General features: G+C 50.3%; 54 protein-coding genes, 1 pseudogene and 1 riboswitch (1 of these 56 running past the window's edge). Of the genes and pseudogenes, 26 read left to right on the top strand and 29 right to left on the bottom strand.

What is annotated here, in order from left to right:
- On the bottom strand, window positions 1–210 hold the 5' portion of the coding sequence (locus ACTS3T_RS01595) for a hypothetical protein (RefSeq protein WP_377961300.1). The gene continues 78 nt to the left of window position 1, outside the view; only the first 210 of its 288 coding nucleotides appear in the window; its start codon is at window positions 208–210; its stop codon lies beyond the left edge, outside the window.
- Between the two features lie 276 nt (window positions 211–486).
- On the bottom strand, window positions 487–651 hold the full coding sequence (locus ACTS3T_RS01590) for a hypothetical protein (protein ID WP_377961297.1): 165 nt from the start codon (window positions 649–651) through the stop codon (window positions 487–489).
- Between the two features lie 341 nt (window positions 652–992).
- On the opposite strand from ACTS3T_RS01590, the gene ACTS3T_RS01585 reads away from it, so the two are divergent.
- The gene (locus tag ACTS3T_RS01585; protein ID WP_377961295.1) at window positions 993–3197 is read left to right on the top strand and encodes an AAA family ATPase; all 2205 of its coding nucleotides are present in this window, start codon (window positions 993–995) and stop codon (window positions 3195–3197) included.
- Between the two features lie 198 nt (window positions 3198–3395).
- Complete coding sequence (gene gap, locus ACTS3T_RS01580) at window positions 3396–4454, top strand: type I glyceraldehyde-3-phosphate dehydrogenase (protein WP_377961292.1); 1059 nt, start codon at window positions 3396–3398, stop codon at window positions 4452–4454.
- Between the two features lie 185 nt (window positions 4455–4639).
- Here the strand turns inward: gap and ACTS3T_RS01575 are convergent, their stop codons facing one another.
- From ACTS3T_RS01575 to ACTS3T_RS01560, 4 genes are all read right to left on the bottom strand, one after another.
- On the bottom strand, window positions 4640–5041 hold the full coding sequence (locus ACTS3T_RS01575; protein ID WP_377961289.1) for a hypothetical protein: 402 nt from the start codon (window positions 5039–5041) through the stop codon (window positions 4640–4642).
- 225 nt (window positions 5042–5266) lie between these two features.
- Window positions 5267–5575 carry a DUF3181 family protein gene (locus tag ACTS3T_RS01570; protein WP_377961287.1) on the bottom strand — a complete coding sequence of 103 codons (309 nt, stop codon included), beginning with the start codon at window positions 5573–5575 and terminating at the stop codon, window positions 5267–5269.
- Between the two features lie 149 nt (window positions 5576–5724).
- Complete coding sequence (locus ACTS3T_RS01565; RefSeq protein ID WP_377961284.1) at window positions 5725–5976, bottom strand: 2TM domain-containing protein; 252 nt, start codon at window positions 5974–5976, stop codon at window positions 5725–5727.
- Window positions 5977–6014: 38 nt separating this feature from the next.
- Window positions 6015–6566 carry an adenylate kinase gene (locus ACTS3T_RS01560; RefSeq protein WP_377961281.1) on the bottom strand — a complete coding sequence of 184 codons (552 nt, stop codon included), beginning with the start codon at window positions 6564–6566 and terminating at the stop codon, window positions 6015–6017.
- 202 nt (window positions 6567–6768) lie between these two features.
- On the opposite strand from ACTS3T_RS01560, the gene rpmI reads away from it, so the two are divergent.
- From rpmI to ACTS3T_RS01540, 4 genes are all read left to right on the top strand, one after another.
- Window positions 6769–6966: a 50S ribosomal protein L35 gene (rpmI, locus tag ACTS3T_RS01555; RefSeq protein WP_377961279.1), complete on the top strand. Its 198-nt coding sequence runs from the start codon at window positions 6769–6771 to the stop codon at window positions 6964–6966.
- Between the two features lie 94 nt (window positions 6967–7060).
- Entirely contained in the window at window positions 7061–7411 is a 351-nt protein-coding gene (rplT, locus tag ACTS3T_RS01550) for a 50S ribosomal protein L20 (RefSeq protein ID WP_377961276.1), read from the top strand.
- Between the two features lie 82 nt (window positions 7412–7493).
- Window positions 7494–8303: a transporter substrate-binding domain-containing protein gene (locus tag ACTS3T_RS01545; protein WP_377961273.1), complete on the top strand. Its 810-nt coding sequence runs from the start codon at window positions 7494–7496 to the stop codon at window positions 8301–8303.
- A 70-nt stretch (window positions 8304–8373) separates the two neighbouring features.
- Window positions 8374–8913, top strand: a complete 540-nt coding sequence (locus ACTS3T_RS01540) for a tetratricopeptide repeat protein (protein WP_377961271.1) — start codon at window positions 8374–8376, stop codon at window positions 8911–8913.
- Between the two features lie 144 nt (window positions 8914–9057).
- Here the strand turns inward: ACTS3T_RS01540 and ACTS3T_RS01535 are convergent, their stop codons facing one another.
- Complete coding sequence (locus ACTS3T_RS01535) at window positions 9058–9930, bottom strand: 6-carboxytetrahydropterin synthase (protein ID WP_377961268.1); 873 nt, start codon at window positions 9928–9930, stop codon at window positions 9058–9060.
- Between the two features lie 350 nt (window positions 9931–10280).
- Window positions 10281–10363: riboswitch (Glutamine riboswitch) on the top strand.
- Between the two features lie 44 nt (window positions 10364–10407).
- Between ACTS3T_RS01535 and pirA the strand changes: the two genes are divergently transcribed.
- A complete protein-coding gene (gene pirA, locus ACTS3T_RS01530; RefSeq protein ID WP_377961259.1) occupies window positions 10408–10827 on the top strand; it encodes an arginine synthesis PII-interacting regulator PirA in 420 nt (139 codons plus the stop codon).
- Window positions 10828–10985: 158 nt separating this feature from the next.
- On the opposite strand, the gene ACTS3T_RS01525 is transcribed toward pirA, so the two are convergent.
- Window positions 10986–12161 carry a DUF58 domain-containing protein gene (locus ACTS3T_RS01525; protein WP_377961257.1) on the bottom strand — a complete coding sequence of 392 codons (1176 nt, stop codon included), beginning with the start codon at window positions 12159–12161 and terminating at the stop codon, window positions 10986–10988.
- Window positions 12162–12381: 220 nt separating this feature from the next.
- Between ACTS3T_RS01525 and ACTS3T_RS01520 the strand changes: the two genes are divergently transcribed.
- From ACTS3T_RS01520 to ACTS3T_RS01505, 4 genes are all read left to right on the top strand, one after another.
- On the top strand, window positions 12382–16353 hold the full coding sequence (locus ACTS3T_RS01520; RefSeq protein WP_377961254.1) for a CBS domain-containing protein: 3972 nt from the start codon (window positions 12382–12384) through the stop codon (window positions 16351–16353).
- A gap of 6 nt (window positions 16354–16359) precedes the next feature.
- Entirely contained in the window at window positions 16360–17451 is a 1092-nt protein-coding gene (locus ACTS3T_RS01515; protein WP_377961252.1) for a hybrid sensor histidine kinase/response regulator, read from the top strand.
- Window positions 17452–17500: 49 nt separating this feature from the next.
- Window positions 17501–18922 carry a phospholipase D-like domain-containing protein gene (locus ACTS3T_RS01510; protein ID WP_377961249.1) on the top strand — a complete coding sequence of 474 codons (1422 nt, stop codon included), beginning with the start codon at window positions 17501–17503 and terminating at the stop codon, window positions 18920–18922.
- A 510-nt stretch (window positions 18923–19432) separates the two neighbouring features.
- Window positions 19433–20236, top strand: a complete 804-nt coding sequence (locus ACTS3T_RS01505) for a pantothenate kinase (RefSeq protein WP_377961246.1) — start codon at window positions 19433–19435, stop codon at window positions 20234–20236.
- Between the two features lie 60 nt (window positions 20237–20296).
- Here the strand turns inward: ACTS3T_RS01505 and ACTS3T_RS01500 are convergent, their stop codons facing one another.
- On the bottom strand, window positions 20297–21151 hold the full coding sequence (locus ACTS3T_RS01500; protein WP_377961243.1) for a M48 family metallopeptidase: 855 nt from the start codon (window positions 21149–21151) through the stop codon (window positions 20297–20299).
- 197 nt (window positions 21152–21348) lie between these two features.
- Here ACTS3T_RS01500 and ACTS3T_RS01495 point away from each other — a divergent pair, with 197 nt between their 5' ends.
- Window positions 21349–21897 (top strand): DUF4330 domain-containing protein, encoded by a 549-nt coding sequence (locus tag ACTS3T_RS01495; RefSeq protein ID WP_377961240.1) that lies wholly within the window; start codon window positions 21349–21351, stop codon window positions 21895–21897.
- Window positions 21898–21918: 21 nt separating this feature from the next.
- Here ACTS3T_RS01495 and ACTS3T_RS01490 read toward each other — a convergent pair whose 3' ends face one another.
- Both ACTS3T_RS01490 and lipB read right to left on the bottom strand, forming a co-directional pair.
- Window positions 21919–22656, bottom strand: coding sequence for a phosphatase PAP2 family protein (locus ACTS3T_RS01490; protein WP_377961237.1), 738 nt, complete (start codon window positions 22654–22656; stop codon window positions 21919–21921).
- A 57-nt stretch (window positions 22657–22713) separates the two neighbouring features.
- Window positions 22714–23427, bottom strand: coding sequence for a lipoyl(octanoyl) transferase LipB (lipB, locus tag ACTS3T_RS01485; protein ID WP_377961235.1), 714 nt, complete (start codon window positions 23425–23427; stop codon window positions 22714–22716).
- Between the two features lie 184 nt (window positions 23428–23611).
- Here lipB and hpf point away from each other — a divergent pair, with 184 nt between their 5' ends.
- Window positions 23612–24274 carry a ribosome hibernation-promoting factor, HPF/YfiA family gene (gene hpf / locus ACTS3T_RS01480; RefSeq protein WP_377961232.1) on the top strand — a complete coding sequence of 221 codons (663 nt, stop codon included), beginning with the start codon at window positions 23612–23614 and terminating at the stop codon, window positions 24272–24274.
- A 67-nt stretch (window positions 24275–24341) separates the two neighbouring features.
- Here hpf and ACTS3T_RS01475 read toward each other — a convergent pair whose 3' ends face one another.
- From ACTS3T_RS01475 to ACTS3T_RS01465, 3 genes are all read right to left on the bottom strand, one after another.
- Complete coding sequence (locus tag ACTS3T_RS01475; protein ID WP_462934638.1) at window positions 24342–24761, bottom strand: secondary thiamine-phosphate synthase enzyme YjbQ; 420 nt, start codon at window positions 24759–24761, stop codon at window positions 24342–24344.
- Between the two features lie 85 nt (window positions 24762–24846).
- Window positions 24847–25113: a glutaredoxin 3 gene (grxC, locus tag ACTS3T_RS01470; RefSeq protein WP_377961227.1), complete on the bottom strand. Its 267-nt coding sequence runs from the start codon at window positions 25111–25113 to the stop codon at window positions 24847–24849.
- A 109-nt stretch (window positions 25114–25222) separates the two neighbouring features.
- Entirely contained in the window at window positions 25223–25432 is a 210-nt protein-coding gene (locus tag ACTS3T_RS01465; RefSeq protein ID WP_377961224.1) for an RNA-binding S4 domain-containing protein, read from the bottom strand.
- A 93-nt stretch (window positions 25433–25525) separates the two neighbouring features.
- On the opposite strand from ACTS3T_RS01465, the gene ACTS3T_RS01460 reads away from it, so the two are divergent.
- Window positions 25526–25864 (top strand): hypothetical protein, encoded by a 339-nt coding sequence (locus ACTS3T_RS01460; protein ID WP_377961222.1) that lies wholly within the window; start codon window positions 25526–25528, stop codon window positions 25862–25864.
- Window positions 25865–25923: 59 nt separating this feature from the next.
- Here the strand turns inward: ACTS3T_RS01460 and trmFO are convergent, their stop codons facing one another.
- Window positions 25924–27312: an FADH(2)-oxidizing methylenetetrahydrofolate--tRNA-(uracil(54)-C(5))-methyltransferase TrmFO gene (gene trmFO / locus ACTS3T_RS01455; protein WP_377961219.1), complete on the bottom strand. Its 1389-nt coding sequence runs from the start codon at window positions 27310–27312 to the stop codon at window positions 25924–25926.
- 66 nt (window positions 27313–27378) lie between these two features.
- On the bottom strand, window positions 27379–27822 hold the full coding sequence (locus tag ACTS3T_RS01450; protein WP_377961217.1) for a CU044_2847 family protein: 444 nt from the start codon (window positions 27820–27822) through the stop codon (window positions 27379–27381).
- Between the two features lie 161 nt (window positions 27823–27983).
- Here ACTS3T_RS01450 and ACTS3T_RS01445 point away from each other — a divergent pair, with 161 nt between their 5' ends.
- Window positions 27984–29084, top strand: a complete 1101-nt coding sequence (locus ACTS3T_RS01445; RefSeq protein ID WP_377961214.1) for a tetratricopeptide repeat protein — start codon at window positions 27984–27986, stop codon at window positions 29082–29084.
- A 184-nt stretch (window positions 29085–29268) separates the two neighbouring features.
- Here the strand turns inward: ACTS3T_RS01445 and ACTS3T_RS01440 are convergent, their stop codons facing one another.
- The 3 genes from ACTS3T_RS01440 to rimI form a co-directional block, all read right to left on the bottom strand.
- Window positions 29269–29793 (bottom strand): hypothetical protein, encoded by a 525-nt coding sequence (locus ACTS3T_RS01440; protein WP_377961212.1) that lies wholly within the window; start codon window positions 29791–29793, stop codon window positions 29269–29271.
- 229 nt (window positions 29794–30022) lie between these two features.
- Window positions 30023–32494 (bottom strand): ATP-dependent Clp protease ATP-binding subunit, encoded by a 2472-nt coding sequence (locus ACTS3T_RS01435; protein WP_377961209.1) that lies wholly within the window; start codon window positions 32492–32494, stop codon window positions 30023–30025.
- 372 nt (window positions 32495–32866) lie between these two features.
- On the bottom strand, window positions 32867–33469 hold the full coding sequence (rimI, locus tag ACTS3T_RS01430) for a ribosomal protein S18-alanine N-acetyltransferase (RefSeq protein WP_377961206.1): 603 nt from the start codon (window positions 33467–33469) through the stop codon (window positions 32867–32869).
- A gap of 143 nt (window positions 33470–33612) precedes the next feature.
- Between rimI and lysA the strand changes: the two genes are divergently transcribed.
- The 3 genes from lysA (at window position 33613) to ACTS3T_RS01415 (ending at window position 36879) form a co-directional block, all read left to right on the top strand.
- Window positions 33613–35010 carry a diaminopimelate decarboxylase gene (lysA, locus tag ACTS3T_RS01425; RefSeq protein WP_377961203.1) on the top strand — a complete coding sequence of 466 codons (1398 nt, stop codon included), beginning with the start codon at window positions 33613–33615 and terminating at the stop codon, window positions 35008–35010.
- Between the two features lie 242 nt (window positions 35011–35252).
- Window positions 35253–36140 carry a diadenylate cyclase CdaA gene (gene cdaA / locus ACTS3T_RS01420; RefSeq protein ID WP_377961200.1) on the top strand — a complete coding sequence of 296 codons (888 nt, stop codon included), beginning with the start codon at window positions 35253–35255 and terminating at the stop codon, window positions 36138–36140.
- The gene (locus ACTS3T_RS01415; protein ID WP_377961198.1) at window positions 36130–36879 is read left to right on the top strand and encodes an isoprenyl transferase; all 750 of its coding nucleotides are present in this window, start codon (window positions 36130–36132) and stop codon (window positions 36877–36879) included. Before cdaA ends, ACTS3T_RS01415 begins: the two co-directional genes overlap by 11 nt.
- Window positions 36880–36881: 2 nt before the next feature.
- Here ACTS3T_RS01415 and ACTS3T_RS01410 read toward each other — a convergent pair whose 3' ends face one another.
- The 3 genes and pseudogenes from ACTS3T_RS01410 to ACTS3T_RS01400 all read right to left on the bottom strand — a co-directional run bounded on the left by ACTS3T_RS01410 (window position 36882) and on the right by ACTS3T_RS01400 (window position 38774).
- Window positions 36882–37154 (bottom strand): DUF3143 domain-containing protein, encoded by a 273-nt coding sequence (locus ACTS3T_RS01410; RefSeq protein WP_377961195.1) that lies wholly within the window; start codon window positions 37152–37154, stop codon window positions 36882–36884.
- A gap of 319 nt (window positions 37155–37473) precedes the next feature.
- A pseudogene (locus tag ACTS3T_RS01405) lies at window positions 37474–37920 on the bottom strand (J domain-containing protein); the annotation flags it as partial.
- Between the two features lie 14 nt (window positions 37921–37934).
- Complete coding sequence (locus tag ACTS3T_RS01400; RefSeq protein ID WP_377961192.1) at window positions 37935–38774, bottom strand: YaaW family protein; 840 nt, start codon at window positions 38772–38774, stop codon at window positions 37935–37937.
- A gap of 87 nt (window positions 38775–38861) precedes the next feature.
- Between ACTS3T_RS01400 and ACTS3T_RS01395 the strand changes: the two genes are divergently transcribed.
- Window positions 38862–39935: an NAD(P)/FAD-dependent oxidoreductase gene (locus tag ACTS3T_RS01395; RefSeq protein WP_377961189.1), complete on the top strand. Its 1074-nt coding sequence runs from the start codon at window positions 38862–38864 to the stop codon at window positions 39933–39935.
- 212 nt (window positions 39936–40147) lie between these two features.
- Here ACTS3T_RS01395 and ACTS3T_RS01390 read toward each other — a convergent pair whose 3' ends face one another.
- Both ACTS3T_RS01390 and ACTS3T_RS01385 read right to left on the bottom strand, forming a co-directional pair.
- On the bottom strand, window positions 40148–40372 hold the full coding sequence (locus ACTS3T_RS01390; RefSeq protein WP_377961186.1) for a hypothetical protein: 225 nt from the start codon (window positions 40370–40372) through the stop codon (window positions 40148–40150).
- 37 nt (window positions 40373–40409) lie between these two features.
- Window positions 40410–41540, bottom strand: coding sequence for a glycosyltransferase family 4 protein (locus ACTS3T_RS01385; protein WP_377961184.1), 1131 nt, complete (start codon window positions 41538–41540; stop codon window positions 40410–40412).
- Between the two features lie 386 nt (window positions 41541–41926).
- Here ACTS3T_RS01385 and ACTS3T_RS01380 point away from each other — a divergent pair, with 386 nt between their 5' ends.
- Both ACTS3T_RS01380 and ACTS3T_RS01375 read left to right on the top strand, forming a co-directional pair.
- Window positions 41927–43327: a BCD family MFS transporter gene (locus tag ACTS3T_RS01380; protein ID WP_377961181.1), complete on the top strand. Its 1401-nt coding sequence runs from the start codon at window positions 41927–41929 to the stop codon at window positions 43325–43327.
- A gap of 7 nt (window positions 43328–43334) precedes the next feature.
- Window positions 43335–44156, top strand: a complete 822-nt coding sequence (locus ACTS3T_RS01375) for an inositol monophosphatase family protein (RefSeq protein ID WP_377961178.1) — start codon at window positions 43335–43337, stop codon at window positions 44154–44156.
- 47 nt (window positions 44157–44203) lie between these two features.
- Here ACTS3T_RS01375 and ACTS3T_RS01370 read toward each other — a convergent pair whose 3' ends face one another.
- Together ACTS3T_RS01370 and ACTS3T_RS01365 are read right to left on the bottom strand one after the other, a co-directional pair.
- Window positions 44204–44743, bottom strand: a complete 540-nt coding sequence (locus ACTS3T_RS01370) for a DUF456 domain-containing protein (protein WP_377961176.1) — start codon at window positions 44741–44743, stop codon at window positions 44204–44206.
- A gap of 19 nt (window positions 44744–44762) precedes the next feature.
- A complete protein-coding gene (locus tag ACTS3T_RS01365; protein WP_377961174.1) occupies window positions 44763–45614 on the bottom strand; it encodes a M48 family metalloprotease in 852 nt (283 codons plus the stop codon).
- Between the two features lie 185 nt (window positions 45615–45799).
- Between ACTS3T_RS01365 and ACTS3T_RS01360 the strand changes: the two genes are divergently transcribed.
- The 3 genes from ACTS3T_RS01360 to ACTS3T_RS01350 all read left to right on the top strand — a co-directional run bounded on the left by ACTS3T_RS01360 (window position 45800) and on the right by ACTS3T_RS01350 (window position 48927).
- Window positions 45800–47119, top strand: coding sequence for a hypothetical protein (locus ACTS3T_RS01360; RefSeq protein WP_377961172.1), 1320 nt, complete (start codon window positions 45800–45802; stop codon window positions 47117–47119).
- A gap of 407 nt (window positions 47120–47526) precedes the next feature.
- Window positions 47527–47796, top strand: a complete 270-nt coding sequence (locus tag ACTS3T_RS01355) for a GlsB/YeaQ/YmgE family stress response membrane protein (RefSeq protein WP_377961170.1) — start codon at window positions 47527–47529, stop codon at window positions 47794–47796.
- 135 nt (window positions 47797–47931) lie between these two features.
- Window positions 47932–48927, top strand: coding sequence for a YegS/Rv2252/BmrU family lipid kinase (locus ACTS3T_RS01350; RefSeq protein ID WP_462934635.1), 996 nt, complete (start codon window positions 47932–47934; stop codon window positions 48925–48927).
- Window positions 48928–49056: 129 nt separating this feature from the next.
- Here the strand turns inward: ACTS3T_RS01350 and ACTS3T_RS01345 are convergent, their stop codons facing one another.
- Together ACTS3T_RS01345 and glgP are read right to left on the bottom strand one after the other, a co-directional pair.
- Window positions 49057–49905, bottom strand: coding sequence for a Tab2/Atab2 family RNA-binding protein (locus tag ACTS3T_RS01345; protein ID WP_377961165.1), 849 nt, complete (start codon window positions 49903–49905; stop codon window positions 49057–49059).
- A gap of 3 nt (window positions 49906–49908) precedes the next feature.
- Window positions 49909–52104 (bottom strand): alpha-glucan family phosphorylase, encoded by a 2196-nt coding sequence (gene glgP, locus ACTS3T_RS01340; RefSeq protein ID WP_377961163.1) that lies wholly within the window; start codon window positions 52102–52104, stop codon window positions 49909–49911.
- Between the two features lie 546 nt (window positions 52105–52650).
- On the opposite strand from glgP, the gene ACTS3T_RS01335 reads away from it, so the two are divergent.
- A complete protein-coding gene (locus ACTS3T_RS01335; RefSeq protein WP_377961160.1) occupies window positions 52651–53949 on the top strand; it encodes a valine--pyruvate transaminase in 1299 nt (432 codons plus the stop codon).
- Between the two features lie 8 nt (window positions 53950–53957).
- On the top strand, window positions 53958–54584 hold the full coding sequence (gene rimM / locus ACTS3T_RS01330; RefSeq protein WP_377961158.1) for a ribosome maturation factor RimM: 627 nt from the start codon (window positions 53958–53960) through the stop codon (window positions 54582–54584).
- Here the strand turns inward: rimM and ACTS3T_RS01325 are convergent.
- Entirely contained in the window at window positions 54581–55792 is a 1212-nt protein-coding gene (locus ACTS3T_RS01325; protein ID WP_462934637.1) for a URC4/urg3 family protein, read from the bottom strand. The genes rimM and ACTS3T_RS01325 overlap by 4 nt on opposite strands.
- Between the last annotated feature and the right edge of the window lie 31 nt (window positions 55793–55823).

Genomic DNA, 55823 nt, shown 5'->3' with positions numbered 1-55823 from the left:
AATTGTGAGTAACTGATTCCACAAGCCCTGATCGGCATAGTTCAGCCTGTGCAAGGTATTGACCGCTTCGCGTACGCCTTCGGGTGAACCCATAATGAGATGGCGCAAGCGCTCTCGCTCTGGCTGTAGGCGCGGAAAATTCAGCCGTACGGGTTCGGCTTCTCCCAGATGGCGCACATCCGGGAGGGTTGGGTTGATATAAAACAGCATTTTGGGATTCCTCCAAGAATCGGGTAGGAAATCCCAAAAATCTGGCCGCCCCAGACATAGCAGTACGGGACGGCCTGAGTAATAATTACTCTAGCCTCCGAGACAGCCTGATTCTGTCGAAGGGGTCAGGTGTCGAAATGTTGTTGCCGCAACTTTCGGCACCGCTCGACCAAATTTTTGGGTAGAACAGTAAGCTGCACATACACAGCTATAGCTCAAAAATCTACCCCATCCAGGGGCTAGACGCAAGCAATTTTTGCAGAGAAAGCTGACTGCTTAATCGCTAAAAGCAGCGGCAGCATGAACGGTTTTTGGGGGGGTGTTGAGCGCGATCGCAGCGTTGGCTAAAGGCTGGGCGTTATAGCGAAAGGCAGAAGGCAAAGAGCAGAGGGCAGCCGGAAGTTTTGCTGCTGGCGGTTTGCTGCCATTGAAGCGTTTCATCGTTGGTGGCTACTGCTGTAGCTGGGTTTGCTGGGCAGCGCCAATTAAAAAATTGGGCGTTTGTTTGATGTGCTTGGTTGTTGACGGCAACTCGGCACCGTCCCTAACCCTACGCCGATTCGCAGGTGTGGACGCGTGACTATAGTGAAAAAGCGCCCCTTGAGAAGGTGTTTGAAAAGCCAATGGTGGTGATTTTAGACACTCATCGATCTCCCCTAGCCCCCCTTAAAAAGGTAGGAATTGGCTGGGAAGTCCCCTTTTTTAAGGGGGATTTAGGGGGATCTAAACCGCTTTGCTACGCAGCAGATATCTTTTCAAACGTTCTCTGAGGATCTTGGCTTATGGATTTGTTTGACCAGCATCGTCAGCAGTTGATTGAACAAGAGGCACCGCTGGCGGCGCGGATGCGACCGCGATCGCTAGATGAATTTGTCGGCCAAGATGCCATTATTGGGCCGGGGCGGTTGCTGCGGCGAGCCGTCCAAGCCGATCAGCTTGCTTCGCTAATTTTTTATGGGCCACCGGGCACGGGCAAAACCACGCTAGCCCGCGTTATTGCCAATACTACCCAGGCTCACTTTATTGCTATTAATGCGGTGCTTTCAGGGGTGAAAGAAATTCGCGAGGCGATCGCGCTGGCTCAGGCTAAGCGCGGCCAGTATAGCCAGCGCACCATTTTGTTTGTTGACGAGGTGCATCGCTTTAACAAAGCCCAGCAAGATGCTTTGCTGCCTTGGGTAGAAAACGGCACGGTGATTTTAATTGGGGCGACGACTGAAAACCCGTTTTTTGAAGTGAACAAAGCTTTGGTCAGTCGTTCGCGCATTTTTCAGCTCAAGCCTCTAACGACGGCTGACCTCAAACAAGTGGCGGCACAGGCGCTGAGCGATCGCGATCGCGGTTATGGTCATAAATCTGTTGTGCTTGAGCCAGAGGCTCTGGATCATCTGGTGAATGTAGCCAATGGCGATGCCCGCACTTTGCTCAACGCTTTAGAACTGGCGGTTGAAACCACACCTGCCGATACCGATGGCAAAATTCACGTTACCCTTGCCGTGGCTGAAGACTCCATTCAGCAGCGAGCCGTACTTTACGACAAAGAAGGCGATGCCCACTTTGACACGATCAGCGCTTTTATCAAAAGCGTGCGCGGCTCAGACGCCGATGCGGCTCTTTACTGGTTGGCGCAGATGGTTTATGCCGGAGAAGATCCGCGCTTTATTTTTCGCCGTTTGCTGATTCTAGCCAGTGAAGATGTTGGCTTGGCTGATCCTCAGGCGATTACGGTGGTGAGCAGTTGTGCTATGGCTTTCGATCGCGTGGGGATGCCAGAAGGGCGCTATCCGCTGGCGCAAGCGACGCTTTATTTGGCGACAGCGCCTAAGTCAAACAGCGTTATGGGCTTTTTTGATGCGCTGGCTACGGTGGAACAGGCGCAACAGCCAGCAGTGCCCAACCCAATGCGCGATGCCAGCCGAGATAAAAAAGGTTTGGGTCATGGTCAGGGCTATCTCTATCCCCATGCGTATCGCGATCACTGGGTCGCGCAGCAATATTTGCCCACGAGCTTGCAGGGGCAAGTTTTTTATCAGCCGTCTAACCAGGGCTACGAAGGCACCCTGCAAACTCAGGTCAGCCGACGGCGTGAAGCGCAGCTAGCGGCTTTAACAGGAGCCGAACTACCCGAAATGCTCACCTATAGCCCACCTGATTTGCTGCCCGATCGCTGGCTACAGCGCAGCTTGGCGCAGGCGGGTGAACGGTTGGCTCAGGTGCGCGATCGCCTGTTTGAACTGGCTCAACTGCAACGGCATCACCTCGTTTTAGATCTCAACGCTGCTAGTGGCTTGCTCACCTGGGAGGCACTGCGTCAAGCGCCTGAAGGGGGCGTTTATGCTTTGGCTTATAAAGCGGCTGATGCCGAGGCGCTGCAAGAACAGGGGCAAGCCCTGCCCGACTTAACCCGACCCACTGTTCTATTGGCTCAGCCGTCTGCGCCTTTCGCTGCCCTGTCTCAACCCGCGCTCACGTTCGATCGCATCATTGGCCGCAATGTTTGGGCGCATCTCAGCGATCGCGCTCACTTTTTGCCACAAGTTGTTCAGTGGCTTGCACCGGAGGGGCGCTTAGTTTTAGTAGACAACTTACCCCAGGCCGGACAGCGCCTCTACCAGTTATTGACCCCGGCAGGGCTTGCCCCCGAACTGTATCAAGCGTTAGCTGCTGCCGAAACAGCCCTTTATCAAAACGAACCGGATTTAGCAACGCTGCAAGCCGATTTAATAGAAGCCTGTAAACGGGTAGGACTCAAAGCCACAACCGAAATTTTGCCTGCCCCAATCGAACTTTATCTTTCAGCCCCTATGTTACAGCGCTGGTTTCAACCCGGCTCAAAGGCAAGACCCAGTTACAGCGATCGCCTGCGCCCTTGGCTTTCGGCTGCCGAAATGGCCACCGTGCAAGCCGTCTTTAAGCAGCAACTCTTAAACCAAACGCTCACCTGGCACAGCCAGCTAATCTTTTTGCAAGCTCAGATCGTCGGCTAAGGGCTTTGGTACTTCGCCTTTGGCGGCAGTGGCATCGGTGGCGGCTGTGGGGCGCAATAGTGTAAGGGCTTCCTGACTTTGTAACTACTTCGCAACAGAAAAAGATCCAAAGTCTAAAAAAATGCGGAGATCCCCACTCCTATCGGCCAACTTCTCGATAAACAGGAACAACAGTTTATCTGGTATGAGCTTCCAGCTATGACAACTCTAAAAATTGCTATCAATGGCTTTGGCCGCATTGGCCGCCTGGTTTTACGAGCCGGAATTCGCCATCCCAATATCGAGTTTGTCGGCATCAACGATTTAGTTCCGCCGGAAAATCTGGCCTACCTGCTGAAATATGACTCTACCCACGGGCGCTTTGCGGGTGAAGTCAGCGCTTGCGATGAAGGGATTGTCGTCAACGGCCAGTTGATTCCGTGTAGTGCTGTTCGCAATCCGGCAGAACTTCCCTGGCAACAGCTAGGGGTTGATTATGTGGTTGAAGCGACAGGGTTGTTCACCACTTATGAAGGGGCAGCCAAGCACCTAGAAGCAGGCGCTAAGCGCGTGATTATTTCGGCTCCGACTAAAGATCCCAAGCAGGTACCGACTTTGCTTATGGGGGTTAACCACGAAGCCTTTGATCCAGAAAGCGATCGCATTGTGTCTAACGCCAGTTGCACAACCAACGGTCTAGCACCCATTGCCAAAGTCATCAACGACAACTTTGGTCTGCTAGAAGGGCTAATGACGACGGTACATGCTTCAACCGCAACTCAACCCACGGTAGACGGCCCCAGCAAAAAAGACTTACGGGGTGGACGCGGAGCAGGACAAAACATCATTCCGGCTTCTACAGGAGCAGCCAAAGCCGTTGCCCTGGTTTTGCCAGAGCTAAAAGGCAAACTCACTGGCATGGCCTTTAGGGTACCTACCCCTGATGTCTCAGTGGTAGATCTCACCTTCAAAACGGCACAATCAACCAGCTACGCCGCTATCTGCGAAGCCATGAAGCAAGCTGCCGAAACCCACCTAGCAGGCATCTTAGGCTACACCGAAGACCCGGTCGTTTCGACCGATTTTCAAGGCGACCCTCGCTCTAGCATTTTCGATGCGGGTGCGGGCATTGAACTCAACGCTAATTTCTTTAAGGTGGTTGCCTGGTACGACAACGAGTGGGGCTATTCTAGCCGGATTGTAGACTTAATGCTGTTTATGGCTCAAAAAGAAGGCCGATTTGAAACGGCTCAAATTCCCGCCTTGTCACAAGTCTAGTTTTGGGGCAGCGAAGGCACGATCAGCCATAACTTCAATTGTTTAATGGGTCGATGGCTGCAACCTGGCGGGCGATTTCAGTGAAGCTGACGTCAGCCCTGCTGCTAAAAAAGCCTAAAGGTAAAGCGTTCTAGCTTAGGTAGTAAGGTCTATCGGCTAGAACGCTTTGCTTTTAAGCCAAGCGACTACTTTTTCTTGAGATTACGCGCCATATTGCGAAACATATCCATACTGTCGTCAGGCTGGCGTCGCTGTGGCTGAGCTGACTGAGTGATCATTTCCGTCGTCATTTGTGGCTGCGGTTTGCCAACTTGAGGCACTTTAACGACTGGCTGGCCATTTTCAGCAAAGTCAACGCTGCTAAGAGCCGAAATCTGGCGAATGCTTTCTAATTCGCCTATACTCCCTTTTTTCTTGGCAAACGTGCGCTTAACAGTTTTGGCTGAGCGCATGTAGTCAATGTCGCCAAAGGTTTTGGCCTGGTCGCTGTCTAAAAAGAAAGCTTTTTCTTGCTTAGCTGGCTTAGGGGGAACCTGCGCCTCACTTTTCTTACCTTTGCCAAAAAGTCCTCGGATGAAACCCGTCATTACACTTCCTCAATTTTCTCTATCGCAACAAATTAAGATTTGCAACATTTCTTAGCTTAGTGTAACGTATTTTGGGATTTTTTTGCCCGCACTAAATAAGCCCGCAGCTTTAGAAAAACGAAGCTACGAGCGAAGTGTGAGTATTTGGGGGCGACTAGGGGTTTAAGGACTGCCCAAGCTAATGGCTGAGTGGCCAGGTTCAGATGCCTAACCTTTTCTGAGTCTTTAAAGTTTGCGCTGATAGTCTTCTAGCAAGTCAATCAGGTTAACCTGACACTGCATCGGCAACAAATCAATCATGGAGACTTCGCGACGGCCACCGCCGAGTTTGATAGGCGTATGGCGGAGAATGTCTAAAACTTTCTCTTCGGCTAGCTGATTGTCTTTCAGCAGGGGATAAAGCTTTTCTGCTAGCGGCGTGTGTAGCTTAGCGTCGCCCAAGTAAAGGTGCCACTTAGCGACGTCTAAGTAAATTTGTTCGCCAATGTCGGCGGCTAGTGCTTCGATCGCTTCTGATGGGTTGGAATAAGCCATGTTTGGCCTGCCTCAATAACTTAACTGCATCTTAAAAAGCAGCGAAATACTTTAGATCCGCTTAGAGAAAGATATTTTGCTGCCAAAATAGCGGCTTGTTGTCGCTAATACAGAAAAATTGGCAAATTTGTCAGCAAATAGAGAACTCGCTAAGCTGCCGGATCGGAATAATCTGCTAAGCCGAAAATATAGGCGGCATGGCCGATCAAACCGACTCCCCAAATTGCTGTGATCCATTGCACCCAGGGCACCCAGAGGGGATTGACCTGATGGAAAAACCATAGCCCTGAGTTGACGGCTATAAAAGCCGCTACATGAACGGCAAAGTTCATACGGTCGTCTAGTTTGCGGTAGGCCAGATCGTTTTTGCGGTCGGGTTGGCGGGGCCAGCGGGGAGGCATAAAAGCAATAGTAGGTTTAAAGGGTTGCTAGTTTGATTTTACGGGTTAAGTGCTTGTTGCAAGCTTTGCCAAACCTGTTCGGGAGGTTGATCGCCATCAATTCGCAATAGTTTTTGGCGATAGTCGTAGTAGTCCAGCATGGGCAGGGTTTGTTGATAAAATAGCTCAATTCGCCGCGCGATCGCATCGGGATGGTCGTCTGAGCGTGATCGCTCCAGCGATCGCGCCATCAGCACTGTTTGTGGCACTTCTAGCCAAATTGCCCGGTCTAGTTTTTGGCCGATATCATCTAGCAAAAAATCAAGCTCTTCAGCTTGAAATGCTGTTCGCGGGTAGCCATCTAGCAGCCAGCCAGCAATGGCATCGGGTTGCTGAAGCCGTTGTCGCATCAGGGTAATCATGGTTTCGTCTGCGACCAGTTCTCCCCGCTCAACGGTAGCCTTCACCTGATCCCCTAGATCTGTCCCCGCTCCAATTTCTTGGCGCAGAAGATCTCCCGTTGAAATCCAGGAAATTTGCCAAGTCTTTTGAAGTAGCTGGGCTTGTGTGCCTTTACCTGCTCCTGGCCCTCCTAGTAACACAAGTCTCACAAAACTTCCTCCTTAAAAGCTAGTCGATAAATTCAATCTGCAAGCTAACGCAACCCCAAAAACCTCGTGGCCGACAATTCAAGCGCAGAAACTAAAGGACTCAAAAAACTCAAGCTTTATGAGCGCTGCCGTTTACAAGAGGGTTGTACAGATGGGTTTACAAGTAGTATTATTTAAGACTGTGTCGAATTTTAAGTAGAACATGCCAAAGCTAAAAACTCGTCGAGCAGCGGCCAAGCGCTTTCGCCGCAGCGGAAGTGGTAAAATCATGCGCCGCAAAGCGTTTAAGAACCACTTGCTAGAGCATAAGTCAACAGCTCGTAAAAATCGACTGTCTCAGAAAACGGTCGTGCATGAGGCTGATGCCGAAAATGTAGAAATGATGCTGCCTTATTTGTAGGCAGATTCATCGGCTGCAAATGGGCTGTAAATGCCGAGTTTGTTGAAGTTTGAGTAATTGGGTTGAATTTGAAGCTGTTAAGGAAGCTTGATAAATGGCACGTGTGAAGCGCGGCAATGTAGCTCGTAAGCGCCGCAAAAAAGTATTAAAGCTAGCTAAGGGATTTCGAGGCTCTCACTCGAAGCTGTTCCGCACGGCTAATCAGCAGGTGATGAAAGCGTTGCGATATGCTTATCGCGATCGCCGCAACCGCAAGCGTGATTTTCGCCGTCTGTGGATTACCCGTATCAACGCGGCTGCGCGTCAAAACGGCGTCAGCTACAGCCAACTGATGGGACAGCTCAAGAAAGCTGACATCCAGATTAACCGCAAGATGCTAGCGCAAATGGCGGTTTTAGATCCAAGTAGCTTTAGCCGTGTGGTCGAGCTAGCGACTCAATCATAGCTGTAGTCACTTGGCTGGGTTGGTCTGAGCTAAACGTTTGCGTTTAGATCGGGTTGATTGCTGTTAGCTCACAGGTCTTGATATGTTCAAGACAATTTTTAGCTTTGGAATGGTAGCGGGGGTACTGTTGGGTGCTCCCGCTTTTGCCGCTGAGCTTAGCGAAATTCAAGCTCGTGGTTATTTAGTCGTCGGCGTGAAAGATAATCTGCAACCTTTGGGGTTTCTCAACCCAGAGGGAGAAATTGTGGGTTTTGAAATTGACCTTGCCCGCCGCTTAGCCGAAGAGATTTTTGCCGATCCGAATGCCCTGGTTTTGCAACCTGTGACTAATTTGGATCGCCTTCCGGCTGTGTTAGAAGATCGGGTTGATTTGGTGATTGCTGCCGTGACGGTAACTGAAGCGCGATCGCGGGTGGTGAGCTTTAGTTCACCTTATTATTTTGATGGCACCAGCTTTGTAACGCGTCGGCCTGAAATTCAATCGCTAGAAGATTTGCAGCGTCAGGCGATCGCCGCTTTAGATGGCTCTAGTGCCGTTAGCGCCCTACGCTATATTTTGCCAACCTCGCGTTTAGTCGCTGTCGCCTCTTACCAGCAGGGGCTAGCGCTATTGCAGCAAGAACAAGCCGTCGCTTTTGCCGGAGATATCTCTGTTCTCACGGGCTGGGTGCAAGAACAGCCTGACTATCACTTGCTACCAGTGGCTATCTCAAGTGAACCTTTAGCTGCCGTTATGCCCAAGGGCACGCAGTTTAATGGGTTGAGGCAATTGGTCAACGGAGCTTTAGGGCGCTGGTGCGATCAAGGCTGGCTAGACGAAAGAATTGACTATTGGGGCTTGCCGCGAACCAGCCTGCTTGAGGATTCAGCATGTCTAAAGGTGCCATCCTGATATCGCGTGCAATCCCGTGTCAAGATAGTTGCAGACATGAAAACCGCGCTTTAACGGAAATAGGGCTGGCATGGAGAACAGCAATTTTTTACTTGTTTATTTATCAGTTTTGTTGGTGCTGTTAGGGGTTGCTGCCTTTTTTGTGCTGCGCCAAGTGCTAAGAACACGCCGCATCGAAACCACCTTATCTCGCTTGCAAAACAAACTCACCAAAGAAAAAGGCACTGCCCAGGAATACTACGAATTAGGGAGTCTGCTCTTAGACAAAAAACTGTACACGCAAGCAGCGCTTTATCTCCAGCAAGCTCTCAAAAACTTGTCAACTGAGGAAGAAGCGGAAAATGCAGCTATTGTGTACAACGCTCTAGGGTTTACTTACTTTGCTCAAGAACAGTACGACTTGGCAATTCGTCACTACAAAGACGCCCTCAAAATTGCTCCCAACTACGTCACCGCCCTCAACAATTTAGGCCACAGCTACGAACAGAAGCAGCTCACCACGCAAGCGTTGGAAGCTTATGAAGCGGCTCTCAAACATGAACCCAACAACCCAACTGCCAAGCGCCGAGCCGAATCTTTACGTAAGCGAGTGGTGACGACTTCTCAATAAACCAAGCTAGGCGATCGCTTTGGTTCAGCGAGGTCGAAGCCAGCGCAACCTGAGTGTAAAGCGGTCGAGTAGGCGGCGATGAAAAGCGTCGCTAGCCGCTAGCGCTCACCTCAGGTGCTGATTGAGCCAAGTGTATGACGGCTCTTAAACAGTGGCTAACTCTGGCTGGCTCTGTGTTGTAGGGGTATGCGATGTTTCAGGCACACCACAATACACCTCAGCGGAATTGTTAGGGCTTTCGATCAGTTTAATTTTGTGTAGGGCGGCTCCGGTTTTGCCAATGGGAGCTTGCAGCAGGTCGCGAATGTGGACGGCAATATTTTCTGCTGTCGGAACCACCTCAGCAAAATAAGCAATGTCTTTGTTGAGAAAGGTATGGTCAAAGGGTTCAACGACATACTGGTCGATCAGGCTCTGGAGTTGAACCAAATCGGCAATCATGCCAGTGCGGGCGTCAATTTCACCCCGAACCGTTACTTCTAGATGGTAGTTGTGACCGTGACCATGCGGACGGGCGCACTTACCATAGATTTCGCAGTTTTCCTCATAGCTGAGTTGAGGGTGGGCTAGCCGATGGGCGGCGCTGAAGTGAGTGCTGATGGTGAGATATGCTTCCATGTCATTTCCCTGGTAGTCGGCCCAAAGTTCGGGATGTTCAAAGAGTTGGATATTGGTAATGGGTAAATAGGGGGCTAAGCGCTGCCAAATTGTGCGGGCAATTTGCTCGGTGGTGGGTAAAGTTGCCTGAAATTCTGGCCAGACATCGTTGAGATAGGCAAAGTCGAGCTGACTGGTGACTTCTCGTTTAATAATGTGTTTGACGTCAGATAGGTTGAGCACCATACCATAGGCGTCTAGCTCTCCGGCCATCGAAACATACAAGACATAGTTATGACCATGCCCTGGTGCTTTAGCACATAGCCCAAATTGCTTTTGGTTATCTGCCTCACTCAATTCGGGCAACCAGTATCGATGACTGGCTGAAAATTGTGCCCGACGATGAATAATGCATTTCATGAAGCTGTAAGCTGATTCGCTAAAAGATTAAGTTACGTAAACCTGTGCTTCTCCAGCATAAACGATAATCTCCTGGCGATCGCTTCGATCAGCCAGACTGGTTTTTCCTTTGGATGGGCGACTGAGTTGCTCGTTGCCAAAAATATGGCAATGGCTAACCGCTAGATTTGAGCGTTGCAACTCTAGAGGCTATCGCTATAAATGAAGTGAATTTTTGTGAAAAGCTTTGTTTGCAGAAGCCCAAAAACGGCCAAAGCTTTGTACCACAAGGCTTTAGTGGGTGGTAAAGAAAAAACTCATGGCTTGTTGACAAAAGAGGAAAATAGTATAATTGAATACAGAAATAACAAATCGTTCATCTTCCTGATCCTTAAGTTGCGTTTGCGGGGGGCAGGAAAGACGGAAGTAGGGAGTTAGCCCGAAGGAACGCATCTCAATTTCTCAAAATTGGGAGCTAACATCTCTGGAGACAAATTTATGAAATTGTGTTATCGCGGCGTTGAATACGATTACAACCCTCCTGCTTTAGAGGTAACGGAAAGCGACATCGTTTGTCAGTATCGAGGACGGCCTCTAACTTACAGCTATGTTCGGCACATTCCCATTCCTCAGCCTGTAGCAACCCTCAATTATAGAGGAGTTGCCTACCAGACTAACGCTAAAGGGCAGGTAGAAGCGGTCAATACCCCAGCAGAATCTATTTTCGCTAAGTTATCCGGTTTTTCGCAGCGAACCAATCCGATGGCTCAAGCGCGGCGAGAGCTGCTGCGGGAAGCTGCTCAAACTCATCAAGAAAATATCCGTCGTAGTCTGATGCATCGGCTAGAGGTAGCTCGTGCTAAAGGCAATGAAGTTTTGGTTAGACAGCTAGAAGATGAAATGCATCAAATAGCTTAGTCAAAAGTTGTGCTGTAGCTGGAGTAGGAGCGGGTGTGCAGTGAAAACTGTACACCCCTTTTCTTTGGGAGGGCTTGAGAACCCAGCCTGTAGCTTGAGTGAGACCCTTTAATGGCTAAAAACTGTTGACAGCACCGTTTTCTTTTTGCCTTGTGCCTTTAGCGAGGGGTGGCTGAAATAAGGGTTGGCGTGTTTTGCAATTGTGGGGCTAGCGGCAAATTGGGGTTAATTGAGACAGACGGATACACATAGGCGCTTTCGGTTTGCCGCAGCGGGCTAGGCGTGGGTGTTGGCCAGCGTATCCAACTGCTATCTGAGGGCAACGGCTGGGCGATCGCTGCTTCGCTAAACCAGATGAGCGAACTGCGTGGTAACGGCTGAACGGCGGCTTCTTGGGGGTTAACCGCTGCCAAAGCCGTAAGAATGGCGGTTTTTTTATGCAGGATGCCAGTTTTAGCCGTCCAAAGTGCGATCGCTGCTCCTTGCTGGAGTCCGTAGCAGTAGAGCGAGGCCACAGCAACGACCGCTTGCTCAAAGTTTTCAGTTTGCCAGTTGGAAGCGCTATCGAGACAAAGCGTGACTGCTTGAGCCTGGGTAAAGTGTTCTAGTTCTCGTACCCGCAGTTCGCCATAGCGGGCGCTGGTACGCCAGTGAATTAACCGGGTTGGATCACCCCAGCGGTAAGGGCGCAGAGATCGGGTAACTCCTTCAGTCGCATCTTGATAGCGGCGATCGCCTGACCAGGTTTGCTGCTGAGCTGTCCCCAAGCGCTGATCGATCAAGGGACACTGAGACAGGGGCAGCACTGTGGGATAAACCACTGCTGTTGCTTTTGCCCAGCGATCGCGGTGACACCAAAACAGACCGAAAGGTGCGGCTGTGCGCAGTTGCACACGCTGCCAGCGGTAAATACCTCGCTGCTGCGCTAAACAGTCAAATTGCCAGTGATAGGTTTCTTTAGCTTTGAGCAAGGCGATCGCTTGAGTTTTCGTTCCGCCTAAGGCCGGGGGGAGGCGATCGCAAATTTGCAGCATGCCCTTGGCTCGCGGGGTGGCATTCGATAAGCTGAGTGCTAGCTTGAGCGGTTCGCCAACGCTAACAGGCCGAATTGGCTGACGCTGGATTTGCAAACCTCGCAAAAGCCGGGGGGGCAACACCGCTGCGATCGCCAGCAGCGCTAGCATAACGCCGCTAATGACATAAAGCCAGCCAGCTAGGGTGTTGGTGGCAGCACCAAAGAAAAATAGAGTCAATCCCAGCAAGACCCAACCGCTATAAGCTGGCGTAACCCAACGGTTCATCAACCAAGAATTCACTTTTGGTAAAATCTGCATGCTGGCTAAGAGGGTCGCGAAACAACAATAGAAACGGCTAAACTTTCTCAAATTCTGCCGCGAAAATGTCAGGTTAGCGGGAAAGCTGTTAGAGAAGGTGTTGTTGTCTTAAGTGAATCTATAAAAGACGGCTTTTTGAGGTTTAGAACCACTCGGCTGCAATTTGTCCTCAACCCCTTTAAATATTCAGACTACCGCTTCACGTCGTGATACTAGCGCTATGCTTGCCGAGCTAAATAAAGCTATTCTCCAAAATGTGCTTGTCGTCGAGCCTGACCTGCCATTGCTAGAGGCAATCGTGTCTATGAGCAATGCCCGCAGTCGCTGTCATTTACTGGCAGGCAACACTGACCCCTTTGATGATCATCTGGCAGCCGAAAGTCGGGCTAGCTGTCTTTGTGTGGTGAGCCAAGGGCAGTTAGTTGGAATTTTGACAGAGCGCGATATTATTCGCCTGACGGCTAAAGCGCAAATTACCAGCGCCATTACGGTCGCTGATGTAATGACGTGTTCGGTCATTGCGTTAAAGCAGTCTGAATTTACCAACATTTTTGTAGCGCTCAATCTATTTCGAGAACGACGTATTCGCCATTTGCCGATTGTGGATGAGGCAGGGCAATTGGTGGGGCTACTAACGCATGAAAGTTTACGGCAGCTATTGCAACCTGCCGATTTGCTGCGGCTCAGACTCATTTCTGAGTTGATGCCTCGACAGGTTATTGGTGCCGCCGTTACAGATACGGTTTTTCAAGTAACTGAGCTAATGGCCACTCATGGCGTTAGCTGCGTTGTGATTGTTGAGAAGCAAACGATAGCAAACGAAGCTGCTGGTACTGGGGTGGAGATTGAGCGGCCTGTGGGCATTGTTACGGAGCGAGACATTGTTCAATTTCAGGCCATTGGTCTTGACGTTCATCAGATCCAGGTTGGGGCTGTCATGAGTTCCCCTGTTTTTGCCTTGAAACCCAAAGATTCTCTTTGGGCGGCTCATTTACTGATGCAGGAGCGGCGAGTTCAGCGGATCGCTGTTGTTGGCGACTATGGTGAGCTATTGGGCATTATTACCCAAACTACGCTGTTGCAAGCGCTTGATCCGATTGAAGCTTACAAGCTCGTCGATGTTCTGAAGCAGCGGATTTCTCAGCTAGAGGCAGAAAAAATTGAGCTGCTGCAAAGTCAGAATATAGAGCTACAGCGGCAGGTGTCTCTGCGGACTGAGGCGCTAAAGCAACAAGCAGACTGCGATCGCCTGTTAGCGCAAACGTCTGCTCACATTCGCAGCACCCTGGATTTGCAGCAAATTTTGGATACGACAGTTAGCGAAGTCCAGCAATTTTTAGACTGCGATCGCCTGTTGATTTATCGATTTGCTCCTGATTGGCGTGGCTGTGTGGTGGCTGAGGCCATCAAGCCAAATTGCCAATCGTTGCTTAATCTGACCTGTATCGATCCTCATTTTGGCGAAAACCTGGTTGAAGATTATTGCCAAGGGCGAATTCAACAGACTGCCGATATCTACGCCAGCAAACTTTCCACCTGCTATGTGCAATTGCTGGCATCGATGGGGGTTCGCGCCACGTTGATTGTGCCGATTTTGCAGGATAGCCGCCTTTGGGGATTGCTAACCGCGCAGATGTGTTATCAGCCGAGAACCTGGCATGTTTATGAAACCGAGCTACTGAAGCAGCTTTCGACCCAAGTGGCGATCGCGATTCAACAGTCTGAACTGTACCAGCAATCACAAAATGAACTACGCGAACGTGAGCTGGCTGAAGCGTCGCGAGCTGAATCAGAATCAAGGCTACGTTCAATTGTTGATAACGCTCCTAGCCAGATATTGATGCTCAATCGAGCTGGCAAAATTTTGTTTGCCAATCGCCGTGGTACTTCAGAGTCGCTGCCACAACTCACAGGAGACGATCTCAGCGATTATGTACCTACTTCGGTTGAACCGCTTTATCAAGAAAGTTTGGCGGCTGTCTTTGAACATGGCAAAACTGTTAGCTTTGAAGCTCCTGGCTACACCTTCGAGGGCGACATAGCTTTTTACCAAACCCGAATCGCACCTGTTTGGCAGAACCAAAGAGTCGAAAGTGCCGTGATGATTGCTACGGATGTCAGCGATCGCAAGCGAGTTGAGGCCGAGCTACAAGCCGAAGAATTTAGGCTGCGCTGTCTGACCAATGCTATTCCCGGTGCCGTCTATCAGTATCGGCGATCGCCGACAGGCGAACAAAGCTTACTCTATATGAGTCAAGGGGTGGCAGAAATTTATGAGGTGTCGCTGGCTCAGGTGCAGGCGAATACCCAGGTGATTGCAGATAGGATTCCGCCTGAAGATCGCTCGCGACTGCTCAGCGCGATTGAAGACTCAGCCAAACACCTCACCTTCTTTGAGGTCGAACACCGAGTTGTGATCCCGAACAAACCGCTAAAGTGGGTGACTTCACGGGCAATTCCCTACCTAGAAGCAGACGGCAGTATTATCTGGTACGGCATTACCCTTGACATTACAGCCCGTAAACACGCAGAAGAACTGCTACAGCGAGTCAACCAAGACCTAGAGGCGCGGGTAGTGCAGCGAACCGCCGAACTGGCTGAAAGTGAGGCCAAATTCCGGCTTTTTGTTGAACATGCCCCAGCGGCTGTGGCTATGTTCGATCGCCAAATGCATTATCTAGCCGTTAGCGCTCGCTGGCTCTTAGATTATGGCTTGGGCGATCGCGATGTAATAGGTCTTTCTCACTATCAGGTGTTTCCCGATACGCCTCAAGCTTGGAAGGAGATTCATCAGCGCTGCTTAGCGGGGGCAATAGAAACCTGCGAAGAAGATCCTTTTCCTCGTTTTGATGGTTCCATTGACTGGCTACGGTGGGAAGTTCACCCCTGGTATGACGCCCAAGGTGCGATCGGCGGCATTATCATCTTTACAGAGGTAATTACTGCTCGCAAACAAGCGGAAGCCGCCCTTAAGCAAAGTGAGGTCGCTTTACGCCAAGCCAATGAGCGGCTGACGACCACTAATGCTGAACTCGCCAGAGCCACTCGCCTCAAAGACGAATTTTTAGCTAACATCAGCCACGAGCTACGAACCCCGCTCAATGCCATTTTGGGTCTTTCTGAAGGACTCAAAGATCAGGTTTACGGCCCCCTGACTGCAAAACAACACAACTCACTAGCCACAATTGAGCGTAGCGGTCAACATTTACTGGAGCTGATTAACGATATTCTCGACCTCTCTAAAGCTGAGGCAGGCAAGCTAGAGTTGCAGGTGTGCTTAACCGACGTTTTCCACCTTTGCAACAGCAGCTTAGCTTTCATTCGTCAGCAAGCCAACCGCAAAAGAATTCAGCTCTGTGTTTCTGTGCCGGACACTGTGGCGCTAATTGAAGTAGATGAGCGCCGCTTACGTCAGGTATTAATTAATCTGCTCAGCAACGCCGTCAAGTTTACGCCTGATGGCGGACAAGTAGAGCTAGCTGTCCGGGTAGAATCACCAGAAATTCTGTTTGTTGTTAGCGATACCGGGATTGGTATTGCCCCTGAAAATATGAGTAAGCTGTTTGCCGCTTTTGTGCAAATTGACAGCAGCCTTAGCCGTCAGCATCAGGGCACTGGGCTAGGGTTAGCCTTAGTGCGCCGCCTTAGTGAGTTACATGGCGGTACGGTTGAGGTTGAAAGTGAGGTCGCTAAAGGGAGTCGCTTTACTGTCAGGCTACCCTACCGAGATTCACAGGTTTTAACCGCTAGTCAGTCTACCGCAATAGCTAGCCAGAGAGTTCTGGCTGCTCATGCTGCCGCGTCTACGCCAGATTCGGATCAACGCCAACCGCTAGTCTTAATTGCTGACGACAACGAAGCCAATATTGAAACCATTGCTGACTATCTAAGCTGCCAGGGATACCGTTTATTATTAGCAAAAAATGGAGTGGAGGCAGTCCGCTTAGCGGTAGAACAGAAACCTGATTTGATTTTGATGGATATTCAAATGCCTGAAATGGATGGGTTGACTGCTATACAGCAAATTCGGCAACAATCCGCTTTACGCCAGGTGCCGATTGTGGCGCTGACAGCGCTAGCAATGACAGGCGATCGCGATCGCTGTTTAGCCGCAGGAGCCGCTGCTTATCTGACTAAGCCTGTTAGCCTGCGTCATTTAGTCCACACTATCCGTGGATTACTGAGTAGGTAGCAACTCATGGTTTCACAACCCTGTATTTTGGTTGTTGACGATGAAGCTGATAACTTCGACGTAATCGAAATTTTGCTATTTCAAGATGGCTATCAGCTCAACTATGCCCATAGTGGGGCAACAGCCCTCAACCGCCTCGATCGGCTAAAGCCTGATTTGATTTTGCTCGATGTTATGATGCCCGGTTTGAGTGGGATTGAAGTTTGCCACCAAATCAAAACTCATGCCGAATGGCAGCACATTCCAGTCATTATTGTGACGGCGCTCGACTCTAAAGAAGATTTAGTTCGCTGTTTAGAAGCCGGAGCCGATGACTTTATCAGCAAGCCCATCAATGGTTTAGAACTGAGAGCCAGAGTTCGCTCAATGTTGCGGATCAAGCAGCAATACGACGCGCTCAAAGCCACAATGAAGCTGCGTCAGGATATGTCAGATATGGTGGTTCATGATTTACGCAATCCGCTCACAGGCATTTTGCTGGCCGCTGGCATTTTGCAAATGACGCCACTGACCCCCAAACAATTAGAAAAAACTGAGCAGATTATGGCCTCAGCCCAGCAGCTTGAGTCTTTAGTTAATAGTCTGCTGGTGATGGCGAAGCTAGAATCGGGAAAGCTGATGATCACACCCGAACCGATCAATTTTAATCAGCTAGTCAGCAAAGTTTCAGCTCGATTTGAAGCGATCGCTTTGCAGCGAAAAATTCAGATTTTGACCCATTTTCCTGAACCGCAAACATTATATTTAGATGCCAATTTAACTCGTCGCGTTTTAGAAAACCTGATTTCTAACGCCCTGAAGTTTTCCCCTGAACATAGCATTGTTCATATCGTTGTAGACTATCCCGAAAAAAATACGATTCAAATCAAGGTGATTGATCAAGGACTTGGTATTAAAGACGATTTGAAACAATGCATTTTTGAAAAGTATGAAATTGGTACGGTGATTCGAGATGTGCATCAAACTGGTTTAGGACTTGCTTTTTGCAAAATGGCTGTTGAAGCCCAGTCCGGTACAATTGAAGTGGCTGACAATAACCCTAAAGGAGCGATCTTTACTGTAAACTTGAAGTCTCAAGAACTTGCGATTGGGTGTTAGCTAAAAATCTGTCTTGGGCTGACTAAGAGAGTCGTTTTTTCTCTTTTTCATGGTGCATCGCTTCTCTTTTTGTCGCTGGCGATGGGCGCTTCTATTTGGGCTGGGCTTGCTGGTATTTTTGGGTTTGAATACCTGGCGCTCAGGTTCAGCCGTTTCGCCGTTATTGTCGCCCCTGCCTCAAGATCCTTACATTCAGGTTTACTTTAATCATTCTCAAGCTAGTGTCTACAGCGATCCTTATCGCCGGATTAAACGTCATGGCGATGACTTAGAGCAAGAAATTATTAAGACTCTGGCTCAAGCAAACACTTCGATTGATATTGCTGTTCATGAGCTAAATTTGCCGAATGTAGCTAAAATGCTGCGCGATCGCGCTCAGGCGGGTGTACGAGTGCGGGTAATTTTCGACAATAAGTATAGCCGTCCTTTTTATGCTAAAAATCCGGCGGGTTTAGCCGATCGCGATCGCCAAAAAGTGGAAGCCTCGATGGCGCTGATCGATGTTAACGGCAATGGTCGCATTGAGCCAGCAGAAATTGAAGAGCGAGATGCTTATACCATCCTGCAAAAAGCGGCCATTCCGGTTTTAGATGACACCGCAGACGGTTCAAAAGGTAGCGGCTTGATGCATCACAAATTTGCCGTGATTGACCAGCGTATCGTCTTGACAGGGTCAGTGAACTGGACGCTCAGCGGCGTTCACGGCGATATGTTAGCGCCTGAAACGCGAGGCAACGCCAATGCGCTTTTGCGGATTCAAAACCCCGAATTAGCGCAGCGCTTTACCGAAGAATTTGAGTTAATGTGGGGCGACGGCCCTCAAGGACAGCCAGATAGCCTGTTTGGTTTGCAAAAGCCCTATCGACCTGCCAAGCAAAGCCAAGTTCCGGGTTCAACTGTCACCGTACAATTTTCACCCACGTCTCCTAGCCAGGGCTGGCCAGCTAGTGTTAATGGTCTGATTAGCAAAACTATCGGCAACGCGACCCAAAGCGTCGATATGGCTTTATTTGTCTTTTCAGAGCAAGGCATTGTCGATCAGCTAGCGCAAAAATCGGTGTCCGGTTTTCAGATTCGTTCACTTATTGATGACGAATTCTTGTACCGCAGCTACAGTGAAGCTCTCGATATGCTGGGGGTTGCTTTGCCTGACCACCGCTGCCGATATGAGGCTAGGAATCAACCCTGGCGATCGCCCATCTTAACCGTTGGCACGTCAGCGCTGCCTCAGGGCGATAAGCTACACCACAAATTTGCCGTGTTAGACAAACACACTGTAATTGTGGGTTCCCAAAACTGGAGCAAAGCGGCCAATCAGACTAACGATGAAAATCTATTGATTATTCGCAATCCCACTGTGGCTGCCCACTTTCAGCGAGAGTTTGATCGCCTTTATCAATCGGCTAGTCTGGGGATGACGCCCGAACTGCAACAGCGAATCCGGCAGCAAACTCAACAATGCAGGCGCTAGCGCTGAAATGGCTGTGGCTGCGGGCTACTTCACAAAGTTGGTTGGCTGGATGACCAAGAACTATCAAGACACGTAAACTTCAGTAAACAAGGGCTTGAATAGTTGGAGCATTGTGATAGCTTGGTTAGTAAGAAAAGACAACTGAATAAATAAATCAGTCTAACGCAGATTGGTTCTGATTTAAGGCTGATGCTCAATCTCTACAACAAAGTTAACCTGCTTATCTTAGCGAAAATAAGGACTCTTTCTAAATACTTGAAAAGTCACTGCTTACCTGTTTAGGTTGCGCTATGTGGGCAAAAATTGTCGTTTTGGAAGTTATCTGTATTGATTGTTTTCTCTGATTTTTGTAGCAAAGCTATCGAACGAAGGACTGTCTTTAGAGTTTTGTCAACCAATTGTATTTAGGTTCAGTCAGCAATGGCTGAACCTTAGTTTTTTAAAGAGTGCTATTCTGGCATCAATGCCATAATTGGCAGGCTACACGCCGATGAGGGCAAGGCGCGTCGTATGGCTGATTCCAGTGCCTGGTTAGCGCTAATAATTGGCAATACGCGTTTGCACTGGGGCGTATTTGCCCAAGAAAGTTTGCAAGCTACCTGGCATACGAGATATCTCAATGCCCATGACGTGGCGACCTTAATTCATCACCGTTTTGACTCTGCCGCTTGGCGTCAGATTACGTTTGCTCCAGTTCCGGATTTAGAGCGCTCAGCTTCTCAGCCTATCAAGCTTTGGCTGGCTTCCGTTGTTCCGGCTCAGCTACAGCTCTGGCAAGCCTATAGGGGGTTGCAACTGGTAGAACGCGATCGCCTCTGGATCAAAAATTTATATGCCACGCTTGGGATCGACCGCATCTTGGCCTTAGTGGGTGCTGGAGAACAGTATGGTTGGCCCGCTTTGGTCATTGACGCTGGTACTGCCCTCACTTTTACGGCAGGTAACCAGCATCAGTTTTTAGGGGGGGCGATCTTGCCCGGATTAAAGCTACAAATGCAGGCGTTGGCCACTGGCACTGCTGCCTTGCCTAACATCGATCGCTGGGAAGTGATTCCGCCCCAGCGATGGGCCTTTGACACTGCGGAAGCGATGCGCAGCGGCGTTTTTTATACTCAAATGGCAGGGGTGCAAGATTATCTAACTGACTGGTGGCGACGATATCCTCAGGGGCAAGCGTTGCTTACAGGTGGAGATAGCCCCATCCTTTCGCTGTATCTCAAGAAAATCAGACCCGATTTATCGGAGCGACTCAGCGTGAACGAAGACTTGGCTTTCTGGGGAATTCAAGCTTATCGCCGCCATATTCTTGGTTGAGCTGAGGCAGCATTGCTCACGCCCCCAAACAGAAAACGACAGCGATCGCTTGCCTCGGTTTTACAGCAGTTGGCGTACTTGCGCTTGGTAAGCCGAACTGTCCATCCCGGCGGTAGCCGTTGGTGTGGCTTCTTCATTAAGCCACTCACTTAGATACTGCACGCGATTGGACGGGTTGGGGTGAGTACTGAGAAATTCTGGTGGTGAACCACTAGCGGCTAGCTTTTGCATAAAATCTCGTAGACCGCGTTGGTCGTAGCCTGCCTGTCCCATCGTGTCAAAACCACGGCGATCGGCATCGCGTTCATCCGCGCGGCTATTGGGTAAGTTAAGCGCTAGTTCAACGCCAATATTAACCAGTAACTGCTGGTCGGCTCCAATGGCTCCTAAAATGCCTCGCTGAATCGCTACCTGCTTCATCTGCTCAATAGCGTGACGCCCTGTAATGTGGCCAATTTCGTGAGCAATGACCCCTGCTAGCTCGGCTTCATTGTCAGCTTCTCGAATTAGCCCCTCGTGGATATAAACCTGCCCGCCTACGGTCGCAAAAGCGTTAACGCTGTTGTCTCGCACGACTTGAAAGTTGAAGGGAATATTGGGGCGATCGCTATGCGGTACCAGTCGGGCACCAATTGCATCCACATAGTTATCGACAGCAGAATTATCGGAGTAAACCCGCAACCCTTGCCGTCTGAGTTGGGCGTCAATTTGCTGACCGAGATTGACCTCTTGACGGTCAGACATATTAGAAAGCTGAATATACTGAATGCCGTTGAAGAGAATGTCAAATAAGCCCGCCTGACTTGCTTGGGGCGTTGCGATCGTAATGCCAAAAGCCGTGACTGTAGCCATTAAGCCGTATAGCCAGCGGTGCCCCACATACTTTTTGATTTTGGCTATAACAGTCAATTGCATGATGATTAGGTACCAATGACAGCGTTTGTAGCAGCGAGCGTTTAAACGGCGAATGTCTAAAACGATACCCGCTAAGTAGAGTGACGAGAAGTTGGCGGGTTAAGTTGCTAACCCCTATGCTTAAATACTAACTGCTGCATATTTTCTTCGACAGTGATCTTATCTTTCCCGGACAAACCGGGTGGAGCGCTTTCACCATGACTTTCTTAGACTCAAAAGGCCGCTTGTTTGGCAAGGTTAGCTTGTTAGATATAGGTGCTGCCTTAATTATTTTGATGGTGGTTGTGGGTATTTTCTTTTTCCCCGGCACATCGGGTTCGGTCGCCCAAGTGGGCGTTGAAACTAAGCCTGTAGAGGTTGATGTCATGGTGCGAGGGCTAACGGTTTCTAACCCAGACGAGCTATTTGAAACTCTAGAAACGGCTGAAACGACCAACATCATCATCCGTAATCAACCCTATGGTGAAGTCGGCATTACTAGGGTTGAACGATTACCTCGCAGTACAGCAGTCCCGCAACCAGATGGTTCAGTGGCCGCTTTTCCCGACCCGCGACCTGAGCTAAATTACACCATTGATATGCTGATTACCCTGGTTGGGGATGCTCAGATCACCAATAATGGCCCTGTGTTGGGCAACAACAAAGTTAAGATTGGTACTCAAATCGAGCTAGAAGGCGAACTCTATGATTTTTATACCAGCGTGGTTGGCGTCCGTATTTTAGAGGAAGCGACCAGCGAATCGTAGTGCCAGATTACTTGAGTTTGCTTAAGTATAGGTTTCTGCTCGGTTCAGGGCTGTAACCACAACCACGAGCCAAAGCAGACCCAGGATGCAGCCAGCAATGATGTCACTCGGCCAGTGCGCTCCAATTTCTAAGCGAGCGCTGCTAACCAGTCCGGCAAATACGAGAAAAAACAGAAACCCAAATAGACGCTCTAGCCAGTTGCGAGTTGCCCTCAAAAAGAAGTAAGCCATCAAGCCATAGACGGCAAAAACTAGGGTGGTATGGCCTGAAGGGAAAGAATGAAGACTAGGGGAGGCAATGCCTCCCGCAATCAATGTAGGGCGATCGCGGTTCCAAAGTCCCCAGCCAATCCACACCAAAGCAAACTGCAGCCCGTAAGCGGCAACGACTGTTGCTGCAATCAGCGGACGCGATCGCCAAACGGCAACCGCAACGAAGGTAATGACGAGCGGCAACATCACCAGCAAGTTACCCGGCGATTCCCAGGTAATACTCCGGGCAAATGTTAGCGGTAAATGTTGCACCAAAATCGGTAGCATTTGCTCATCCCAGGCTTGTAACCAGGGTTCACGCGCTGCCTGAGCAAAGCGGGTAATGCCATAGCTAACAATTGCGGTAATCCCCAAACCGATTAACAACGTTTGCCACCAAACCGTCCAGGCTTTGGCTGGAATAGCGCGGCAGTCATAGCGAAATCGTCGCCAGGTTAGCCAAATCACGTCTAAAATAAACCAGCCCGTGGCACTTTTTTTTCTCATAGACAGCACTTTAGATAAAAGGCGGGCGATCGCCTTATAATAACGGTTTGTGGCTCTTTAAGGTAGAGGTGCCTTCGGGAGTGACAGCTCAGAAAGCTGGCTGGCTTTTTGGCACTGCAAGTTCACCTGAAACAACTCTGCAAAAACTTTAATCAGATCTTGCTGAACCTGGCTAAGCTGGATGCTGGGTAAAAATTCCGCTAGGCTGCCTACCAAGCGATCGCTGATACCACACGGCACAATCTGCTCAAAACCGCTGAGATCAGGGCTGACGTTCAAAGCAAAACCGTGCATCGTAATCCAGCGGCTCACCTTAATGCCCATAGCGGCAACCTTACGCCCCTCTATCCATACCCCCGTCAGCCCTTGAATGCGTTCAGCCGCCAATCCATAGCCCCCCAGAACGCGAATAAGTAGTTCTTCCAACTGGCGCAAATACCAGTGCAAGTCCATTTTGTAATAGCGCAGGTTGAGAATCGGATAGCCAACCAATTGCCCCGGACAGTGATAAGTGACTTCTCCACCCCGTTCAGTCCGATAGACTTCAGATGCCGACTCAGCAGCATTAAACTTAAGAAATCCTGAGTCTGCACCCCGACCCAGCGTGTAAACGGGAGGGTGCTCAAGCAAGAGAAAAACATCCGGTAGCGTGCGATCGCAACAGCGTTGGGCAACTAATTCTTGCTGCCATTGCCAAGCTGTTGGGTAAGGAACCAGCCCTGGCTGATATAGCTTACAGTCTCTCCAATCAGGATGATAAGGCAACTTCATGTTGGTTCTTTGCCAATGAATGCATAGCTGAAAGCAAGCGAAAAATCGCTTAAATTTTGATTGATATCAACCGCTTTTAAATCAAGAATCGTCACGTCATGCAAAGGATCTTAAAGGAGACTGTCGTGCAAAATACAAGATGCTAGGGTGAAAACATGAGCCGAATGAATAGGGAGGCTTGTTTATGAAACTTGTTATCCAGGGCAAGAACATTGAGGTCACCGATGCTATCCGCGAGTACGTACAGCAAAAGATTGAAAAAGCGGTTAACCATTTTCAATCCTTGACCAACGAAGTTGACGTACATCTATCAGTGGCCCGCAACCCTCGGATAAATCCTCGCCAGTCTGCTGAGGTCACTATTTACGTTAATGGAGCCGTGGTTCGCGCTGAAGAGAGTAGCGAAAATCTCTATGCCAGCATTGACCTAGTCGCGAACAAAATCACCCGTCAGCTCCGTAAGTATAAAGAAAAAAGGCAAGGAAAAAGCCACTTGCCCGTCAAGCCCAACGATGCCCTCGTTGCTAGAACCGATGAAGTCGGTACAGACGTTTCAGAATTACTCCACAGCCGTAGCCCCCAATTACCTGACGAAGTGGTGCGGGCTAAATATTTTGCAATGCCACCCATGACAGTTGAAGCGGCGTTGGAACAGCTGGAACTAGTCGATCACGATTTCTATATGTTTCATAACATTGAAACGAATGAAATCAACGTGATTTACGAACGTAATCACGGTGGCTACGGACTGTTGCAGCCTCGTCGTGAAAACGGTCACTCAGATAATCATCACAACGGCCACTACCCAGCCTCAGCAAGTAAAGCAGCGCGGGTAGGCGCTCACTAAGGGGAGCTAGCGCTTAAGCGAGACATCGGCTGATCCCCCCCAATTAATTCTATCGGCCCCTGTCTCGCTATTCACCATAAAGCGTCACCTGAAGGGTGCGCTGGCGCGGTTTGACATCACATTCTAAATGAAAAATTTGCTGCCAAGTACCCAAGATCAAGCGGTGCCCTCGAATGGGAACCGTAAGTGAAGGCCCCATCCAGGACGCTTGCAGATGAGAATGGCCGTTACCATCGTGCCAAGTTTGCTCGTGGCCATAGTCTCGACTGGGGGGAATCAGCCGATCGAGAATGGTTGGCAAGTCTTTTTGCAGACCTGGTTCAAACTCGATTGTGCCAATAGTGGCGGTGCTACCAACGTTGAACACATTGGCCAGCCCCCGCTCAAATCCTGATTGAGTCACAATTTGGCTAACCAAAGGGGTGATGTCTTGCATGTCCCCATGCCCACGGGTGGAGAGCTGAATCTGCTGTTGAAAGACGCTCATGCCTAAAAGAGACGGGGTAACGGTGCTCAAGAAGAAACCCATTCAGAGGCGCTAAACTGCCGCTGGTTGAGGGTTATGTTGATAGTTACACAGAGGCTTTGAGTAAGGGGTCTAGGTTGCCCTGGCGATCGAGGGCGTAAATGTCATCACAGCCGCCAATGTGCTGGTCATTGATAAAAATTTGGGGCACTGAGCGGCGTCCGCTGGCCCGTTTGGCCATTTCGCTGCGGGCAGCTTCGTCGCCGTCAATGCTGTATTCGGTATAGTTAACTCCTTTGCGATCGAGCAGCGCTTTAGCTCGAATACAAAAAGGGCAGCTACTCCAGGTATAAATTTCGACGTTACTTCCCATGAATATCCCCAAGTTGCAATGATTCTTAATTTTAAAGACCTATTTCCATTTTTGCGTCTTTCTATTGAATCATTTGTAGAATTTATGTCTGCAAAAGAGAACATGACTGCTACAAGTCGGGTTCGGTGACTACAAAGGTCTGGTTATCTAGCGTCACGCGATCGCCCGGATAAAGTTTACGGCCTCGACGGACTTCGGGTTCGCCATTGACGCTGATCTCCCCGTTGCGAATCAAGAGTTTTGCTTCGCCTCCAGATTGCACAATTTGCTGCAGTTTCAAGAATTGGTCGAGTTTAATATACTCCTTGGGAATATTCACAGAAAGATTTCACCTCTCAGTCGAAGTATCAAAGCTAAACTCTAGTAAACAACGGCATTGTGGGAAGGGTTTACGCTCTTAAGAAAAATCCTTATGCAACCATCCGATTCCGCCTTAGTTCGCGAGCTTTATCGTAAGTCTGCTCGCCTGAGACAGTTTAAAGCCTCGCTGGATAGCTCTGTGCAGTCCATGCTAGACCGTTGCGAGTGGAGCATTATTCCTGCTGAAGGGCAGGGAGGACTGCCTCTACTGGCGATTCGCCTGCAGGAGCGCATCAATCTGCGCGATCCGTTTTTAGTCACTTTGGCAGAGCAGGCTGAGCGTTATTATGGCCCAATTGATTTTGCGCTTTTTACCTGGGAAACTTCTGAACCGCTACGGGTGCTAAGCCAGACTCTACTGGATACGAAATGGAAACGCCGCAACTTCTGAACAGCTTGATTTACAAGATATAGCCGCGATCGCGCAGTGTTTTTTTGCCCTATTACTGCTCACGCGCTCACTACCAGCTTAGAAGGTTGCAGCCGAATGTGATGGGTTCTTGCCCAGGTGGCTAAATCGCTGAGGGCGCGATCGCGGTAGCGACCGTATCTTTCTTGCTTATTTTTAATGCGCTGGGGCAGTGCAGGCAAAATGCCAAAGTTGGGGGGCATGGGCTGAAAGTGCTTGGGCGAAGCACTGCTAATAAAGTCAAACAAAGCTCCCATCATGGTCGTTACTGGTAAGGCTAGCAGCGGCTGACCTTGGGCTAAGCGGGCTGCATTGGTTCCGGCTAGCCAACCCCCTGAGGCAGCAGCAGTATACCCTTCAGTCCCTACCAATTGTCCTGCCGCCAATAGGGTCGATCGCGGCTTAAACTGCAACGCTGCATTCAGTAATTCTGGGGCATTGATAAATGTATTACGGTGCATCACCCCCATGCGGACAAACTCGGCGGTTGCCAAACCAGGAATCAGCCGGAACACTCGCTTTTGTTCGCCCCAGCGCAGGTTGGTTTGAAAGCCTACCATATTCCAAAGCTGTCCGGCTTTGTCTTCTTGCCGAAGCTGCACCACGGCATAAGGCTTTTTGACCTTATTGGCCGGATCGCGAAAGTCACCGAGGCGGGCATCAAATAACCCGACTGGTTTGAGCGGCCCGTAGCGCATTGTCTCTTCGCCCCGACGCGCCATTTCTTCAATGGGTAAACATCCCTCAAAAAACTTGGCCGTTTCTTGTTCAAAATCTTTTAGGGGTGCTTGTTCTGCCTCACAAAGCGATCGCCAAAATTGTAAATACTGTTCTCGATTCATCGGGCAGTTTAGATAAGCGGCTTCGCCTTTGTCGTAGCGAGAGGCTTTAAAGGCAGTGTCTAAATCGATGCTTTCGCCCACGACAATGGGGCTAGCAGCGTCGAAAAAACTCATATATTCCAGCCCTGTCAGACGCTGCAAGTCTTCTGAGAGGGCTGGACTGGTTAACGGCCCGGTGGTGAGAACGACAATTCCTTGGGGGGGAATATGCGTAACTTCTCCCCGGCTAAGTTCGATAAGCGGATGCTGCGCTAGCGTTGCCGTTAGATCTTGACTAAACACCGCGCGATCGACTGCCAAAGCTCCGCCTGCAGGTACCGCGTGCTGATCGGCTTTGGCGATTACAATTGAACCCAGTTGACGCAATTCTTCATGCAATAGACCCGACGCGCGATCGCTAGATTGAGCGCCAAAAGAGTTGCTACATACTAATTCTGCTAACTGTTCGCTGTGATGAGCTGGGCTTTGGCGCAGAGGTCGCATTTCATGCAAAATGACCGGACAGCCCGCTTGGGCGATTTGCCACGCGGCTTCGGTGCCTGCTAGCCCGCCACCAATGACATGAATGGGATGTTGTTCGCCTGTCATTTTGTAAATTTCTAAGTTTCTTACCCAGCTCATCTAGGATAACGATTTATTAGACTTGGCAGATCCCTAAAACCATTCGTCGTCGCCCTCGTCGTCCTCGTAGCCATAGCCAGAATAAGGATACTCACCGCCTACTCTGTAGCCTTCGTCGTCGTAGCCATACTGTTCAGCGGTGGGTGCCTGCCAGCGGTTGGGACGTAAGCTGGGATCCCAAGTCATGCGAACCGTGAGCATCGCAGAATCGGCTGAACGAGCGATCGCGGCTTGTCCCTCTGCATCTAACTTTAAGCCAAACTCTACTTCGACTTGAGACGGCTGATCGTCTAACGTGTCTAGGGTTTCAACGACGAGCTGAGCCATATTGCGTAGGGTGTTCATCGCGCTATTGATGGCTTCGGCGGAGCGTTCAACCTGATCGGTTCTCACTAAAGCCGCCGGATTGTCTATCGGCGCGGTGGGCAAAAACTCTACCAAAATAGGAGCGTCTTCATCGAGTTGGAAACGGGGCATAGATTCAGACCGAATGAGAACAATCAGCGGTATACCGCTCTCTCAAAATATCCTATCTTGGTGGCTACGCAGGTAAGCGGCGATCGCCCACCCATACCTGTAAACTTAACTGCCTAAAATAGGAACATTAATCAGGCGAAGGGTCGAAGAGGCAGTAAGGCATGTTAGAAGTGGTGACGGCTGCGATTGAAAGTGAAGATTACCGCAGAGCTGCTCAACTCATTCAGCAATGGCAGCAGCAATCCCCCCACGATCCCTGGCTCAAACTTTGCATCGGCCAGTATCAGGAAGGTCGGGGGCAAATAGAAGCTGCTACCAAAACTTATCGCCAAATTTTGCAAAAACTGTCACACCCCAAAGTGCTGGCTCAAGCCCGACAAGCGATTGAGCGACTAAACCTTCGTCAGGCCGCTCAACAAGAAGCGGCACGGGCAACGGCTAAAGCAGCCCCCGATAGCCAGGAACTGGGGCTACTGTTGTTAAACCCTGTTCGAGGGGAGGCGCGACTAACAGCAGCCCAAGGCTTGGCTCAGGTCATGCAAATAGATGCTTACACAGCCCGGATGCAGCTACCCAGCAAAAGCTGGCGAGTCTACCGGGTGAGCAATATGGGAGAGTTACGCTATTGGACGCAGGCTTTGCAAACCGCCAATACTTCTGCCTTTTGCGCTAAATTGGCCGACATCAACCGTAGTCAGGTTTTTCGGGTTGATTTCTTTCGGGCAACTGAGCCGGAAGTTAAGGTTGTTTGCCAAAATCCAAATGACCAGACGGGCACCATTGCTTTTAACTGGTCAGAAGTGAGCCAGTGTATTGTTGGATTGCTGCCTATCTTTGAGCAAGTGGTCGATTTAGGCCCTTGGGGTAAGCTGCAACGTAAAGAAAAAACTCAGGACTACACCCACGTCTTAGATCTGCACTTGCACCAGCGACAGTCAATTTTGCGGCTTTGCGATCGCACCTACCAGTTTCAGCCTGGTGATCCGCTCAGTCCGCTGGATCAAGCCAGCGATCGCGTCCAAGCACAAACCACAACTCGACTCCGGTGGAATACATTAAGCCAGTTTATTCAAAATCAGATTGCCTGCCCTATTCACTCAGATTTTTTACCGTTTGCAGAAGGAGCGCTTGAGTATATTGACTTACTGCCTGATTTTCCCACCCATCTTGATTTGTTGCGAACCCAACCTAGCAACTGGGATGCCGCTTTTCAGTTATACAGCGGCCTGCATTTTCTGCGGGGGCAAAACTGTGACTCCTAGCTGTGGTATGAGCTAAAGGTAGAAGGCTGAAGGCGGAGGGCAGAATAAAAATTTTTTGATCAGCGACTTTTAGCAATTGAGTTGCCTTAACGCTGGTGACTACCGCTATATGTGCTGCTTTCAAATTTTTCCAGCAAAAAGCAGCCAGACGGCTGCTTTTGTAGCTCAAAGAGAAGTTTAAAGCTTATGCCGCAGGGGTCTTAACCGTCTTTGCCATGTTTCTAAAAGTTGTCAGGCTGGGGCCTGGGCGACGACGGCTGCTGGAAACTTCTGGTTTAACCAGGTAATCGGTTGCAAAAGTCATTTCAGATCCGACCGATTTTCCTTTGGCTTCTGCTGCCGCTAGGGGTAAAGCGCCAGCATTAGCTAAGTCTTGAGAGGTTGAGGCCGACTGTTTCGCGGCTTTTTCCAACTTTTCAGGAGAAGCGGCGGCTTGATTAGATTCAAGCGCTGCTTTAGTGGCTACTTCAGCCTCAGCCGGAAAAACCTCAACGCCCTGAGCCTGTAAAGCAGTAGGTTCTACTTTCGGCTGAGACTGAGCAGACTTCTGCGGCCGCTGAGCCGCAGGCTGGGAGTTAGACCCACTATCTTCGTCATCTAGCTCTAAGAAATAACCCGATTTGTTAATACCAAAAACTTTGCCCACTACACCCAGTAAGCTGCTAAAAAATGCAGCAATACTACCAAAAATTTTCTGTATCAAACCCATTACCGTAATGCTCCAAAGCTGCCTTTAGACGGTTTTTCGTTTACTTATAAGTTTTTGAGACCGTTCACACTCAAAAACTGCTCTAAACCATTGCTTTACTAATTATCAAGTTGCAGCGTCAAGCAAAGCAAGAATCCGTGATATCTGTTTACTAAACTTAACGTCATGGCTCATAAAAAAGGTCGGTGAACCACCGACCTTTCAATAACCTGCTTAAATCAGAAGCGACTTATTCGGCTCCTTGCGGTAGCAGTTCTCGCTTTTCACCTAAGCGAACCTGAACTTTGCCGTCTTCGTCAACATCGACAATGGCGGTATCGCCTTCTTGAATGCGGCCTGAGAGAATTTCTTCAGCCAAGCTGTCTTCTAGGAGACGCATAATCGCCCGCCGTAAAGGTCTAGCTCCGTAGCTGGGGTTGTAGCCTTCATCGACTAGTCGATCTTTGAACTTCTCAGTCACCTCAAGCGTGATTCCTTGCTCAGTCAGACGACCAAAGACTTCTTTCAATAGGATGGTAGAAATCTCTTTGACTTCGTCTTTGGTTAACTGGCGGAAGACGATAATCTCGTCAAGGCGGTTGAGAAACTCAGGCCGGAAGTATTGCTTGAGTTCTTCGTTGACCAAGGAGCGAATACGGTTGTACTGCGACTCAGCATGATCTTCTTCGAATTCAAAGCCTAAACCGCCGCCGCCTTTCTCAATCACCTTAGAACCGATGTTGGAGGTCATGATTAGCAGCGTGTTTTTGAAGTCTACGGTGCGACCTTTTGCATCAGTCAGACGACCGTCTTCTAAGATCTGCAACAGCATATTGAAGACGTCGGGGTGAGCCTTTTCAATTTCGTCAAATAGAACGACTGTATAAGGCCGACGACGAACCGCTTCAGTAAGCTGGCCTCCTTCGTTGTAGCCGACATAGCCGGGTGGGGAACCAATTAGCTTAGAAACTGTATGGCGCTCCATAAACTCAGACATGTCGAGGCGAATCATCGCATCTTCTGAGCCAAAGAAGTAAGCGGCTAGAGATTTGGCCAATTCTGTTTTACCCACCCCGGTTGGGCCAGAAAAAACAAAGCTAGCGATTGGACGGTTGGGATTTTTGAGGCCGACACGCGCGCGCCGAATGGCTCGCGAAATAGCCTTGACAGCTTCGTCTTGGCCGACTAAACGCTGGTGTAGCGTGTCTTCCATATGAAGCAGCTTTTCAGACTCAGATTCGGTCAGTTTGTTGACCGGAACACCCGTCCAAGAAGCGACGATATGGGCAATGTCTTCTTCGCCTACGACGGGTGAATCGTCGTTACCGTCGGTTTCTTCGCTCTTTTTGGACTGAGCGATCGCCCGAATTTCGGCCTTGATTTCCATCTCCCGATCGCGCAGTTCGCCAGCTCGATCAAAATCTTGAGAGCGAACTGAGTTGTCTTTGTCTTTGAGAACCTGACGCAGTTCTCGATCTAGCTCTTTAGCAGCAGGCGGCAATTGAGAGTTAATCAAGCGAACTCGAGAACCCGCTTCATCAATTAAGTCAATGGCTTTGTCTGGTAAATAGCGATCAGAGATATAGCGATCGGACAGCTTGGCGGCTGCATCTAGCGCTTCGTCTAGAATCTTGAGCTTGTGGTGCTGTTCGTAGCGATCGCGCAAACCATGCAGAATTTCGATGGTTTCTTCAACCGTCGGCTCACCCACCATTACAGGCTGGAAGCGACGCTCTAAGGCCGCATCTCGTTCAATGTGCTTGCGATACTCATCAAGCGTGGTTGCACCAATACACTGAAGTTCACCCCGAGCCAGAGCGGGCTTCAAAATATTGGCTGCATCAATTGCACCTTCTGCTGCGCCAGCGCCGATGAGTGTGTGGACTTCGTCAATCACCAGAATGACGTTTCCGGCAGAGCGGATTTCGTCCATGATTTTCTTCAAGCGTTCTTCGAACTCACCCCGGTATTTGGTACCTGCTACTAGCAAACCAATGTCTAAGGTGACTACCCGCTTTTCTTCCAAAATGTCGGGGACATCGCCGTTAGAAATACGCTGGGCTAAGCCTTCTGCGATCGCCGTTTTACCGACACCGGGTTCACCAATGAGTACCGGATTGTTTTTGGTTCGTCGGCCTAAGATCTGAATGACCCGCTCAATTTCTTTTTGACGACCGACAACGGGATCTAACTTCCCTTCAGCAGCCATCTGGGTCAGATTGGCACCGAACTCATCTAGAGTTGGCGTTTTGGTGCGTCCCTGGCCAGCGCCAGTGGAAACTTCAGCCGTTTCGCCCAACATGCGAATGACCTGAGTGCGCACTTTAGAAAGATCGACACCAAGATTTTCAAGTACCCTGGCTGCGACCCCTTCACCTTCCCGAATAAGACCCAGCAAAAGATGCTCAGTACCGATATAGTTGTGGCCTAGTTGACGAGCTTCTTCTAAAGACAGCTCTAGAACCCGTTTGGCACGAGGCGTAAACGGAATCTCGACTGCGACAAAGCCAGAACCCCGACCAATAATCTTTTCAACTTCAATCCGAGCGTCTTTAAGATTGACACCCATAGATTTCAGCACTTTGGCGGCGACGCCGGTCCCTTCTCCAATGAGTCCTAAAAGAATCTGCTCTGTGCCCACGAAGTTGTGACCCAGACGACGGGCCTCCTCCTGGGCCAGCATGATGACTTTAATTGCTTTTTCTGTAAAGCGTTCAAACATGGCGGTTATCCATCACCTGCTGCGTGCTGGTTACGCTGATTCTAGCACAGGAAAATCCAGAGACTGTGCTGAAGAAACTGCGATCGAGGGAGGATTTCTCTACTGCAACCGGACAAACTTCTGGCGCTAGGTATAAATTACGGCTTGAGTCAGCAGACTCTAGGCGGGATCAAGCTAATCCCGCAGCCGCAAGCGACTCCGCTGAGCTAGTTGACTTTAGAAACTTTGAGATTTCTTTAATATTTTTCCCCTCTGTATAACCTTGGGGCCAAAGGCTTTGTTAAAAATTGTTTGGCTGACTTTTGTAGACAATGAATCAGGTTGAGATCAGGCTTGAAAACTGTCTAATTTTTGGCAGAAAGTTTAGACAACCTATGCAGAATTTGGTACTTTTTCAAGCGCTGAATAATTCAATTGCCAGCCTTGTTTCAGCAAGCGATCGCCAATAGACTGTTGCTGCTGCTGTAATTCCACGGCAAATTCCGGCTGATGTAAGCCGTTGCGCCACAAAATTAGGCCATCCTCGCCATCGGGGTAGTAGTGTCGTCGTCGGCCAACGGCTTGAAAGCCAAACCTCCAGTAAAGGTGTTGAGCCGCCTGATTGCTAGCCCGCACTTCTAAGGTTGCCCGCTCCATCTCTTGTTGGCGGGCTTGCTGTAGTAAGGTGCTTAGCAGCAGGGTTCCTAAGCCTTGCTTTTGATAAGCCGGATCAATGCCCAAAAGGGTGATGTGAGCTTCTTCTAAAATGCGCCAAAAGCAACCAATGCCGATTAGAGACGGGGATTTGAGTTCACTGGGTGAACAGGCGTCCGCTGGGGCAATTGGCAAGCGCAAAATGACAAAATTACTATTACTGCTGGCTAGCTCACGCTGATAGCCCGCCAAAGACCAAAGCCCACCGAAACATCGTTGATCTAGCTCAAGTGCTTGAGGTAAGTCAGTCTCACTGAGGGAGTCGAGCTGGATCGCTGGCACTGGAGTGTGAAATTTCTGCGGAGGGATACAAGCCAAAATTGTACACTAGACTTTTGGAAGAGTGAGTGCCTGCTACAGGCGATACAATCCAGCCAAACTAAGCTTCTAGCCCAGACAATATTCAGCAAACAAGAGACTGCGCGATGGTATCTATACCCTTGACCGATGTTGACCGCTCCAGCAATCAGTATTTGCCCTCCCTGACGGAGCAGACTGCCTCACCCAACCAGTATCTTTTACCCCTCACGGCTCAGGCAAACGACCAAGACCATTTGGCGGTTGGTGGCTGTGATGTGGTGGAGTTAGTTCAGCAATTTGGTTCGCCACTTTATATTTTAGATGAGCAAACCTTGAGAACGGCCTGCCGCCAGTATCGACAGGCTTTTGCCCAATACTATCCCGGCGAGGCGCTGGTACTTTATGCTTCTAAAGCCTGGAGTTGCTTGGCAATTTGCGCCATTGTTGCCAGCGAAGAATTGGGCCTTGATGTGGTATCGGGGGGGGAACTGTATACGGCCTTGCAGGCAGGCGTAGCAGCAGAACAGATTTATTTCCACGGCAACAACAAGTCAATAACCGAACTGAAGTTTGCGATTGAGGCAGGTTGTCGTCTTGTGGTAGACAACTGGCTGGAACTGGAAAGCTTGGCTCGTTTGCTAGCGGCAGGCGATCGCCGTGTACCAATTCTTTTGAGATTGACGCCGGGTATTGAGTGCCACACCCACGAATATATTCGCACAGGCCACCTAGATAGTAAGTTTGGTTTTGATCCCGACCAGGTAGAACGTGTTTTTGCCTTTATTAGCGAGCATCCTGCTTTAGACTGTTTGGGCATTCACGCCCATATTGGTTCTCAAATATTTGAACTACAGCCTCATACTGATCTAACGAGTGTGATGGTGCAGTGGTTTTCTAAAGCGGCTGAATACGGTCTGTCGTTACGCGAACTTGATCTAGGCGGTGGTTTGGGCATTTGTTACACCGAAGCTGATGATCCCCCAAGCATTGAAGCTTGGGTGAAAACCCTTTGCCAGGGGGTTGTTCAAGCCTGTGAAACCCAGCAAATACCGCTTCCCCGCTTGTTGTGCGAACCGGGGCGATCGCTGGTGGGTACTGCTTGTGTGACTGCCTATACCGTCGGTAGCCAAAAACAGGTACCAGAAATTCGCCATTATGTAGCAGTAGACGGCGGCATGTCTGATAACCCTCGTCCAATCACCTATCAGTCGGTTTATCGGGCGATCGCTGCGAGTCGCATGTCTGCACCTTTGAGCGAAACCGTCGCGATCGCAGGCAAACACTGCGAGTCTGGCGATATTGTGATTTATCAAGCTCAACTTCCATCTTTAGAGGCCGGAGATGTTATCGTCATTCCGGGCACAGGTGCCTACAATTACAGCATGGCCTCCAACTACAACCGAGTTCCTCGTCCGGCAGCCGTACTGGTCAGCGAAGGCGAGGCGCAACTGATTCTTCGGCGTGAAACCTATCAAGATCTGATTCGGCAAGATTGTTTGCCTGAGGCCCTTAAGCTGGTCTAGCGGGTTTAGTTTTGAAGCGTCACTTGCTTAGGGGCGAACCGATCTCCCGGTTCTGAGCAGAGACTTGTTGTTTTCTGGAAGTTTTATCACCACCCAAGCCCTTATGGCTACCCACAACCATAGCGTGTTTAGCGAGAGAAAATCGGCTTCCGGATGTCTAAAACCAGCTCCTTGGCAAGATCAACTGAGCTGATTTGTGATTTAGGGGAGCAATAGCTGGTACACCTCAGTAGGGTTCAATCTTGCTGCCTTCGATTCTTTCGATTTTAGATATTGGCCTCGTACTGGTTTTAACCTACATGGTGCTCGTCGTGATCGGAGAGCGACGGACGCTTTGGATGGTGCGAGGGCTGATTATTCTAATGTTGGCAGCCGCTTTGAGTAAGTATTTGCAGCTTACATTGCTGGGTTTTGTTTTAGACAAGCTCGTGATTGGCTCAGCCGTAGCGATGGCGTTCATTTTGCAAGCAGAGTTTCGGCGACTGCTAGAGCAAATCGGGCGAGGGGAGATTTTGCAGCTCTTTAGACCCTCTACAGATGCATTGCCGAAACCTGATAGCGTTATTGATGAGATTGTGGATGCGGTGAAGGAGCTTTCCCAGAATCGTACAGGAGCCATTATGATTTTGGAAACGAATCGCCCAATTGACGAAAGTGATTTTTCGGTTCCGGGCGTCAAGCTCAATGCTGAGGTTTCGAAAGAGCTTTTGCAGACAATTTTTCAAACTACGACCCCTTTGCACGATGGGGCGGTCTTGATTCGTGCTTCTCGCGTAGTGGCTGCGGGGGTGATCTTGCCCATTTCTGAACGGTCGGCTTCTCGCCAGTTGGGAACCCGCCACCGAGCGGCTATGGGAATTACTGAGCGCGTCGAAAACTGCATTTGTGTTGTGGTTTCTGAAGAAACCGGATCGATCTCGCTAGCAGAAGGCGGTCTTCTCAACCGCCCACTCACTAGCAGTAAACTCAGAGAAATGCTGCGGAAGCGTTTTTCCCAATCTGTGGATCACGAGCCAGTTGCTCCTCAGCTTCGTAGCTTAGGCCGTCGTCTGAGCAGCCAGGGACACTCTTTTTTGAAACGAATTTTCCGCCTTCCACGTCGGCTTCTTGGGGGAAAAAATGACCGCTGAGCAAACCGTCCAGTATCCTCTACCACAAGAGCTGCACCGCGATCGCCTGCCTCGTCACGTAGCAGTCATTATGGATGGCAATGGCCGTTGGGCTAAAAGGCGCGGTTTGCCTCGCATTATGGGGCATCGGCGTGGGGTGGACACGCTAAAAAAGCTGTTGCGCTGCAGTCGGGATTGGGGGATCGGGGCGCTAACGGCCTATGCCTTTTCAACTGAGAACTGGGGGCGTCCGCTTGAAGAAGTAGAGTTTTTGATGACCCTGTTTGAACGGGTGTTACGACAAGAACTCAAAGAAATGATGGCAGAAAATGTCTGCATCAATTTTGTCGGCAATCTCAAGGCATTACCGCAATCTCTCCAGGCCGAAATCTACCGCGCCGTACAGTTGACGCGCAGCAACGCAGGCATTCGCTTTACCATTGCCACCAACTATGGCGGGCGGCAGGAAATTGTACAGGCGGCTCAAAACTTGGCCGTACAGGTGCAAAAAGGACTGTTACAGCCAGACGAAATCGACGAAGCCCTCTTTAGCCGCCATCTCTATACGGCGGGTGCGCCCGATCCGGACTTACTGATCCGCACCAGTGGAGAAATGCGGATCAGTAATTTTTTGCTTTGGCAGCTAGCTTATGCCGAGTTCTATGTGACGGATACGCTATGGCCTGATTTTGATGTGACTGAGTTTCATCAGGCGATCGCGGCTTATCAGCAACGCGAAAGGCGCTTTGGCAAAGTTTGAGCTTAAGGCCCGCTAAAAATCGCTTCTTCGAGATCTTTGCGGCTGAGGGAGTATTTAAAGACGCGCTGTAGGTCTTGGCCGTCCGGCCCCGCCTGCAGATAGCGAACCACGATGGAATCAATATCAAGGGCTAAGTCGGCAGCCCATTCAGCCCGTTGCAAATGCCAGCAATGGAGTTCGGCAGCATCTTGCTGACAACCTTTAGAGACAAGCCATTGCTCAATGTCAGGTAGCGGGTGGTTATAGAGAGGTGTATCGGCTGAGGGTAAGGTCATTACGGGGCGGTTAACGGCATGGTTAGGCTTGAGAGTTTAGAGCGGGTTGATTGAGTTTGGCATCTGTCACTGGAGCAAGTTTATCGCTATCGGCCTCTATTTCGCTAACCTTCTCTGAAGGGCGATAATCGTCTGCCGGACTTTCAAGCGGCGGCTCAGGGGCTGAAAAGTTGGCTGATGAAGCAGCCAAAGCTGAGTCTGGCGGAGACTTTAGGTTAATAGACGACTCTAGTGGCAGTGGGGTCGTTGCTGGATCATTTGCGGTATTGAGCGAAGTTGGGTCAATTTCAAGAACCAAATCGGGCGGTACCAGAGGTTCCAAAGCCAATTCTCCCTGGGTCAACCCAATTGCAATTACCAAGACCAAGCAGGCTGCAAACGTTAGCCCTAAGATAAACAGGGCAAAGATCTCTCCGGCTGACAAAGGCCGATCGGTGGGGTCTAAGTAAGCGCTGGTGGTTTGGCGGGGGCGATCGCGAGAGACGGGCTGATTGAGATCGCGGGGAGCTTGCATGACTCGTAGCCGCGAATAGCCAATTTTGTAATCGTAGGCTAGTCGTCGTTCGGGGCTGCTTAAGGTGGCGTAGGCTTCGTTGAGTTCTTGAAACTTCGACGTGGCAATCGCAGGGGGCAAAGTGGTGGTGTCGGGATGATAGCGCTTGCTGAGATCGCGGTAGGTACGCCGAATGTCTTGCACTGAAGCCCCTGGCTTCAGGCCGAGCAAGTCATAGAAGTTCGTGGTTTGCAGACGATTAGGCTCTGGCATGCGATCGCAAGCCCTCACACGGCAGCAGCTAGATCAGCGCGGGTCAAACGAATTTGGGCTAGGGTAAAAACGACCGGAATGATTCGGCCATAGTTAGTGGCGATCGCTCGCCAGCCCAAATCTACCAAAAAGTAAGTCCACAGCGCTGGCCCCAGGCAAGCAAACAAGCCGCGTACGGCTCCATAGCGAGCCGCATTAAGCGCCATGCCGCGTGAGGCTAACTGCAAAGCCGCTCGGTTTTGCAACTGGAAAGCGGCAGCGGTGCCGCCCTTAAGCAAAGCTTGTTTGGCCAATTGATAGCGGGTGAGATGTAAGACAAACTGCTGGGCAATTTGCTGCATCAGCCAAGGTCTTACCACCGAAGTAACCGCCAAAGCACTGCTGCCAGTAACTAAAAGGCTCAGGGGATCTTGCTGTAAAGATCGAGGAAGCTGATGGAATTGAGGGGATTGATCAATGGCTTGGCGAGTTTTGCCCCGCAGGATTTGTTGTTGCTTCGGGGGGAGCTGTTGCCAAGTTTTTTCTAGCAAAGCGAGAAATAGCTCAGCTTCTAAATCGGCGGTTGATAGGGTTGGTACAAAGGAAATCTTTAAGTAACGGCAAATCTGGACTAAAATTTGCCGATAGCTCAAGCGATCGCTGCGACGCTGTAGCACCGTTAAGCCATCGGCTGCTAAAAAGCGAAAGCGAGCTTCGATGCGATCGATCCATTCGCGCCGATCCGCACACTGAACGGCTGCTGGATCAGCCCAGAAATAATCTATCGGATTAAACTTGGGACGAAAAAGAATATCGCTTAGACTTTGCAGCTCTTCATCGGTTGCTAGGTCTAGGGCAGATCGCAGCTCGTTCACGTCTTGATACCCTTATGCGTGAAGTATTCTGACCCCTATTTTACACAGGTCTTTGAGATTCAACCGCAGAGACATTGAGAGAACAGCATGACTGAGATTGTCGTTGTCGGTGCAGGTCTAGCCGGACTCGTTTGTGCTCAGCAGCTCGCCCAAGCCGGATATCGGGTTAGCGTTTTAGAAAAATCTCGCGGATTGGGGGGGCGCTTAGCTACCCGCCGCCTGCAAAATACCTGTGCTGATCAGGGGACGCGATCGCTTCAGGCTGATAGCGAACTTTTGCGATCGCTGATTGCTCATTTAGTGCCAATCGATATTTTGCAGCCTTGGTCAGCCCAAGCTTATCGCTGGCAAGCTCAGCAGTTGGTAGCTAGCCAGTCCTCCGCTCATTACAGTGCGCCTCAGGGGATTACAGCGGTGGCTAAGTTTTTGGCAAAGGGTTTGACGATTCAGCGCCAGTGCCGGGTGATAGCTCTCTCCAGAGAAGCCGATACCTGGCAACTACAAATTCAAACCCCGGATGCGGTAACCGCTTTAACCGCTAAGGTCGTTGTTCTGGCGATCCCGGCTCCTCAGGCTTTAGACTTGCTTAAGCCTTTAAGGGCAGAAGTTGTCAGCACTGATGCGATCGCAGCGCTTGAGCAAATCAGGTATTGGCCGTGTTTGAGCGTGATAGCAGGGTATCCGCCCCATTGCTTTGGCCAATTTGGGGCATTGCCTTTGCCGGGATGGTGGGTTGAATTCACCAACGATGCTGATTTGGCCTGGGTTGGCCTAGAAAGCAGCAAGCGCCCTGAGGCTGATTTTCCGCTCATCGTGTTGCAGAGCAGTACAGCGTTTGCGCAAGCCTATGGGGAGACAACAGACTTACTTGCTACGGGTAAACAATTGTTGCAAAGCGCGGCTGGGCGCATTTTACCCTGGCTCAGCCAACCCGACTGGCTACAAGGGCACCGCTGGCGCTATGGATTTGTCGCCCAACCCCAGGTGGAACCTTTGCTAACGCTAGCAGCCGACCCCTGGTTGTTGATCTGTGGTGATGGACATGGGGGGGCGGGGGTAACGGCGGCATTGCAATCAGGCTTCGCCACGGCTGATAGCCTCAACCAGCAACTGGAGCAGCGATCGCTCTTAGCCCCATCAGAGCTGTGGCAGCACTTATAGCTACAGGCAGAAGACAGCAGGCAGAGGTCAAATGGAAGCTTTTCTGTCAATGGCTTCTAGCAATTTGAGCCGCTTACCTCTGGTGGCTACAGCGATAGCGCTATGAAAGCCAATTGAGTTCATTGAACTAGCATTTGGCCAAAAAAGAGGATCTGCATTAATACAGATCCTCTGGGTCTTTTATTTTTGAGAGAGATAGGCGACGGATGAACTTACAAAGACTGCAAGGTTCCTTCCGTAGAATCTTCGCGCGGTTGCGCAGGGGCGCGGAAAGCTTCTTCTAAAGAAGCTACATTCCCGGCAATGTTTGTTTCTGTCTCGGCTGCTTCAATTACGGGCATTTCTTGCCAACAATCGGTGCAGAGCCAGTAAGGCCCGCTATTGCGCATGTGACGTAACAAAACGTTTCCACAACAGGGACAGGTTCGGTTATTCATTACACCTGATCTCCAAAGTTAGTTAAATCGGTTTACCTTAAAGAGAAACTGCTGGAATAGGTGCGTAGGTCGGCAGTAGGCGTTGTTTATCTAGCACCTTGCGGTAGGCAGCTTCATATTTATCTACCATTCGACCCGCGCTAAAGTGACGCATGACTAACTCACGGCAGTTTCGACGATTCAGGCTATCCACTTTTAATACTGCCTCAGCCATCTGATCAAAACTGTTGCAAATGAACCCTGTCTTGCCAGAGACAATCACCTCTGGTACAGAGCCTCGGTTCATCGCGATCACAGGCGTTCCTGTAGCCATTGACTCAATCATGATCAACCCGAAAGGTTCTTCCCAAGTTATGGGAAACAAAGTGGCTACAGCATCGCTCAAAAGGGTGATCTTGCTCGCGTGGTCTACTTCTCCCAGGTATTCTATAGCGTGCCCATCTAGGTGGGGCAAAACGGCCTGTTCAAAAAAGGCGCGATCAATTTCGTCTACTTTTCCGGCCAGCTTCAGCGGTAACCCGGTGCGTTGAGCGATCGCGATGGCATGGTGAGGGCCTTTTTCGGGCGAAAGCCGACCCAAAAAGGCTAAATAGGGGCGATCGCTAGCGATAGTTCCCCCAGGCATATCAGCCGCTGCTCCTTCGCAGTGGCTTTCCCTGTTTTCAGCAGCAGCCTTAAAGGGGTAACGTTCTGGGTCAATGCCGTTGTGAATGGTGCGAATGTAGTTGAGATCTAAGTTGGCGGGGCGCTGAGCGTCACTGATGCTGATGAAATTGTGATGCCGATAGCGGCTACAAAGCTCAGAAAATTCGGGGGTTAGCGGGCCGTGTAGCGTGTAAAGCGTTGGAATCCCCAGCGATTCTGTGAGTTCGAAGGGGGGTACCCAGTTGTGAAAATGTACCAAATCAAACTGGGAGGCTAGCGATCGCACGCGATCGAGCTGAATTTTTTCGGCAGCGGCAGCACTGATGGCGGGATTGAGCCGAACTGCCTGTGGTACAACGGCTTCGAGCCGCGCCAATGTGTGTGAATCTCCCGAAGCAAACAGAGTAACTTGGTGGCCTCGCCGTACCAGTTCATCGGTCAAGAGGCCAACGACTAGTTCGATTCCGCCATAGCCCGTAGGGGGAACTGGCTCCCATAAAGGAGCAACTTGAGCAATCCGCATACTTAAAACCTCCTAAAGAGTCGAAGCGTCAGAGAGGGGGTTAATGGTTGGTTGCTGATAAAAATCTCCAAGCACAAAATGGCTAACTGCTATCAAATACTTTACCAATCTCAACAAAAGGATCGAGATAACAGCATTCCTGTCTAAAAAGTTCACATTAGCTTTACAAAAATGCCAAGTTCGGCTTTCCGAACTCAAAGGATGAAACCTAGCTTTGCGGGTTGAGGGGAAAATTCTGGCCGTAGCTGCCAGCTCAGTGACGCCCACCTGCGATTACAGGCTAGTCTGGAGAGACTAACTTGCACCTGAACTGGATGAAAAGGGAGGACAGGTTAGTTTTAGTTTGACCTGCTTTTTAAATTTTGTCTGTATCAGAAGTTTTTCAGATGACCTCTCCAGCTTTTGCGCTTGCTTCTCCGTTGCCACCCAAGCTGACTTTGTTGAGTATGTTTCGCTTGGGCTTGTTTCAAATGGGTCTGGGTTTGCTGTCTTTGCTGACGTTGGGTGTACTCAACCAGGTGATGATTTCTGAATTGCAAATTCCGGGAACGCTGGCGGCAGGGGCGATCGCGATGTATCAGTTTGTGGCTCCTGCCAGAGTGTTATTTGGTCAGCTTTCGGATGCTCGTCCGCTGGGGGGGTATCACCGGACGGGGTATATCTGGCTGGGGCTGATTTTGCAGGCTTTTTGTCTGTTTGCCGCTGTTCAGGTCGTTTGGCGACTTGGCGCGAGTGCGGCTTTGGGCTGGGGCTGGCAGACATATGGTTGGGTTGGCCTTTTGGCTTTGATGTTTGCCTTTTATGGTTTGTGCATTAGTGCTAGCTCTACCCCGTTTACGGCGCTTTTGGTGGATGTTTCCGACGAAGACAACCGCTCTAAGCTGGTGGGGATCGTTTGGGCCATGCTGATGGTAGGCATTGTGGTGGGGGCGGTGGTCGGCCAGAAAATGCTGGAGGGGATCGCACCGGGGGAGTTGCAAAGTGCCATCAACCGTTTGTTTATTACCTTTCCGATTGCGGTTTGTGGTTTGGGGATCGTGGCAACTTTGGGCATTGAGAAAACCTATTCGCGCTATGCGAGTCGGTCTTCTCTGCGCGATCGCGAAGATCAAATCACCTTAGGGCGATCGCTGCGCATCTTAATGGCCTCGCGCCAAACCGGGATCTTCTTTGGCTTTTTGCTGCTGATGACTATCAGCTTGTTTTTGCAGCAGCCTGTCCTCGAACCTTATGCCCGCGAAGTTTTTCAAATGAGCATTGGCGAAAGCGCCGGACTCAATCAGTTTTGGGGATACGGTATTCTCGCTGGTATGGGCATTTCGGGTTTTTGGGTCGTGCCGCGTCTGGGCAAGCAACGGACAGCGCAACTGGGCTGTCTACTGACTTCGTTTTGCTTTGGGCTGGTGATTTTATCGGGTCTGTCTCAAAGTCAGGTGTTGCTCAAAAGTGCGGTGATGCTGTTTGGCTTGGCTTCTGGCATTTTGACGAACGGGGCTGTTAGCCTCATGCTGGATCTAACGGCGGCGGAAACGGCGGGTACTTTTGTGGGGGCTTGGGGGTTAGCGCAGGCGTTGGCGCAGGCGAGTGCTACGCTGATTGGCGGTGCTTTGTTAGATATTGGACGTCAGGTTTTTAGCCAAACTTTTTTGGCCTTTGCCCTGGTTTTCTTTTGTGAGCTAGTCGGCATGTTGTTAGCGTTTAGCTTGCTCAGCCAGGTGAATGTGCAGGAGTTTCGCCTGCGATCTAGTAAAGCGATCGCCTCGGTTTTAGAAGCAGAGTTAGAGTAAGCACGTTATGGGTGACTTTTGGCAAGAAATTGTTGACTTTGCAGAAACAACCACTGCTGTGGTGGGTCAGCAGCTTCTAGCAGATTTTGGACAGGCTACGGCTACGGAAAAAGCGGATGGCAGCCTGGTGACGCAGTCTGACCAGTGGGCTGACGGGGCTTTGAGAGAGGCGATCGCCCAGGCTTATCCTGACCACGGTGTCCTCAGTGAAGAAGTGGCTCATATCTTTCCTGAAACAGACTGGTGCTGGATTATTGACCCCATCGACGGCACCACAAATTTCACTCGAGGCGTGCCGCTGTGGGGCATTTCTCTGGGATTGCTTTACCGGGGTACCCCTGTTTTTGGGCATGTTCGCATGCCGCCTTTGCAACAGTCGTTTTATGGTTTTTGGTACGGCCATTCTGGGCTGACGGGGCCAACCGGAGCCTTCCTCAATCATCAGCCTGTGCGGGTAAGTGAGGCTGAGCCGTCGGGGAATCAATTTTTTAGCTTGTGTGCCCGTAGCACGGGGGTATTACAGCAGCCATTTCCCTGCAAAATTCGTATGCTGGGCGTTGCTACCTACAATTTGCTAACCGTTGCTGCCGGGATCGCCCTTGGTGGGGTAGAAGCGACGCCTAAAATTTGGGATATTGCGGCAGTTTGGGCAATTGTGCAAGCGGCGGGGGGGCAATGGATAGCGCTGGAGCCTGCGCCAATTTTTCCGCTGCAGCCCGGACAAAACTACCAGAACCGGGCTTTCCCAACGCTGGTAGCTAGTCGGCCAGCGCTGGTGTCTGTCTTTCAGCCTTATGTAGAATTTTTAGGGCGATCGCCGCAAGCTTGAAAAAGCGCTTAGCTAGCTATATTCAACCTGTGAATACGGGCAGCAATCTAGAGCGTACCAACGAACGGCCAGGTAGTTAGCACAAAGACAACAACAGCCGCGATCGCCAGCACCCCATCGACTAGGTTGCCCACTACCAAACCCACAACGGTGCCAACGCTTGCTTTGAAAGCGACACGAACCCGTTCACTTGAATCTAGTTGACTGCGGTAAAGATATTCCCCAATAAAAGCGCCTATAAAAGGGCCAAAGAGGGCACCTAGCACCGGGCCACCAAGGGGTAAGGCTGGTAAGAGTCCTACCACGCCAGCCACTAGGCCAATAATGGCACCAAACAGCCCCCAACGGCTGGCTCCAAAGCGTTTGGCTCCCCAAAAAGTTGCCAAAAATTCAACGGCTGCACTCAAAACCAGTAGCACAAAAACAACGACAATCGCCCAGGTAATGCCTGCAAAGTTGGTCGCCAGCGCCCACACCAAAATAGCCGCCAAAATCAAGCTAGCACCAGGCATACCGGGAACCAACTCGCCAATGGCTCCCACCAGCATAATGGCAACCAAAATCCAGTAGAGCACAGTTAAGTCCATAGCTTCACCTCAAGGTGGGTTAGCGCAGTCGAGGGCTGACAGTTTGAGCAAAGGTCTGATCGCCTTCTTCTAACTCAGGCGGAACGCCGCTGGGAAAAGTTTCATCAATTAAGGCTGTCAAACGCTGAATACGATTGTCTGGATTGGGGTGAGTGCTGAGAAATTCGGGCGGACTAGCGCCCCCTTGAGATTCGTTGAGAATGCCCATTAGCTCAACAATTCCCTCTGGGTTGTAACCTGCTTCTACCATAAACTGAAAGCCCAGGCGATCGCTTTCTAACTCATCTTCACGTCCGTAGCGCAAATTCACCAATTGGTTAATCGCCTGCGCCAAAATAGCGGCCTGACGCGCTTGCTCTGGCGTGTCGCTCACGGTAATACCAACCACATTAACCAGCAAAGCCCCTAGCTGCTGACGGGCTAAGTGTTCAGCGCCGTGTCGAGCCACAACATGCCCGACCTCGTGCCCTAGCACCCCTGCCAGTTGAGACTCAGCTTGCAAACGGCTGAGCAGAGCGGCGGTGATAAAAATTTGTCCCCCTGGCAAGGCAAAGGCATTAACGGTTTCTGGATCTTGCAGGAGGTGAAACTCAAAGGGGTAAGGCGCTTGGCTGGCGGCAGACTGCTGCACGACGGCCTGACCCACCTGATCAATGTAAGCTTGGAGTTGGGCATCTGGGTATAGCCCGCCATATTCGGCAGCCATTTCTTGACTGGCCTGCTGACCTAAAACAATTTCTTGCTGTGGCGTTAGGCGGATGCGTTGGGTTTCGCCAGTGATGGGATTGTCTGAAACACTGGTGAAATAGCTGATCAACCCAAATAGCCCGAATAGCAGCCCAATGACCAAACGGATCAGAAGTTTGCTCACGCCAGTTTTGCCCAGTTTTGCAACGATACAACCTGGCGCAAAGTATACGCTATTGCGTTAATCTGTGGATCACTCTTTTGAGAGGTGAGGGCGATGTCTAGCGAAAGGTCTGTCAAATAGCCGATCCTAAAGGGAGCTTTGCCTGATAAGGTCTGAAGTAATTTCACTATGGCGCTTATTTCAGCATGACCACTCGGCTAGAAACCGCTCAACAGCTTCAGCAAGACTTGCAGAACTTTGTGCTTGAGGCGGAAGGGGAATTGGCCGTTGCCCTAGAAACGTATGCGGCTGAACAACTCAGGGGTCGCAGCTCGGATGCCTATCAGCAAGACCTCGTCATGGCGGCGTTTCCGTCAGAGGGATGGGTGGGCGATCGCACGCCAATTGATCTTTATATTGCCGCGCATCCTGATTTAACGGCTGAAGCGCGATCGCTGTTGCAAGAATGGCATCGTAGCTTTTTAGGGCTGTTTGTCATTCAGGCACAAGCGGCAGACGAACTAGAGCTGATGAATTGGCTAACCGCTAAGCATTACAAAGTAGTGGTAGGAGATGCCATCGAAGCGGCTCAACGGCGACGCTTGCAGCCCGGAGAAATTTTGCTAACGCGCCTATCGCCGCTAGACGACGCCCGCTGGATGCTGAGTGGCCCCTGCATTTTCAAAGGCAAGTTAGGCAAACCTAAGCTAGCGGTGGTGGTGGGTGAATTTAAAGACAATTACCGTTCGTCTCTTTATAGTGATGCCCCGGATTTATTGGAAGAAGCTTGGCAGTCAGTGCAAAAGTATCATGACGAGTTTCTAGACTTTTTTCAAACTGACGAAGTGACGCTATCTGGGTATGAACTCAACAAAAAAATTCAGGATTTTCAAACGGTAAGTTCGCAAAAGCGACTAGCAGAAGCAGGCATTGATCAAAACAAGTCGCTGGCGGAGATGGCAGAGGAAGCGGGCTTAGAAGACGCCGATATTGAAGCGATGTCTGACTCGTTAGGCATTGGAGCCAATGTGATTGCAAAAACCATCAAAAATACTCAAGCCAGCAAAATGGTTATGCCTAAAGTTGAGTTGCCTTCGCATCTGAAGCGGGCTGAACGAGTAACTGTGCTGGCCGATCCTCGGTGGGGGCAGCAGTTTGTTCTCAGCTATGGCAAGTTTGCAGACCTGCTCAAGGCGGATACGAAAGATGCAGAAGCCGCTCAAACCTTAGCCCTACAGTGGCTCAAAGATCCTGAAATTACTGCGTTTGTCTGGTATCGTCTGGCGCAGCAATATCCAGAAGCTGTGGAGGCTGTTTTGCAGCAAGCTCTCGATCGCCCTGAGTTCAAGCTCGCTGAACTAGATACGTTGCTGCAAGAATTTGGTAAACGCACAACCCCAGAACTGCCTGAGATTGCCAGCGTACCGATACATCTACACAATTTGTTTCAAGAAGCGATCGCTGAACTGGATCAACCCAAGAGCAAAAAGAAAGCTAAAAAAGCTAAAGCTAAAGGGTTTCAATAATCAAAGATCTGAAAAAAGTTCAAGGCTAACATTTTTAACGAAACTTGAGAACTTTGAAGCTAATCGAGGAGAATTAGATCAGGTTTAGAGGCCAACAGAAAAGCAGCCAGCCGTTTAACTACAGCTAAATTAATGGCAATGCCTATCTGTTCTTGCTTAGCCAAGGGCTGTTTTTCCTATGCGATCGCTGCAGAAGTTTAAGCCACATCAAAACGTTGCTGATGTGACTACCTGGCTTCTCCAGAGGCAGACAACTAAAATCCTTTATTTTTTTAGCGTCGTAAAACTCAACCTTTCGTCTAGGTCTAGCTATATCTACTGGCAGACGCGACGCCAACCTGGATTTTATAAGCTAAGAGCAAGGATGAAACAGCCCATCAAAACTATAGTCAAAGGAGCCAAAATTTATGAATATTTTAGCGTGGATCGTTTTAGGTTTAATCGCTGGTGCTATCGGTAAAGCCATCTACCCAGGACATCAAGGTGGCGGTATTTTAGCCACACTGTTGTTGGGTATTGTTGGTGCTTTCATCGGGGGTACGCTAGCAACATTGCTAACCACGGGGAGTCTACAGTTCACAGCAGCTACACTAAGCATTCCAGGAATTATCTTGGCCATTGTGGGTGCCATTATTGCTATCTTCCTGTGGGGTCTAATCAGCCGTCGGACTGCTTAATTTGAAAGCTACAGTCATTTTCTAGTCTCTGTCTCTCTCAAGGCTAACTAGTTATAGAATCCTTGCTGCTGTCTTTGCAGCAGGGATTTTTTGTCTCTTTAATCTGCTTGTTTTGTCGCCCAGTTTGAGCTAGTAATGAATCAAAAACTTCATCTCATTTTTAATCCTGTTGCGGGTCAAGGAGAGGCCGAAGCCGAGCTTTCAGAGATTTGCTCAGCGTTGCAGTCTAAGTTTGAGCTAACGGTTTATCAAACCACGCCTGATGAAGAAGCTGATTTTCTGGCGCACAAGGCGGTTGAGCAAGGGGCTAAATTAATTGTGGTTTCCGGCGGAGATGGTACCGTTTCTTCGGTAACTTCGGCTTTGCTCAATAGCGATGTCTGCTTAGGCATTATTCCACGCGGAACTGCAAATGCTTTTGCCAAAGCTTTGAGTATTCCTGAAAATATATCGGCTGCGTGTGAGGTAATTTTGAGCGGATCTGAGCAAAAGCTAGACATGGCTCTTTGCAATGATCGACCCATGCTGTTGTTAGCAGGCGTTGGTTTTGAAGCGAAAACAATTGAACGAACCGATCGCGAAGCCAAAAACAAGCTAGGTTCTTTAGCTTATTTAGTTTCTGGACTGCGTGAACTCAAAGATTTCGATCGCTTTGAGGTCAAAATTGAAACGGAATCGGGTCAAATGCAAACCACAGCCGCCGCCGTAACCGTGGCTAACGCAGCCCCAGCAACTTCAGTGCTGGCGCAAGGCCCAGACCAAATCGAGGTAGATGATGGTCTATTAGATATTACGATCGTGGCACCCGAAAGCATTTCGGATGCGATCGCGGCTTCTTATGAACTCTTGCGATCGGCCATTACCAATGATCATGCTCAGCTGGAAAATATTGGTCATTTTCGAGCCAAGCAGGTCAAAATCATCACCCAGCCTCCTCAAAAAGTGGTGTTAGATGGTGAAATGATCGGTCAAACTCCGATTGAAGTACAGTGTTTGCCCAACAATCTGACTGTGCTGGTACCTGAATCGACTGCTAGCGAAACCGCCGAAAAATTTCAAAAAAAAAGTACCCGCGTCACCTTAGCTAACAAGATGCGCGACTGGTGGCAATCTTGGACGGAGGAAGCCTGAGCCAGCTTATTCTTAACCCCGTCTTTGGTCAGTTTAGAAAAGAAGGGGGCCAAGTGGCTCAATCTGCAAAAAGCCAAAGTTTGACCCTAGCTTGAATTTCAGTGGGGTAAGGGCTTGTGCAAGCCAACTCTACTGCCCAAAACGCTCGTCTTGCAAAAGCCAAAATCCGGTGTAAGTGACGCCTGTATCATCGGGTTGAACCAACAAAAAGTGCAGTCCTTGGCTTTGCTGTTTGCGTTGTTCAAAATTACGCGCTGCGATCGCTACTTCGTTGTCTTCAAAGGTTTCAATAATCCAGCGATCGACCAAACCCGCTTCTAAAATGAGTCCATCGGGGCTACCAGCAATGTAGTTAAGCGAGACGGGTGGCGCTGACTGGAGCCACAACGCTAGCGGCATTGACTGCCGTCCACCATCAATCACAATCCCCGGTAGCAACGTAGTGCTAGCTAACCCCAGCGATAGGGGCTGTAAGTCAGTAGGGATCTCCAGAACCGGAATTGGCTCATCGCTGAAGCTCTCAATGTCTTGAGCCGCGATCGCTGCAAACCGCCACCGATCGCCCCAGAGATTTTCGGATAGCGGTACTGGCGGCGGTCGATCGAGTGCTAGCGGTTCATAGGCTTCACCGCTATAGTTGGCCAGCGAGGGGTACCACTGGCTACGCTGCAACAGCCAGCGCTTGAGCGCTAACGTGCGTCGGGTCGCTTTTACGGGAATGCCTAGCGCTTGGCTGGCTGTCTGCAGCAGACTCAAACACTGCGGACGAAAAACGGCGATCGCTTCCGGTTTTTGCGGCGCTTTTTTGCAAGCGATCGCTAGCTGCGCTTCTAGCCAAGCGGCATTGGCCTGTGATTGTGTACAGGTGGCTCCAAAAGTAAAGGCCAATGTGCAATCGCAAATCAAAAGCTCCCAGAGCGGTTGCCCCTCTGGGCCAGAGAGCGGTCGTCGATAGAAGTCAGCTTGCCACAGGGTCATTGTTTAAGAAACGGCACTGGCCAAAATTGGCTCTGATTCGATTGGGGTTTCCGGCGCATAAATTTGAGCGACGTACTCAGCCACCATGCGATCGCTGTTGAAAACGGGCGCACAGGTACGAATAGAGGCTTTCATCATTCGCACCCAGCCTTTGGGAATACCCTGACCGTTGCGATCGTAATAGAGACGAGCCATATCCTTTTGCAAGATATCGTAGAGAGAATCCGCATCAATTTGATCTTGAACCACCTGATCGCTGGTACCCATGTCTTCGCCAATGGTCCAGCCGTTGATGCCACGGCCACTGGCATCTTCCTGGTAGCCTTCACACCACCAGCCATCTCTGACGCTACAGTTAATGCCGCCATTGAGCGCGACTTTCTGGCCGCCTGTGCCAGAGGCTTCTAGCGGACGACGGGGATTATTGAGCCAAACATCGACTCCTTGAATCAGCATTTTGGCGGTATACATGTCGTAATCTTCGATAAAAGCCACGCGATCGCGCAGCGCCGGATGACGACACCACTCCATTAGCCGCTGAATAATGCGCTTCCCTTCATCATCAGCCGGATGCGCCTTGCCCGCAAAAATAAGCTGAATAGGACGCTTGGCATTGGATAAAATTCGTACCGAGCGGTGTAAATCTTTAAAGATGAGATATCCCCGCTTGTAGGGGCTAAAGCGGCGGGCAAAGCCAATCGTCAGCGTTTCTGGGTTGAGCAAGTGATTAACAGCCGCAATATCGGAAGCGGCTTCCCCCCGCGCCTGCCGTGCTTGCCGCACTTTGGATCGGGTATAGGCGATCAGGCGTTCTTTCAAAATGCAGTGACGCTTCCACAGTTGCTCATCAGAAATAGCATCAATCTGCGCCCAAATCTCTTTATCAGAAATCCGCTGCGACCATTCTTTGCCTAGGTATTGATCATATAAATCTGCCATCAGCGGAGCAGCCCAGGTTCGCGCATGAACCCCGTTGGTGACGTGACCAATGGGAACCTCCGCCTCTTCTCGCTCTGGGTAGAGAATGCTCCACATTTGCCGTGAGACTTCACCGTGGCGCTGGCTGACGCCATTGGCCGATCGCGTCATACGCAAAGCCAACACTGTCATGCTAAACGGTTCCCAAGGATCGCCGAGCCGTCTGGCACCGAGGGCTAAAAACTGCTCTCTTGAAAGCCCTAAAAGCGGCCAGTAATCGGCAAAGAAAGAGTCCATCATATCTGCCGAAAACAGGTCATTGGCATTGGCTACTGGCGTATGAGAAGTAAACACCGCCCGCGATCGCACCCGGTCTTCAACGTCGTAGAAAGAATAACCTGCTAGCTCCATTTCGGCGCGGGCAATCTCTAAGAGGGCAAAGGCGGCGTGTCCTTCGTTGAGGTGATAAACCGAAGGCTCAATTTCCAGCACTTGTAAAATGCGAATGCCACCGATGCCCAGCAGTACCTCCTGAGCCATGCGGGTTTCTTGATTGCCGCCATAGAGGTGTCCGGTGAGTGAGCGATCGACTGGATCGTTGTCTTCGCGATCGGTATCTAAAAGGTATAAGTTGACGCGACCAATGCGGGCCAGCCATACCTGCACTCTGACGATGCGCTGCCGAATTTGCAGTTTGATCGTGACGGGTTGACCGAATTCATCGCGAACCAGCTCCAATGGCATGTGTTCAAAGTTGTTGTTGTCGTAATACTCTTTTTGCCAACCACTGCGATTGAGATGTTGGCGAAAATAGCCCTGACGATAAAGCAACCCAATCCCTATCATGGGCACACCCAGATCAGAAGCCGACTTCAGGTGATCTCCGGCTAAAACCCCCAATCCACCGCAATAAATCGGCAGCGATTCGTGAATGCCAAACTCAGTGCAAAAGTAAACCACAGGCTGATCGAGGGATAACTGCGGCGCGACTCGATGACACCAGGTTTCTTGATCGGTCAAATATGCGTCGAACTGAGCCGCCAGCGTTTCTAGGCGCTTTAAGTAGCGCGGATCTTCTGCAACTTGAGACAAGCGCTCATAGGCTACCGACTCGAGTAGCTCTACCGGATTGTGATTGCAGCGCTGCCAAATGGTTGGCTCAATCACGCTAAACAGGGAAAGCCGCTCAGGCGTCCAGCTCCACCAATAGTTGTAAGCTAAATCTGCCAGTCGCCTGAGCGGAAATGGCAACTGGGATCTCAGTTTAGAAATTGGATTCATTGGACTGGACTCCATAAAAAGGACGGTAGACGGCGATCATTACCCGTTGAGTAGCGATCGCCCTGACTGAGGGCGCTGTTTGAGGAAGGGCGCTAAAAATTTTTTGAGGATAAGAGCTAATTTAAGTGAAAGACTTTTTTCTACTGTAGAAAACGACAGGGGTGAGCGCGAAAAAATTTACACGGTAATAAAACTGATTAAATTTCCGGTAATTTACGTCAATCAATTTTGAGCTTTTACTCCAAACAGCACCGCTACTGGCTCTATTGTGAGCCTAACAAAATTCTTGGTGCTGAACCGACTCGGCAAAAGGTTGGCTGCGATCGCTTTGGCTAAGGGGGGCGTCGCTGTGGTTTAGCCTAGCGGCTGAACTGACAAAAGTAGACTGCACTCACGAAAGGCCAGAGCTTATTCGGTTATGATTGGTTGAATATCTCCAAATAGCTGTTTGAGCTGTTTGACTAACGAGGATGCAGCCGACTCAGCCATTTGCTAGCATCGAGGGCATCCTCATCGTCCTTCTTTACTCTAAGCCAGCCAACGCCTATGATTCCTGCCTTAACGCAATTTGGTGAACAGATGTCCCATCTGACCGGGGTGCGGGCCATCATGAAAGATATTATTGAAACCCTCAGAGCCGGTCAGGGCAAAGAATTCATCAATTTAAGTGCAGGAAATCCGGTGATTTTGCCAGAAGTTGAGCAGCTCTGGCGCGATTGCACCGCTGACTTGCTAGCCAGTCACGAATATGGTGAGGTTGTCTGTCGCTACGGGTCTAGCCAGGGCTATCGTCCCCTGATTGATGCGGTGATTAATGACTTTAATCAGCGCTATGGACTCAATCTCAGCGATCGCAATATCTTAATCACCCCTGGCAGTCAGGCGCTTTACTTTTACGCGGCCAATGCCTTGGGCGGGTACACAACCGAAGGACACCTCAAGCAGATTGTGTTGCCCCTGAGTCCTGACTATACGGGCTATGGCGGTGTAACGCTGTATCCCGAAGCCCTCAGAGCCTACAAGCCAACGTTAGATCTAGGGTTTGAGCCGCATCGATTTAAGTACCGACCTGACTTTAGCCAGCTAGAAATTACTGAGCAAACGGGGTTTGTGCTGTTTTCGCGCCCTTGTAACCCCACAGGTAATGTTTTAACGAACGAAGAAGTTCAGAAAATTGCTGCTCTGGCTACGCCTCACAATATTCCGGTTTTAATCGATTCAGCTTATGCTCCCCCGTTTCCGGCGCTGAATTTTACCGAAATGGCTCCTTTGTTTGGGTCAAACTTAGTTCACTGCATGAGCCTTTCTAAGGCTGGCTTACCCGGTGAGCGCATTGGCATCGCTTTGGGAGACGAGCGCATTATTCAAATACTGCAGTCTTTTCAAACTAATTTGTGCATTCACTCTTCGCGCTACGGCCAAGCGATCGCTGCGCGAGCGATCGCCTCTGGGGCGCTCGCTAACATTTCAGAAACCGTCATTCGACCTCATTACCAGCATAAGTTTGCGATTCTAGAAGAGACGCTTGATCAAACAATGCCCCAGTCTGCCCCGTGGTTTTTACACCGGGGTGAAGGAGCTATTTTCGCCTGGTTATGGTTTAAGGACTTACCCGTCACTGACTGGCAGTTTTACCAAGAACTCAAGCAATATGGGGTCATTGTTGTACCGGGTAGCCCCTTCTTCCCCGGTTTGCGAGAAGAGTGGCCTCACATGCATCAGTGCATTCGCATTAGCCTAACGGCAGCTGATAGTGAAATTGTGACGGCTTTGCGCCATCTGGCTAATCTCGTCGATCGTCTCTACACTCAAACCCCCAAACCGGAGTTAGCCGTGCGGGGATAGGCAATATCATGTCTGACTGGCTGGAAATTGGCCGTATTGTAGCGCCGCAAGGGTTGCGGGGTGAGGTGCGGATTTATCCCAACAGCGATTTTCCAGAGCGGTTTTTAAACCCTGGTAATCGCTGGCTTAGGCGATCGCCCACTGCTGAACCCGTTGTTGTTGAACTGCTGGGCGGTCGCTTGATTGAAGGCAAAGGGTTGTTTGTGGTGCGGTTTGCTGGCGTTGAAACGCGTGAGCAAGCTGAAGCCTTGCGCAATAGCGTTTTGCTGGTTCCCGCAGGCGATCGCCTACCGCTAGAACCGGGCGAGTTTCATGTGGCTGATTTGATCGGGCTTAAAGTGATTGAACAAGCCAGTCAAACCGCTGTTGGTACTGTTGTAGACGTGTTTTCTGCCGGAAATGACTTATTAGAAGTGGCACTACCAGAAACGGGGATTACCGCTGCGCCTGAAGCCATAAGCCTAACCTCACCAGAAACACCACCGCCAGTTAATTCTCGTCGCAAACCCAAACGACCCAAGCCGATAAAACCTAAGACGGTTTTGATTCCGTTTGTTGAAGACATTGTGCCTGTGGTGAACCTAGAGCAGGGTTACGTAGAAATTACGCCGCCACCGGGCTTGTTAGAAGCTTAGAATACCGTGCCATCGCTTTCAATTTGAATCGGGGGTAAGCCGCCTCGTAGCTGCTTTGCTAGCTGACGCCCCGCCGTCCAAGTGCCGCCTTGTAAGACTTTAACCAGGGGAAGTTGTGTGGCGTCTAGACTAAGCTGCTGACGAATCTGGGCGGCAATTTTGTCTAGGGCAATGACCGTGAGTGCCCGCCACTCTATGATCACGGGGGAACTGGGTAAATGGCGATCGCCCATGACGCCTTCATGCTTTGGCTCTAGTAGCCCCATATCGAGACCCAGCCCGCCATTGCGGTACTCGGCTAAGCCTGTCAACTCATCTAGCTTGACAATTTCTAAACCCGCCGTTTGCAAAGGTTCTAAAAGAGAATAGGTCAACCACTGCGACAGCTTATGAAACGGCACCAAGCGATCGCTCAGCCGTTGACCTGTCAAAGCCGGGTGCGGCCAAACATCGCCTAAATTGATCCCATCTAGCTCAATCCGCCCCGGCCAAATTTCGCCTAACCCCTGCAAAACAACCGCCAGCACCTGAGCCGCTGCAATCGGCTGAGCTTGAGCCTGCAAGTAATCTACCAGATGCCCAGGCCGGGGCAGCGGCTGACCAAAAAACTCAGGATGGCTGTGCAAGGCTTGCCCCAATCGCTGTAACAAGTGCAGGCGTCCTTCCAGACCCACCAACGGATTTTGGCGGGTATGCTGCAAGCCAGTGGCCAACTGCGCTAGCGTCAACTGTTGTAAACCCACTGCATCAACCTGCCAGGGCTGGTCAGCCTCGCTAGAAAACAAACCTTGCTTAAAAAGGTTAAGACTGGCGATCGCCAAGCCTTCCGAGCGGCTAAACACCTCTGCCGTTTCTGGATCGACATACTGCCAGCGATCGCCTGCGCCCGCATCCAACAGTACGCTTACTACGGCTAAATCACACTGCATGCGGCTAATTTCTAGCGTAGAGGTGTTAGCCAGCCCCGTCAGCAAGTCATCAGCCCGCGATCGCCCCGCCACCTCAAAATGCCGCCAACGCGAATGGAACGGCACGTTTAAGTTGGGATACTGCTGCCGGGTGACCTCTAATACAAAGTCGGCAGTTGCTTCTAGTCGATCGAGCCGTACCCGAAAATGCTCTAAGCGATCGGCACAGGCTAAATCGAACAAATAGCTACAGCGATCGCGAATCGCCTGAGGGGTTTGTAAGTAGGGGAGGGGGGGCAAGAGAGGAGAGGGTGGGGAGAGGGGGACGGGG

It is taken from the genome of Almyronema sp. (assembly GCF_052168255.1).
In the GTDB taxonomy this organism is placed as follows: Bacteria; Cyanobacteriota; Cyanobacteriia; order Phormidesmidales; family Phormidesmidaceae; genus Sphaerothrix; species Sphaerothrix epifaneia.
The sequence above is the reverse complement of the archived record's forward strand: the minus strand, read 5'-3'. Positions and strand labels throughout refer to the sequence as shown.

Excerpts from the sequence above, each read along its gene's own strand:
- ACTS3T_RS01590 (WP_377961297.1), bottom strand. The coding sequence starts at position 651 with ATGAAACGCTTCAATGGCAGCAAACCGCCAGCAGCAAAACTTCCGGCT.
- ACTS3T_RS01585 (WP_377961295.1), top strand. The coding sequence starts at position 993 with ATGGATTTGTTTGACCAGCATCGTCAGCAGTTGATTGAACAAGAGGCA.
- gap (WP_377961292.1), top strand. The coding sequence starts at position 3,396 with ATGACAACTCTAAAAATTGCTATCAATGGCTTTGGCCGCATTGGCCGC.
- ACTS3T_RS01575 (WP_377961289.1), bottom strand. The coding sequence starts at position 5,041 with ATGACGGGTTTCATCCGAGGACTTTTTGGCAAAGGTAAGAAAAGTGAG.
- ACTS3T_RS01570 (WP_377961287.1), bottom strand. The coding sequence starts at position 5,575 with ATGGCTTATTCCAACCCATCAGAAGCGATCGAAGCACTAGCCGCCGAC.
- ACTS3T_RS01565 (WP_377961284.1), bottom strand. The coding sequence starts at position 5,976 with ATGCCTCCCCGCTGGCCCCGCCAACCCGACCGCAAAAACGATCTGGCC.
- rpmI (WP_377961279.1), top strand. The coding sequence starts at position 6,769 with ATGCCAAAGCTAAAAACTCGTCGAGCAGCGGCCAAGCGCTTTCGCCGC.
- rplT (WP_377961276.1), top strand. The coding sequence starts at position 7,061 with ATGGCACGTGTGAAGCGCGGCAATGTAGCTCGTAAGCGCCGCAAAAAA.
- ACTS3T_RS01545 (WP_377961273.1), top strand. The coding sequence starts at position 7,494 with ATGTTCAAGACAATTTTTAGCTTTGGAATGGTAGCGGGGGTACTGTTG.
- ACTS3T_RS01540 (WP_377961271.1), top strand. The coding sequence starts at position 8,374 with ATGGAGAACAGCAATTTTTTACTTGTTTATTTATCAGTTTTGTTGGTG.
- ACTS3T_RS01535 (WP_377961268.1), bottom strand. The coding sequence starts at position 9,930 with ATGAAATGCATTATTCATCGTCGGGCACAATTTTCAGCCAGTCATCGA.
- pirA (WP_377961259.1), top strand. The coding sequence starts at position 10,408 with ATGAAATTGTGTTATCGCGGCGTTGAATACGATTACAACCCTCCTGCT.
- ACTS3T_RS01525 (WP_377961257.1), bottom strand. The coding sequence starts at position 12,161 with ATGCAGATTTTACCAAAAGTGAATTCTTGGTTGATGAACCGTTGGGTT.
- ACTS3T_RS01520 (WP_377961254.1), top strand. The coding sequence starts at position 12,382 with ATGCTTGCCGAGCTAAATAAAGCTATTCTCCAAAATGTGCTTGTCGTC.
- ACTS3T_RS01515 (WP_377961252.1), top strand. The coding sequence starts at position 16,360 with ATGGTTTCACAACCCTGTATTTTGGTTGTTGACGATGAAGCTGATAAC.
- ACTS3T_RS01510 (WP_377961249.1), top strand. The coding sequence starts at position 17,501 with ATGGTGCATCGCTTCTCTTTTTGTCGCTGGCGATGGGCGCTTCTATTT.
- ACTS3T_RS01505 (WP_377961246.1), top strand. The coding sequence starts at position 19,433 with ATGGCTGATTCCAGTGCCTGGTTAGCGCTAATAATTGGCAATACGCGT.
- ACTS3T_RS01500 (WP_377961243.1), bottom strand. The coding sequence starts at position 21,151 with ATGCAATTGACTGTTATAGCCAAAATCAAAAAGTATGTGGGGCACCGC.
- ACTS3T_RS01495 (WP_377961240.1), top strand. The coding sequence starts at position 21,349 with ATGACTTTCTTAGACTCAAAAGGCCGCTTGTTTGGCAAGGTTAGCTTG.
- ACTS3T_RS01490 (WP_377961237.1), bottom strand. The coding sequence starts at position 22,656 with ATGAGAAAAAAAAGTGCCACGGGCTGGTTTATTTTAGACGTGATTTGG.
- lipB (WP_377961235.1), bottom strand. The coding sequence starts at position 23,427 with ATGAAGTTGCCTTATCATCCTGATTGGAGAGACTGTAAGCTATATCAG.
- hpf (WP_377961232.1), top strand. The coding sequence starts at position 23,612 with ATGAAACTTGTTATCCAGGGCAAGAACATTGAGGTCACCGATGCTATC.
- ACTS3T_RS01475 (WP_462934638.1), bottom strand. The coding sequence starts at position 24,761 with ATGAGCGTCTTTCAACAGCAGATTCAGCTCTCCACCCGTGGGCATGGG.
- grxC (WP_377961227.1), bottom strand. The coding sequence starts at position 25,113 with ATGGGAAGTAACGTCGAAATTTATACCTGGAGTAGCTGCCCTTTTTGT.
- ACTS3T_RS01460 (WP_377961222.1), top strand. The coding sequence starts at position 25,526 with ATGCAACCATCCGATTCCGCCTTAGTTCGCGAGCTTTATCGTAAGTCT.
- trmFO (WP_377961219.1), bottom strand. The coding sequence starts at position 27,312 with ATGACAGGCGAACAACATCCCATTCATGTCATTGGTGGCGGGCTAGCA.
- ACTS3T_RS01450 (WP_377961217.1), bottom strand. The coding sequence starts at position 27,822 with ATGCCCCGTTTCCAACTCGATGAAGACGCTCCTATTTTGGTAGAGTTT.
- ACTS3T_RS01445 (WP_377961214.1), top strand. The coding sequence starts at position 27,984 with ATGTTAGAAGTGGTGACGGCTGCGATTGAAAGTGAAGATTACCGCAGA.
- ACTS3T_RS01440 (WP_377961212.1), bottom strand. The coding sequence starts at position 29,793 with ATGGGTTTGATACAGAAAATTTTTGGTAGTATTGCTGCATTTTTTAGC.
- ACTS3T_RS01435 (WP_377961209.1), bottom strand. The coding sequence starts at position 32,494 with ATGTTTGAACGCTTTACAGAAAAAGCAATTAAAGTCATCATGCTGGCC.
- lysA (WP_377961203.1), top strand. The coding sequence starts at position 33,613 with ATGGTATCTATACCCTTGACCGATGTTGACCGCTCCAGCAATCAGTAT.
- ACTS3T_RS01415 (WP_377961198.1), top strand. The coding sequence starts at position 36,130 with ATGACCGCTGAGCAAACCGTCCAGTATCCTCTACCACAAGAGCTGCAC.
- ACTS3T_RS01410 (WP_377961195.1), bottom strand. The coding sequence starts at position 37,154 with ATGACCTTACCCTCAGCCGATACACCTCTCTATAACCACCCGCTACCT.
- ACTS3T_RS01395 (WP_377961189.1), top strand. The coding sequence starts at position 38,862 with ATGACTGAGATTGTCGTTGTCGGTGCAGGTCTAGCCGGACTCGTTTGT.
- ACTS3T_RS01390 (WP_377961186.1), bottom strand. The coding sequence starts at position 40,372 with ATGAATAACCGAACCTGTCCCTGTTGTGGAAACGTTTTGTTACGTCAC.
- ACTS3T_RS01385 (WP_377961184.1), bottom strand. The coding sequence starts at position 41,540 with ATGCGGATTGCTCAAGTTGCTCCTTTATGGGAGCCAGTTCCCCCTACG.
- ACTS3T_RS01380 (WP_377961181.1), top strand. The coding sequence starts at position 41,927 with ATGACCTCTCCAGCTTTTGCGCTTGCTTCTCCGTTGCCACCCAAGCTG.
- ACTS3T_RS01375 (WP_377961178.1), top strand. The coding sequence starts at position 43,335 with ATGGGTGACTTTTGGCAAGAAATTGTTGACTTTGCAGAAACAACCACT.
- ACTS3T_RS01370 (WP_377961176.1), bottom strand. The coding sequence starts at position 44,743 with ATGGACTTAACTGTGCTCTACTGGATTTTGGTTGCCATTATGCTGGTG.
- ACTS3T_RS01360 (WP_377961172.1), top strand. The coding sequence starts at position 45,800 with ATGACCACTCGGCTAGAAACCGCTCAACAGCTTCAGCAAGACTTGCAG.
- ACTS3T_RS01355 (WP_377961170.1), top strand. The coding sequence starts at position 47,527 with ATGAATATTTTAGCGTGGATCGTTTTAGGTTTAATCGCTGGTGCTATC.
- ACTS3T_RS01350 (WP_462934635.1), top strand. The coding sequence starts at position 47,932 with ATGAATCAAAAACTTCATCTCATTTTTAATCCTGTTGCGGGTCAAGGA.
- ACTS3T_RS01345 (WP_377961165.1), bottom strand. The coding sequence starts at position 49,905 with ATGACCCTGTGGCAAGCTGACTTCTATCGACGACCGCTCTCTGGCCCA.
- glgP (WP_377961163.1), bottom strand. The coding sequence starts at position 52,104 with ATGAATCCAATTTCTAAACTGAGATCCCAGTTGCCATTTCCGCTCAGG.
- ACTS3T_RS01335 (WP_377961160.1), top strand. The coding sequence starts at position 52,651 with ATGATTCCTGCCTTAACGCAATTTGGTGAACAGATGTCCCATCTGACC.
- rimM (WP_377961158.1), top strand. The coding sequence starts at position 53,958 with ATGTCTGACTGGCTGGAAATTGGCCGTATTGTAGCGCCGCAAGGGTTG.